Source organism: Blastococcus sp. SYSU DS0617, assembly GCF_054051075.1.
The window spans coordinates 397,202-453,152 of record NZ_JBJHAO010000001.1 but is presented as its reverse complement, the minus strand read 5'-3'; the positions used below and the strand labels follow the sequence as shown (position 1 = coordinate 453,152).

Annotated in this window: 59 protein-coding genes, 1 tRNA gene and 1 riboswitch (1 of these 61 only partly in view); of the genes, 30 read left to right on the top strand and 30 right to left on the bottom strand. The window is 74.3% G+C overall.

Annotation, left to right across the window (positions count from 1 at the left end):
- The 3 genes in view from ACI793_RS02220 to ACI793_RS02210 are tightly spaced (at most 37 nt apart) and all read left to right on the top strand, a layout consistent with a single transcriptional unit that may run on beyond the window.
- Window positions 1–185 carry the 3' end of an ABC transporter ATP-binding protein gene (locus tag ACI793_RS02220; RefSeq protein ID WP_456604721.1) on the top strand. It extends 1,597 nt beyond the left edge of the window, so the window shows 185 of its 1,782 coding nt (coding positions 1,598–1,782); its start codon lies off the left edge, out of view; the stop codon is at window positions 183–185.
- Window positions 182–2,086: an ABC transporter ATP-binding protein gene (locus ACI793_RS02215; protein ID WP_456604720.1), complete on the top strand. Its 1,905-nt coding sequence runs from the start codon at window positions 182–184 to the stop codon at window positions 2,084–2,086. The genes ACI793_RS02220 and ACI793_RS02215 overlap by 4 nt, the downstream gene beginning before the upstream one ends.
- Before the next feature lie 37 nt (window positions 2,087–2,123).
- Window positions 2,124–2,597, top strand: coding sequence for a general stress protein (locus tag ACI793_RS02210; RefSeq protein WP_456604719.1), 474 nt, complete (start codon window positions 2,124–2,126; stop codon window positions 2,595–2,597).
- A 62-nt stretch (window positions 2,598–2,659) separates the two neighbouring features.
- Here ACI793_RS02210 and ACI793_RS02205 read toward each other — a convergent pair whose 3' ends face one another.
- The gene (locus tag ACI793_RS02205) at window positions 2,660–3,466 is read right to left on the bottom strand and encodes a TrmH family RNA methyltransferase (protein WP_456604718.1); all 807 of its coding nucleotides are present in this window, start codon (window positions 3,464–3,466) and stop codon (window positions 2,660–2,662) included.
- Window positions 3,467–3,483: 17 nt separating this feature from the next.
- Between ACI793_RS02205 and ACI793_RS02200 the strand changes: the two genes are divergently transcribed.
- The 4 genes from ACI793_RS02200 (at window position 3,484) to ACI793_RS02185 (ending at window position 6,783) form a co-directional block, all read left to right on the top strand.
- Complete coding sequence (locus tag ACI793_RS02200; protein ID WP_456604717.1) at window positions 3,484–4,641, top strand: diguanylate cyclase domain-containing protein; 1,158 nt, start codon at window positions 3,484–3,486, stop codon at window positions 4,639–4,641.
- Between the two features lie 59 nt (window positions 4,642–4,700).
- Window positions 4,701–5,420 (top strand): ABC transporter ATP-binding protein, encoded by a 720-nt coding sequence (locus ACI793_RS02195; protein WP_456604716.1) that lies wholly within the window; start codon window positions 4,701–4,703, stop codon window positions 5,418–5,420.
- A complete protein-coding gene (locus tag ACI793_RS02190) occupies window positions 5,417–6,160 on the top strand; it encodes an ABC transporter permease (protein WP_456604715.1) in 744 nt (247 codons plus the stop codon). The genes ACI793_RS02195 and ACI793_RS02190 overlap by 4 nt, the downstream gene beginning before the upstream one ends.
- 71 nt (window positions 6,161–6,231) lie before the next feature.
- Entirely contained in the window at window positions 6,232–6,783 is a 552-nt protein-coding gene (locus ACI793_RS02185) for a TetR/AcrR family transcriptional regulator (RefSeq protein ID WP_456604714.1), read from the top strand.
- A 7-nt stretch (window positions 6,784–6,790) separates the two neighbouring features.
- On the opposite strand, the gene ACI793_RS02180 is transcribed toward ACI793_RS02185, so the two are convergent.
- On the bottom strand, window positions 6,791–7,627 hold the full coding sequence (locus ACI793_RS02180) for a thioesterase family protein (RefSeq protein WP_456604713.1): 837 nt from the start codon (window positions 7,625–7,627) through the stop codon (window positions 6,791–6,793).
- A gap of 27 nt (window positions 7,628–7,654) precedes the next feature.
- On the opposite strand from ACI793_RS02180, the gene ACI793_RS02175 reads away from it, so the two are divergent.
- A complete protein-coding gene (locus tag ACI793_RS02175; protein ID WP_456604793.1) occupies window positions 7,655–8,623 on the top strand; it encodes an aldo/keto reductase in 969 nt (322 codons plus the stop codon).
- On the opposite strand, the gene thpR is transcribed toward ACI793_RS02175, so the two are convergent.
- The 5 genes from thpR to ACI793_RS02150 form a co-directional block, all read right to left on the bottom strand.
- The gene (gene thpR / locus ACI793_RS02170) at window positions 8,590–9,165 is read right to left on the bottom strand and encodes an RNA 2',3'-cyclic phosphodiesterase (RefSeq protein ID WP_456604792.1); all 576 of its coding nucleotides are present in this window, start codon (window positions 9,163–9,165) and stop codon (window positions 8,590–8,592) included. The genes ACI793_RS02175 and thpR overlap by 34 nt on opposite strands.
- Entirely contained in the window at window positions 9,162–9,548 is a 387-nt protein-coding gene (locus ACI793_RS02165; protein WP_456604795.1) for a hypothetical protein, read from the bottom strand. Before ACI793_RS02165 ends, thpR begins: the two co-directional genes overlap by 4 nt.
- Before the next feature lie 68 nt (window positions 9,549–9,616).
- On the bottom strand, window positions 9,617–11,011 hold the full coding sequence (locus ACI793_RS02160) for an MFS transporter (protein ID WP_456604712.1): 1,395 nt from the start codon (window positions 11,009–11,011) through the stop codon (window positions 9,617–9,619).
- On the bottom strand, window positions 11,008–11,442 hold the full coding sequence (locus ACI793_RS02155) for a MarR family winged helix-turn-helix transcriptional regulator (RefSeq protein ID WP_456604711.1): 435 nt from the start codon (window positions 11,440–11,442) through the stop codon (window positions 11,008–11,010). The genes ACI793_RS02160 and ACI793_RS02155 overlap by 4 nt, the downstream gene beginning before the upstream one ends.
- Window positions 11,443–11,467: 25 nt before the next feature.
- The gene (locus ACI793_RS02150) at window positions 11,468–13,027 is read right to left on the bottom strand and encodes an NCS2 family permease (RefSeq protein WP_456604710.1); all 1,560 of its coding nucleotides are present in this window, start codon (window positions 13,025–13,027) and stop codon (window positions 11,468–11,470) included.
- 121 nt (window positions 13,028–13,148) lie between these two features.
- Here ACI793_RS02150 and ACI793_RS02145 point away from each other — a divergent pair, with 121 nt between their 5' ends.
- Window positions 13,149–13,370 (top strand): DUF2530 domain-containing protein, encoded by a 222-nt coding sequence (locus ACI793_RS02145; protein WP_456604709.1) that lies wholly within the window; start codon window positions 13,149–13,151, stop codon window positions 13,368–13,370.
- 145 nt (window positions 13,371–13,515) lie between these two features.
- Here the strand turns inward: ACI793_RS02145 and ACI793_RS02140 are convergent, their stop codons facing one another.
- Entirely contained in the window at window positions 13,516–14,346 is an 831-nt protein-coding gene (locus tag ACI793_RS02140; protein ID WP_456604708.1) for a DUF3027 domain-containing protein, read from the bottom strand.
- A gap of 282 nt (window positions 14,347–14,628) precedes the next feature.
- Between ACI793_RS02140 and ACI793_RS02135 the strand changes: the two genes are divergently transcribed.
- Together ACI793_RS02135 and ACI793_RS02130 are read left to right on the top strand one after the other, a co-directional pair.
- A complete protein-coding gene (locus tag ACI793_RS02135; protein ID WP_456604707.1) occupies window positions 14,629–15,951 on the top strand; it encodes an MFS transporter in 1,323 nt (440 codons plus the stop codon).
- 14 nt (window positions 15,952–15,965) lie between these two features.
- Window positions 15,966–16,439, top strand: coding sequence for a DUF2771 family protein (locus tag ACI793_RS02130; RefSeq protein WP_456604706.1), 474 nt, complete (start codon window positions 15,966–15,968; stop codon window positions 16,437–16,439).
- On the opposite strand, the gene ACI793_RS02125 is transcribed toward ACI793_RS02130, so the two are convergent.
- Together ACI793_RS02125 and ACI793_RS02120 are read right to left on the bottom strand one after the other, a co-directional pair.
- Entirely contained in the window at window positions 16,436–16,831 is a 396-nt protein-coding gene (locus ACI793_RS02125; protein ID WP_456604705.1) for a cold-shock protein, read from the bottom strand. The genes ACI793_RS02130 and ACI793_RS02125 overlap by 4 nt on opposite strands.
- A 40-nt stretch (window positions 16,832–16,871) precedes the next feature.
- The gene (locus tag ACI793_RS02120; protein ID WP_456604704.1) at window positions 16,872–17,456 is read right to left on the bottom strand and encodes a hypothetical protein; all 585 of its coding nucleotides are present in this window, start codon (window positions 17,454–17,456) and stop codon (window positions 16,872–16,874) included.
- Window positions 17,457–17,527: 71 nt separating this feature from the next.
- On the opposite strand from ACI793_RS02120, the gene ACI793_RS02115 reads away from it, so the two are divergent.
- On the top strand, window positions 17,528–18,295 hold the full coding sequence (locus tag ACI793_RS02115; protein ID WP_456604703.1) for an endonuclease/exonuclease/phosphatase family protein: 768 nt from the start codon (window positions 17,528–17,530) through the stop codon (window positions 18,293–18,295).
- A gap of 83 nt (window positions 18,296–18,378) precedes the next feature.
- A complete protein-coding gene (locus ACI793_RS02110; RefSeq protein WP_456604702.1) occupies window positions 18,379–18,699 on the top strand; it encodes a hypothetical protein in 321 nt (106 codons plus the stop codon).
- Window positions 18,700–18,717: 18 nt separating this feature from the next.
- Here ACI793_RS02110 and ACI793_RS02105 read toward each other — a convergent pair whose 3' ends face one another.
- Window positions 18,718–18,939, bottom strand: a complete 222-nt coding sequence (locus ACI793_RS02105; protein ID WP_311344623.1) for a hypothetical protein — start codon at window positions 18,937–18,939, stop codon at window positions 18,718–18,720.
- A 73-nt stretch (window positions 18,940–19,012) separates the two neighbouring features.
- Here ACI793_RS02105 and ACI793_RS02100 point away from each other — a divergent pair, with 73 nt between their 5' ends.
- From ACI793_RS02100 to ACI793_RS02090, 3 genes are all read left to right on the top strand, one after another.
- Window positions 19,013–21,274 (top strand): helicase-associated domain-containing protein, encoded by a 2,262-nt coding sequence (locus tag ACI793_RS02100; protein ID WP_456604701.1) that lies wholly within the window; start codon window positions 19,013–19,015, stop codon window positions 21,272–21,274.
- A 14-nt stretch (window positions 21,275–21,288) separates the two neighbouring features.
- Window positions 21,289–21,747 carry a PaaI family thioesterase gene (locus tag ACI793_RS02095; protein ID WP_456604700.1) on the top strand — a complete coding sequence of 153 codons (459 nt, stop codon included), beginning with the start codon at window positions 21,289–21,291 and terminating at the stop codon, window positions 21,745–21,747.
- Window positions 21,748–21,835: 88 nt separating this feature from the next.
- On the top strand, window positions 21,836–23,521 hold the full coding sequence (locus tag ACI793_RS02090) for a DNA repair helicase XPB (protein WP_456604699.1): 1,686 nt from the start codon (window positions 21,836–21,838) through the stop codon (window positions 23,519–23,521).
- 9 nt (window positions 23,522–23,530) lie between these two features.
- Here ACI793_RS02090 and ACI793_RS02085 read toward each other — a convergent pair whose 3' ends face one another.
- Complete coding sequence (locus tag ACI793_RS02085; protein ID WP_456604698.1) at window positions 23,531–23,935, bottom strand: hypothetical protein; 405 nt, start codon at window positions 23,933–23,935, stop codon at window positions 23,531–23,533.
- 115 nt (window positions 23,936–24,050) lie between these two features.
- Between ACI793_RS02085 and ACI793_RS02080 the strand changes: the two genes are divergently transcribed.
- Window positions 24,051–24,449, top strand: a complete 399-nt coding sequence (locus tag ACI793_RS02080) for a nuclear transport factor 2 family protein (protein ID WP_456604697.1) — start codon at window positions 24,051–24,053, stop codon at window positions 24,447–24,449.
- A 38-nt stretch (window positions 24,450–24,487) separates the two neighbouring features.
- Here the strand turns inward: ACI793_RS02080 and ACI793_RS02075 are convergent, their stop codons facing one another.
- The gene (locus ACI793_RS02075) at window positions 24,488–25,048 is read right to left on the bottom strand and encodes a GNAT family N-acetyltransferase (protein ID WP_456604696.1); all 561 of its coding nucleotides are present in this window, start codon (window positions 25,046–25,048) and stop codon (window positions 24,488–24,490) included.
- A gap of 228 nt (window positions 25,049–25,276) precedes the next feature.
- Here ACI793_RS02075 and ACI793_RS02070 point away from each other — a divergent pair, with 228 nt between their 5' ends.
- Complete coding sequence (locus tag ACI793_RS02070; RefSeq protein ID WP_456604695.1) at window positions 25,277–27,064, top strand: DEAD/DEAH box helicase; 1,788 nt, start codon at window positions 25,277–25,279, stop codon at window positions 27,062–27,064.
- Window positions 27,065–27,179: 115 nt separating this feature from the next.
- On the opposite strand, the gene ACI793_RS02065 is transcribed toward ACI793_RS02070, so the two are convergent.
- Window positions 27,180–30,167, bottom strand: a complete 2,988-nt coding sequence (locus tag ACI793_RS02065; protein WP_456604694.1) for a helix-turn-helix transcriptional regulator — start codon at window positions 30,165–30,167, stop codon at window positions 27,180–27,182.
- Window positions 30,168–30,800: 633 nt separating this feature from the next.
- The gene (locus ACI793_RS02060) at window positions 30,801–31,538 is read right to left on the bottom strand and encodes a phospholipid scramblase-related protein (protein ID WP_456604693.1); all 738 of its coding nucleotides are present in this window, start codon (window positions 31,536–31,538) and stop codon (window positions 30,801–30,803) included.
- A 60-nt stretch (window positions 31,539–31,598) separates the two neighbouring features.
- Between ACI793_RS02060 and ACI793_RS02055 the strand changes: the two genes are divergently transcribed.
- On the top strand, window positions 31,599–32,276 hold the full coding sequence (locus tag ACI793_RS02055) for an HD domain-containing protein (protein WP_456604692.1): 678 nt from the start codon (window positions 31,599–31,601) through the stop codon (window positions 32,274–32,276).
- Here the strand turns inward: ACI793_RS02055 and ACI793_RS02050 are convergent.
- Window positions 32,200–32,493, bottom strand: a complete 294-nt coding sequence (locus tag ACI793_RS02050; protein WP_456604691.1) for a DUF4031 domain-containing protein — start codon at window positions 32,491–32,493, stop codon at window positions 32,200–32,202. The two genes, ACI793_RS02055 and ACI793_RS02050, sit on opposite strands and share 77 nt — an antisense overlap.
- 89 nt (window positions 32,494–32,582) lie before the next feature.
- Here ACI793_RS02050 and ACI793_RS02045 point away from each other — a divergent pair, with 89 nt between their 5' ends.
- Together ACI793_RS02045 and ACI793_RS02040 are read left to right on the top strand one after the other, a co-directional pair.
- Window positions 32,583–33,578 (top strand): Gfo/Idh/MocA family protein, encoded by a 996-nt coding sequence (locus tag ACI793_RS02045; protein WP_456604690.1) that lies wholly within the window; start codon window positions 32,583–32,585, stop codon window positions 33,576–33,578.
- Window positions 33,579–33,678: 100 nt separating this feature from the next.
- Window positions 33,679–34,392 (top strand): hypothetical protein, encoded by a 714-nt coding sequence (locus ACI793_RS02040; RefSeq protein WP_456604689.1) that lies wholly within the window; start codon window positions 33,679–33,681, stop codon window positions 34,390–34,392.
- Window positions 34,393–34,431: 39 nt separating this feature from the next.
- On the opposite strand, the gene ACI793_RS02035 is transcribed toward ACI793_RS02040, so the two are convergent.
- The gene (locus tag ACI793_RS02035) at window positions 34,432–35,217 is read right to left on the bottom strand and encodes a DUF72 domain-containing protein (protein ID WP_456604688.1); all 786 of its coding nucleotides are present in this window, start codon (window positions 35,215–35,217) and stop codon (window positions 34,432–34,434) included.
- 55 nt (window positions 35,218–35,272) lie between these two features.
- On the opposite strand from ACI793_RS02035, the gene ACI793_RS02030 reads away from it, so the two are divergent.
- Window positions 35,273–35,656, top strand: a complete 384-nt coding sequence (locus ACI793_RS02030) for a VOC family protein (protein WP_311344641.1) — start codon at window positions 35,273–35,275, stop codon at window positions 35,654–35,656.
- Window positions 35,657–35,938: 282 nt separating this feature from the next.
- Here ACI793_RS02030 and groL read toward each other — a convergent pair whose 3' ends face one another.
- The 3 genes from groL to thrC all read right to left on the bottom strand — a co-directional run bounded on the left by groL (window position 35,939) and on the right by thrC (window position 39,528).
- On the bottom strand, window positions 35,939–37,570 hold the full coding sequence (gene groL, locus ACI793_RS02025; protein WP_456604687.1) for a chaperonin GroEL: 1,632 nt from the start codon (window positions 37,568–37,570) through the stop codon (window positions 35,939–35,941).
- Window positions 37,571–37,841: 271 nt separating this feature from the next.
- Window positions 37,842–38,042 carry a cold-shock protein gene (locus tag ACI793_RS02020; RefSeq protein ID WP_040337424.1) on the bottom strand — a complete coding sequence of 67 codons (201 nt, stop codon included), beginning with the start codon at window positions 38,040–38,042 and terminating at the stop codon, window positions 37,842–37,844.
- A 184-nt stretch (window positions 38,043–38,226) separates the two neighbouring features.
- Window positions 38,227–39,528 (bottom strand): threonine synthase, encoded by a 1,302-nt coding sequence (thrC, locus tag ACI793_RS02015; RefSeq protein ID WP_456604686.1) that lies wholly within the window; start codon window positions 39,526–39,528, stop codon window positions 38,227–38,229.
- A 12-nt stretch (window positions 39,529–39,540) separates the two neighbouring features.
- A riboswitch (SAM riboswitch) is annotated at window positions 39,541–39,690 on the bottom strand.
- Window positions 39,691–39,748: 58 nt separating this feature from the next.
- Here thrC and ACI793_RS02010 point away from each other — a divergent pair.
- Window positions 39,749–40,576, top strand: coding sequence for an HAD family hydrolase (locus ACI793_RS02010; RefSeq protein ID WP_456604685.1), 828 nt, complete (start codon window positions 39,749–39,751; stop codon window positions 40,574–40,576).
- Here the strand turns inward: ACI793_RS02010 and ACI793_RS02005 are convergent.
- From ACI793_RS02005 to rarD, 5 genes are all read right to left on the bottom strand, one after another.
- On the bottom strand, window positions 40,566–41,429 hold the full coding sequence (locus ACI793_RS02005; RefSeq protein WP_456604684.1) for an ABC transporter permease: 864 nt from the start codon (window positions 41,427–41,429) through the stop codon (window positions 40,566–40,568). The two genes, ACI793_RS02010 and ACI793_RS02005, sit on opposite strands and share 11 nt — an antisense overlap.
- Window positions 41,426–44,305 (bottom strand): alpha/beta fold hydrolase, encoded by a 2,880-nt coding sequence (locus ACI793_RS02000; protein WP_456604683.1) that lies wholly within the window; start codon window positions 44,303–44,305, stop codon window positions 41,426–41,428. Before ACI793_RS02000 ends, ACI793_RS02005 begins: the two co-directional genes overlap by 4 nt.
- Before the next feature lie 61 nt (window positions 44,306–44,366).
- On the bottom strand, window positions 44,367–45,401 hold the full coding sequence (locus tag ACI793_RS01995) for a LytR C-terminal domain-containing protein (RefSeq protein ID WP_456604682.1): 1,035 nt from the start codon (window positions 45,399–45,401) through the stop codon (window positions 44,367–44,369).
- A 279-nt stretch (window positions 45,402–45,680) separates the two neighbouring features.
- A complete protein-coding gene (locus ACI793_RS01990) occupies window positions 45,681–46,016 on the bottom strand; it encodes a DUF3263 domain-containing protein (RefSeq protein WP_456604681.1) in 336 nt (111 codons plus the stop codon).
- A gap of 124 nt (window positions 46,017–46,140) precedes the next feature.
- Window positions 46,141–47,058: an EamA family transporter RarD gene (gene rarD / locus ACI793_RS01985; protein ID WP_456604680.1), complete on the bottom strand. Its 918-nt coding sequence runs from the start codon at window positions 47,056–47,058 to the stop codon at window positions 46,141–46,143.
- Between the two features lie 42 nt (window positions 47,059–47,100).
- On the opposite strand from rarD, the gene ACI793_RS01980 reads away from it, so the two are divergent.
- The 3 genes from ACI793_RS01980 to ACI793_RS01970 are packed head-to-tail and all read left to right on the top strand — an operon-like array spanning window position 47,101 to window position 48,822.
- Window positions 47,101–47,496 carry a DUF5313 family protein gene (locus ACI793_RS01980; RefSeq protein WP_456604679.1) on the top strand — a complete coding sequence of 132 codons (396 nt, stop codon included), beginning with the start codon at window positions 47,101–47,103 and terminating at the stop codon, window positions 47,494–47,496.
- Window positions 47,497–47,548: 52 nt separating this feature from the next.
- Complete coding sequence (locus ACI793_RS01975) at window positions 47,549–48,115, top strand: RNA polymerase sigma factor (protein ID WP_456604678.1); 567 nt, start codon at window positions 47,549–47,551, stop codon at window positions 48,113–48,115.
- Window positions 48,112–48,822: a hypothetical protein gene (locus tag ACI793_RS01970; RefSeq protein ID WP_456604677.1), complete on the top strand. Its 711-nt coding sequence runs from the start codon at window positions 48,112–48,114 to the stop codon at window positions 48,820–48,822. Before ACI793_RS01975 ends, ACI793_RS01970 begins: the two co-directional genes overlap by 4 nt.
- Before the next feature lie 35 nt (window positions 48,823–48,857).
- On the opposite strand, the gene ACI793_RS01965 is transcribed toward ACI793_RS01970, so the two are convergent.
- Together ACI793_RS01965 and ACI793_RS01960 are read right to left on the bottom strand one after the other, a co-directional pair.
- Window positions 48,858–48,930: transfer RNA gene (locus ACI793_RS01965), tRNA-Thr, on the bottom strand.
- A 35-nt stretch (window positions 48,931–48,965) separates the two neighbouring features.
- The gene (locus ACI793_RS01960; RefSeq protein ID WP_456604676.1) at window positions 48,966–49,847 is read right to left on the bottom strand and encodes a LysR family transcriptional regulator ArgP; all 882 of its coding nucleotides are present in this window, start codon (window positions 49,845–49,847) and stop codon (window positions 48,966–48,968) included.
- A 70-nt stretch (window positions 49,848–49,917) separates the two neighbouring features.
- Between ACI793_RS01960 and ACI793_RS01955 the strand changes: the two genes are divergently transcribed.
- Window positions 49,918–50,550: a LysE/ArgO family amino acid transporter gene (locus ACI793_RS01955; RefSeq protein ID WP_456604675.1), complete on the top strand. Its 633-nt coding sequence runs from the start codon at window positions 49,918–49,920 to the stop codon at window positions 50,548–50,550.
- Between the two features lie 3 nt (window positions 50,551–50,553).
- Here ACI793_RS01955 and ACI793_RS01950 read toward each other — a convergent pair whose 3' ends face one another.
- A complete protein-coding gene (locus ACI793_RS01950; protein WP_456604674.1) occupies window positions 50,554–51,006 on the bottom strand; it encodes an N-acetyltransferase family protein in 453 nt (150 codons plus the stop codon).
- Between the two features lie 58 nt (window positions 51,007–51,064).
- Window positions 51,065–51,769 carry a hypothetical protein gene (locus ACI793_RS01945; protein WP_456604673.1) on the bottom strand — a complete coding sequence of 235 codons (705 nt, stop codon included), beginning with the start codon at window positions 51,767–51,769 and terminating at the stop codon, window positions 51,065–51,067.
- A 77-nt stretch (window positions 51,770–51,846) separates the two neighbouring features.
- Here ACI793_RS01945 and ACI793_RS01940 point away from each other — a divergent pair, with 77 nt between their 5' ends.
- The 3 genes from ACI793_RS01940 (at window position 51,847) to ACI793_RS01930 (ending at window position 55,500) form a co-directional block, all read left to right on the top strand.
- Window positions 51,847–52,623, top strand: coding sequence for an ABC transporter permease (locus ACI793_RS01940; protein WP_456604672.1), 777 nt, complete (start codon window positions 51,847–51,849; stop codon window positions 52,621–52,623).
- Window positions 52,624–52,729: 106 nt separating this feature from the next.
- Window positions 52,730–54,178 carry a S1C family serine protease gene (locus tag ACI793_RS01935; RefSeq protein ID WP_456604671.1) on the top strand — a complete coding sequence of 483 codons (1,449 nt, stop codon included), beginning with the start codon at window positions 52,730–52,732 and terminating at the stop codon, window positions 54,176–54,178.
- Between the two features lie 41 nt (window positions 54,179–54,219).
- Window positions 54,220–55,500 carry a DUF445 domain-containing protein gene (locus ACI793_RS01930; protein ID WP_456604670.1) on the top strand — a complete coding sequence of 427 codons (1,281 nt, stop codon included), beginning with the start codon at window positions 54,220–54,222 and terminating at the stop codon, window positions 55,498–55,500.
- A 10-nt stretch (window positions 55,501–55,510) separates the two neighbouring features.
- Here ACI793_RS01930 and ACI793_RS01925 read toward each other — a convergent pair whose 3' ends face one another.
- Window positions 55,511–55,942 carry a CBS domain-containing protein gene (locus tag ACI793_RS01925; protein WP_456604669.1) on the bottom strand — a complete coding sequence of 144 codons (432 nt, stop codon included), beginning with the start codon at window positions 55,940–55,942 and terminating at the stop codon, window positions 55,511–55,513.
- Window positions 55,943–55,951 lie beyond the last annotated feature (9 nt).

Below are 55,951 nucleotides of genomic sequence, written 5' to 3'. Positions count from 1 at the left end.
TGGTCGGCACGACCGCGCTGGTCGTCGCGCACCGCCCCTCCACCGTGCTGCTGGCCGACCGGGTGGCGCTGCTGGCCGGGGGCCGGATCGCCGCCGTCGGCACGCACTCGGAGCTGCTGGCCTCCGAGCCGACCTACCGCGACCTGCTGGCGCAGGAGAGCGACCTGCTGGAGTCCCTGCCGTGACCGCCGACCAGGCCGCCCCCGACCACGCCGCCCCCGACCAGGCCGCCCCCGACCAGGCCGCCCCCGACCAGGCCGTCCCCGGCCGGCCTGTCCCCGACCAGGCATGGCGGGGGGTCGCCACCGAGGAGTCCGACGAGCTCTCCACGGGCGCCGGGCTGTTCCTGCGCGCCCGCTCCCGGCGGCTGCTGGGCGAGCTGCTGCGGCCGCACCGGCGGTCGCTGTGGTGGCTGCTCGCGACGATCGTCGGGCAGAACGCCGCCTGGCTCGCCGGGCCCCTGCTCGTCGGTCTGGGCATCGACGTCGCCGTCCCGGCGCTGATCGACGGCGACGCGGAGCCGCTGGTCTGGATCACCGTGGCGATGGTCGTCGCGGCCGCGGTCGACACCGGCCTGCGGTTCGTCTTCCTCACCCGCTCCGGGCGGGTCGGCCAGGAGATGCTGCTGACCCTGCGCCGGCGGGTGTTCACCCACGTGCAGGTGCTGCCGCTGTCCTTCCACGAGCGGTACACCTCCGGCAAGACGATCAGCCGGCTGACCAGCGACGTCGAGGCGCTGGCCGAACTGCTGGACGAGGGCCTGAACGGGCTGCTCACCGCGCTGTTCAGCGTGCTGTCCATCGGGATCGTGCTGGTGGTCCTCGACGTGCCGCTGGGCCTCACCGCGCTGCTCGGGTTCCCTGCGCTGTTCTGGGTGGCCCGCTGGTTCCAGCGCAACTCCACCGCGGCCTACCGGCGCACCCGCGAGACGATCGCCGCGCTGATCGTCCAGTTCACCGAGACCTTCGGTGGGATCCGCGCGGTGCAGGCCTTCCGCCGCGAGCCGCGCAACGACGAGCTGTACGCCGCACTCAACGACGACAATCGGCAGGCGCACCACCGGGCCTTCTGGCTGATCGCCGTCTTCGTGCCGGCGGTGACCCTGATCGGCAACCTGGTCACCGCCGCCGTCCTGGGCTACGGAGCGCTGCGCGTGATGGACGGCGCGCTGGCGGTCGGGACGCTGGTGTCCTTCCTGCTCTACCTGCGGCGGTTCTTCGACCCGCTGCAGGACATCGCGATGTTCTACAACAGCTACCAGTCGGCCACCGCCGCGCTCGAGAAGCTCTCGGGCGTGCTCGAGGAGCGTCCCAGCGTGCCCGAGCCGACCGATCCCCTGCCGCTGCCGGCCGCCGCGGGCGGACTGACCTTCGACGCCGTCCGGTTCGGCTACGGCGACACCACCGTGCTGCCCGGGCTCGACCTCGCGCTGCCGCCCGGCCAGACCGTCGCGCTGGTCGGCACCACCGGCGCGGGCAAGTCCACCCTCGCCCGCCTGGCGGCCCGCTTCTACGACCCGGACGACGGCGAGGTCCGGCTGGACGGCGTACCGCTGCACCGGCTCAGCGACGCGGACCTGCGGCGGGCCGTCGTGATGGTGACGCAGGAGAGCTTCCTGTTCTCCGGCAGCATCGCCGACAACATCGCCTTCGGCCGGCCGGGTGCCGACCGCACGGCGATCGAGGCCGCCGCCCGGGCGATCGGGGCGCATCCGTTCATCGCCGCTCTGCCCGAGGGCTACGACACCGAGGTCAACAAGCGCGGGGGCCGGCTGTCGGCCGGGCAGCGGCAGCTGGTCAGCTTCGCCAGAGCCTTCCTGGCCGACCCCGCCGTGCTGATCCTCGACGAGGCGACCAGCTCGCTGGACGTCCCCAGCGAACGGCTGGTGCAGCACGCCCTGCGCACCCTGCTCGCCGACCGGACCGCGTTGATCATCGCCCACCGGCTCTCCACCGTGGAGATCGCCGACCGGGTGCTGGTCATGGAGGGCGGGCGGATCGTCGAGGACGGGACCCCCGCCGAGCTCGTCAGCGGCACCGGCCGCTTCGCCGCGCTGCACCAGGCCTGGGCCGACAGCCTGGTCTGAGGGGAACAGCGTGGTCCGGCAGGCCGTTGAACCGCGTATGAGCGCTTCTGTGTCGATGCCGCTGGGCGGCGTCCAGGTGGGTTCCTACGACTCCTACGAGCGGGCCCAGGCGGCCGTGGACCATCTCTCCGACGAGAAGTTCCCCGTCGAGAACGTGACGATCATCGGGTCGGACCTGCGGCAGGTCGAGAAGGTGCTCGGGCGGATGACGACCGGCCGGGCTATCGCCGCCGGAGCGGCCGGTGGCGCTTGGTGGGGTCTGTTCGTCGGGCTGCTGCTCGGCATCTTCGCCGTCGACGGCGCCGGCTGGATCGGGTCGGTCCTCACCGGCCTGCTGGTGGGTCTGGCGTTCGGTGCCCTCTTCGGCTGGATCGGCTATGCGGCCACCCAGGGCAAGCGTGACTTCACCAGCACCAGCCAGATCGTGGCCGGGCGCTACGACGTGATGTGCCAGCCCGCCCACGCCGAGCAGGCCCGCGAGATCCTCGCCAGGTTCGCCCTCCGCTTCTGACGAAGGACACCCCCTCGCCCCCCACCGCTCGCCGGCTCGCGGCGGGGCCCTGCGAGGGGCCGTCAGCGAAGGCTGGCGAAGGCGACCGCCGCGGCGGCGGCCACGCCGAGGGAGTCGACGCCGGACCGCATCGGGATGCGGGCGCGCACCCGGGCGGCCCGCTGCGCCTCCGGGGTGAGCCCGGGGCCCTCCGCGCCGAGCAGCACGGCCGTGCGGAGGTGCGCGCGCGGATCCACGTCGGTCAGCTCCACCGCGTCGTCGGCCGGGGTCAGGGCCACGGTGAGGTACCCCGCCTCGTGCAGCCGGTCCAGCGCCGCGGGCCAGTCGGGCAGCACGGCGAACGGCAGCGTCAGCACGTGCCCCATGGAGACCCGAACCGACCGCCGGTACAGCGGATCGGCGCAGCGGGGGTCCAGCAGCAGCCCATCGATGCCCAGCGCCACGGCCGACCGGGCGATCGAGCCCAGGTTCTCGTGGTCGTTCAGCCCCTCGAGCACCGCCAGCCGGCGCGGAGCCGCCGGGTCGGGGCCGGCGAGCAGTTGCCCCAGGTCCGCCGGCGGCAGGCGGTCGGCCGACGCCAGCGCCCCCCGGGTCAGCCGGAAGCCGATGACCTCCGAGAGCACCCACTTGTCAGCCACGTAGACCGCGACGTCGTCGGGCACGCCCAGCGCCTCGACCCGCCCCGGCACCCCGAAGACCGCACGCACCCGGTAGGGCGAGACCAGCAGCCGCTCGATCGCCGCCGTCCCCTCGACGATCACCGGCGCGGTGCCGCGCGGGGCCCCGGCCGGGCGGTCACCGGCCTTGAGGTCGCGGAAGTCGGCCACCCGGGGGTCGTCGGGATCGGTGATGACGACGGGTCCGGGCACGGCGCGATTGTGCCCGGGTGCCCTGCCCCCCGTGCGGGGGAGGCCGCCGTCCAGCAACCGGGAGCGCGTCGGGCATCGCCCTGGGCGCGGCGAACTGGCTGCTCACCCGGCACGTGATCGGACGGCGGCTCCAGCTGCTCGCGACCCGGCTGACCGACGTCGCCGACGCCGTGGGCACGACCGGCCCGACCGACGCGGACCTGACGCTGCCCCCGGGAGCTCCGGACGACCTCGGCCGCACGGCCGCCGCGTTCAACGCCATGCTCGCCGCCCTCGACCGGGAGCGGCGCTTCCGGTCGGTCGTGCACGGGACGAGCGACACCATCTTCCTGATCGACGCCGGCGGCCGGCTGTCCTTCGTCTCGGACTCGGTCGAGGGCCTGCTCGGCCGGCCTCCGGCAGAGCTCCTGGGCGACGGAGCGCGGCGACTCGCCCACCCCGACGACATCGCCCGCATCGCGCCCGGCCCGGCCGGCCCGGACCGGAAGATCGCCGGCGTCTTCGTCGTCCGCGTGCGGCACGGCGACGGCAGCTGGCGGCACCTGGAGATGACCACCTCCGACCGGCGCAGCGACCCGGTGATCGGTGGCCTGCTGCTGACCGCCCGCGACGTCACCGACCGGATCGAGCTCCAGGAGCGCCTGGCCCACCAGGCCACGCACGACGAGCTGACCGCGCTCCCCAACCGGGCCGCGGTCCTGGCCCGTGGAGCCGAGCTGCTCGCCGGCCGTCGCGGGGAGCAGGTCGCCGCGCTCCTGCTCGACCTCGACGGCTTCAAGGAGGTCAACGACACGCTGGGACACGCCTTCGGCGATCGACTGCTCGCCGAGGTCGGTCCCCGACTGCTGCCCCAGGTGCGCGACGTGGACGTCGTCGCCCGCCTGGGCGGGGACGAGTTCCTCCTCCTGCTCCCGGACGTGACCGCCGAGGGCGCCCGCGCTGCGGCGGAGCGGGTCCGCGCGGCCGTGCGCGAACCGTTCCTCGTCGACGGGCTGACCCTCACCGTGGACGGCAGCATCGGGGTCGCGATCTCCGGGACGGGCCCGGCCGACGTCGACTCGCTGCTGCGGCAGGCCGACGTCGCCATGTACGCCGCCAAGGGCCGGCGGAGCGGGGTCGAGCTCTACGACGCGGACGCCGATGCCTGGGAGAACCGGATCCCGGCGCCCCGTTGACGACGGCGATCGAACTCATCTAGCGTTGAGTTCATCAGCCGTTGAATTGAGGAGCCGACATGGACGCCGTCGTCGTCCGGGATCTGGTGGTCGACCGCGGCCGCCGCCGCGTGCTGCACGGGCTGGGGTTCAGCGTTCCGCCGGGCCAGGTGACCGGCCTGCTCGGACCGAGCGGGAGCGGCAAGAGCACGCTTCTGCGGGCACTGGTCGGGGTGCAGCGCGTCCGCGCCGGCGAGGTGACCGTGCTCGGGGAGCCGGCCGGCTCGCCGGGGCTGCGCACCCGCGTCGGCTACGTCACGCAGGCGCCCAGCGTCTACGCCGACCTGACCGTGCGGGAGAACGCCCGGTACTTCGCCGCGCTGTACGGCCGCGGTTCCCGGGCCGCCGACGCCGCGGTGGCCGACGTGGGGCTCGCCGACGCGGCGCACCAGCTGGTCACCGACCTGTCCGGCGGCCAGCGCGGCCGGGCCTCGCTGGCGTGCGCGCTGGTCGGCGAGCCGGAACTGCTGGTGCTCGACGAGCCGACCGTCGGGCTCGACCCGGTGCTCCGCGTGGAGCTGTGGGAGCGGTTCGCCGCACTAGCCTCCGGCGGCACCACCCTGGCGGTCTCCAGCCACGTCATGGACGAGGCCGCCCGCTGCGACCGCCTGCTCCTGCTCCGCGACGGCGACCTGCTCGCCGACACCACGCCGGCCCGGCTGCGCACCGACGGCCGCTCCGACGACCTGGAACAGGCCTTCCTGAACCTGGTCCGCGCCTCGGAAGGAGTACGGGCATGACCTCCGCGACGGCGATCCGGGTGCTGCGCCAGCTGCGCCACGACCCGCGCACGATCGCGATGCTCCTGGTCGTGCCGAGCCTGCTGCTCGGCCTGCTGCACCTGCTGTGGCGGGACCTGCCCACGCCACCCGGTCAGGTGAGCACGTTCGAGCGGGTGGGCCTGACGATGCTCGGCATCTTCCCGTTCGTCGTCATGTTCCTGGTGACCAGCATCGCCATGCTGCGGGAGCGCACCTCGGGCACGCTGGAACGGCTGCTGACCACTCCCCTGACCCGGTCGGCCCTGCTCGCCGGGTACGGCTGCGCCTTCGGCCTGGCCGCCGCCGTCCAGGCCCTCGTCACCGTCGGGGTGGCGACGACGGTCTACGGCCTGGAGGTCGCGGGGTCGCTCGCCCTCGTCGTGCTCATCGCGGTGGTCGCCGCCGTCCTGGGGGTGGCCCTCGGACTGCTGGCCAGTGCCTTCGCCCGCAGCGAGTTCCAGGCGGTGCAGTTCATGCCGGTGATCGTGCTGCCCCAGTTCTTCCTCTGCGGCCTGCTCGTGCCCCGCGAGCAGATGGCCGGGTGGCTGCAGGCGGTCAGCGACGCCCTCCCGCTGACCTACGCGGTGGACGCGCTGCAGGAGGTGGGACGCTCGACGGAGCCGACCGGCACCATGTGGGTCGACGTCGCCGTCGTGGCGGGAGCGGCCGTGCTGGCGCTCGCGCTGGCGGCCGGCACCCTGCGGAGGAGGACCAGCTGAGCAGCGCGCCCGGCACTGGCGGTACCCGGCGGTCCGGACGGCGCCCCGGCAACCCCGCCACCCGCGACGCGGTGCTCGCCGCGGCGCGGTCGGCGTTCGCGGAGCGGGGGTTCGACGGCGCCACGATCCGCGGCATCGCCGGCGAGGCGGGCGTGGACCCGGCGCTGGTGCACCACTACTTCGGCAGCAAGGACCAGCTCTTCCTCGCCGCCATCGATGCGCCGGCCGACCCGGCCGATCTGCTGCCCCAGCTGCTGGCCGGAGGCAGGGACCAGCTCGGCGAGGGCGTGGTCCGCCTGCTGCTGTCCGTGTGGGACGGGCCGATGCAGCCCGCCGGGCTGGCCCTGGTCCGCTCGGCGGTCGGGAACGAGTGGGGGGCGAAGCTGCTGCGCGAGTTCCTGGTCACCCAGGTGCTGCGCCGCGTCGTCGGCACGCTGGACCTGCCGCCGCGCGAGGCGGAGGTGCGCGGAGCGCTCGTCGCCTCGCAGCTCATCGGTCTGGTGATGGGCCGCTACGTGCTCCAGGTCGAGCCGCTGGCCACCAGCGACCCCGAGGCCCTGGTGGCGGCCCTCGGCCCGACCGTGCAGCGCTACCTCACCGGAGAGGTGGTGCTGCCCGCGTGACCGCCGGTCAGCGACCGCGGGAGAGCCGGGCGATCTGGCGGGCCTGGACGACCAGCCGGCCCTCGGAGTCCCAGATGGTGCAGTCCTCGTCGATCCAGCCGCCGGCGATCTGGCTGGCCCGCGCCTCCGCGAGGCACCAGCCCGGCGCCGGCATCGCGCGGACGAGCACCTGCAGCTGCACCGTCGGGGCCCAGCCGCGCTGACCGATCGCGAACCCCAGCGGCGGCAGCACGTCGGCGAAGGTGAGCAGGCCGAGCGGGTCGGCGGGCCGGCCGTCGACGAACCGGATCCAGGCGCGCAGCACGGGCTCGTCCGAGGGCTCGCCGACCGTCCACCCGGCGGTGGCCGGGTCCAGCCGGCTGTCGACGTGCCGGCTCAGGCCCGGCCGCTTGCCCGGGTCGGGGTTCAGGCGGGCGGACAGGTCCACGCACTCGTCCGGCGGCGGGATGACCGGCATCGGCGCGTCCACGTACTCCGGGGCCTCGTCCCCGAGGGTGGCCGTGGTGGCCTGGACGACGATCGAGGGACCGGCGCCGGAACTGGCCAGCGTCACGACGGAGTGCGCGAGGGTGCGGCCGGCCGCCCCGGGGGTCACCTCGAGGGTGGCGGTGCCCGCCGGGGTGGGCCGCACGTAGCTGGCCGCCACCGCCACCGGGTGCGGGTGCGGGCTCTCGGACACCGCTGCCCGGGCGGCCACCGACAGCAGGTAGCCGCCGTTCAGGATGCCTCCGCCGACCTGCCAGGTCTGGTCGAGATCGGCGAGCAGCGCACCCCCCTCGCCCCGGCGCACCGCGGTCGCGGTGTCGAAGTCGTAGGTCGGCTGGGCGTCGTCAGTCTGCGGCACGCATCACAGAGTGCCAGGGTGGCCGACATGGACTACAAGCACCTCGGCCGCAGCGGCCTCACGGTCTCCCGCCTGTGCCTCGGCACCATGAACTTCGGCTCGCGGACCGAGGAATCCGCCTCGCACGAGATCATGGACCGCGCGCTGGCCGAAGGCGTCAACTTCTTCGACACCGCCAACGTGTACGGCGGCGAGGCCGGCAAGGGCCGCACGGAGGAGGTCGTGGGCAGCTGGTTCGCCCGGGGCGAGCAGCGGCGCGAGAAGACCGTCCTGGCCACCAAGGTCTACGGGAACATGACCGACTGGCCCAACGACACCTTCCTCTCGGCCCGCAACATCGTGCGCGCGTGCGACGCCTCGCTGCGCCGGCTGCAGACCGACTGGATCGACCTCTACCAGTTCCACCACGTCGACCTGCGTTCCCCGTGGGACGAGATCTGGCAGGCCTGCGAGACGCTCGTGGCCCAGGGCAAGGTCCTCTACGTCGGCTCGTCCAACCACGCCGCGTGGCAGATCGCCGCGGCAAACGAGGCCGCGTCCCGGCGGCACTTCCAGGGTCTGGTCAGCGAGCAGTCGCACTACAACCTGCTCACCCGGCACGTGGAGCTCGAGGTGCTCCCGGCGGCGAAGCACTACGGCGTCGGCATCATCCCCTGGAGCCCGCTGGCCGGCGGCCTGCTCGCCGGCGTCCTGGAGAAGACCGAGGGCGGACGCCGCAACGACGAGCGCACCCAGAAGCGGGTCGAGAAGCTGCGCCCCCAGCTGGAGGAGTACGAGGCGTTCTGCCGCGAGATCGGCGCCGCCCCGGCCGACGTCGGGGTCGCCTGGCTGCTGCACCAGAAGGGGGTCACCGCGCCGATCATCGGGCCGCGGACGATGGAGCAGTTGGAGGGCGCCCTGGCGGCCCTGCAGCTGAAGCTGACCGACGACCAGCTGGGCCGGCTCGACGAGATCTTCCCCGGCTACCGTGCCGCGCCGATGGAGTACGCCTGGTGAGGCACGTGGGCGGGCTCGGCGCCCAGCCGGCTCTCCAGCAGTAGCACCTCGCCGACCGGCCAGGCCGGCCCGCGGTAGTCCGCTAGCCGGTCGGTCAGGGTGCCGTCGGCCGGCTGCCCGGGGCGCCACCGGCCCAGCGTGAGGTGCGGCCGGAACGGCCGGTCCTCCACCGGCAGCTCCAGCGCGCGGGCGACCTCGCCCAGCCGGGAAGCCAGCTCGGTCAGCGGGGCGACGTCGCCGTCCAGCCCGGCCCAGGCGACGGACGGGCGGCGCAGCGAGCCGAAGCGGCCCGCACCCGCCAGCCGCAGCCGCATCGGTGGCGCCGCGGCGACCGCGGGCGCCGCAGCCACGGCCAGGTCGGGCAGCACGTCGCGCGGCACGGCCCCGAGGAAGAGCAGGGTGAGGTGCCAGCGCGCCGGATCGGTCCAGCGCGGCGCACCGGGCAGGGCGCGCAGGGGTGCCAGCGCAGCCCGCAGGTGCCTGCGCGCCGCCGCCGGCGGATCGACGGCGAAGAAGAGCCGGGCCGGGCGGTCGGGGTTCAGCCGCCCACCGCCAGGCCGGCCGCCTCCAGCGCGGCGAGCAAGCGGAGCCGCTCGGCGTCCCGCGCCCGTCCCGGCGGCTCGGCCGGCAGCGTGTGCGGCACGCCGAGCATCGTCGCCGCCTCCATCAGCACGTCGTCGCAGGCCGCCTGCAGGCCCCGCCGCCGCGCCATCGGCGCACCGGCCGGGACGAGCGCGAGCTGACGGCGCAACCGGCGGACGTCGGCGGCCACCGCCTGGAGCGGACGCCGGTCGAGGGGCGCTCCGCCGCGCGCCCGGCGGCGGGCGGCGCGCTCGGCCAGCCAGCGCTCGGTCGGCCCGAACCCGACCACGACGGCGCACAGCGCGACGAAAGGGATCCCGAGCAGAAGGAGCGAGCCGGTCATGGCATCTCCGGGCCGTGTCGGACGGACGCCTCCGACGGTACCCCGGCGTCGCCCTGGGGGGCGGCCGATCAGCCGGCCGGTGGCCGGACCTGCACGCCGGGAACCTCAGCCGCGGTCGCCTCCCGCGCGGCACGCGCGTCCGGCGGCAGGACGCCCCGCTCGCCGACCCGCAGGCGGACCCACGGCCGTTCCCGCCGGCGCTCCAGCCGCACCGTCCGGCCGCGGGCGAGGGCGGCACCGGCCAGGGCCGCGGCCAGCACCACGACACCGCCGCCGAGGAGCAGCCCCCAGCGCGGGCCCAGGTGCTCGGCGATGACACCGATCAGCGGAGCCCCGATCGGCGTCCCGCCCATGAAGCACATGAAGTACAGCGCCATGACCCGGCCGCGCATCTGCGGGTCCACGCCGAGCTGGACGAAGCTGTTGTTGGCCACGCTGAACACCAGCGCCGCGGCACCCGTGGGCACCAGGAGCACGCCGAACCAGACGTACCCCGGCATCAGGCCGGTGATCACGGTCAGCACGCCGAAGACCATCGCGGACGCGATCAGGAAGCGCTGCCTCGGCCGGCGGCTGCGCCGGGTGGAGAGCAGGGCTCCGCTGAGCGAGCCGACGGCGAACACCGTGGCGAGCAGGCCGAAGGCCTCGGCGCCCAGGCCGAACTCGGCACGGGCCATCAGCGCGATGGTGATCTGGTAGTTGAAGCCGAAGGTGCCGACGACGAACGCCAGCCCCATGGCCAGCACCAGGTCGCGGTGCGCCCAGGCGTAGGCCGCCCCGGCGCGCAGCTGGCCCTTGCCCCGCGCCACCCGGGCACTGGGGTGCAGCTCGTCGGCCCGCATGGAGCCCAGCGCCAGGATGGTGAAGGCGAAGCTGGCCGCGTTGACGAAGAAGGCGGGCGCGGTGTTGCCCGACGACAGACCGATCAGCAGCCCCGCCACCGACGGGCCGACGAGCCGCGCGCCGTTGAAGATCGTGGAGTTGAGGCTCACCGCGTTGGTGAGCAGCTCCGGCCCGACCATCTCCGAGACGAACGACTGCCGGACGGGGGCGTCGATCGCCGCGGCCGCACCGAGCCCGCTCGCCAGCACGAAGACGTGCCACAGCGCGACCGCGTCGGTGACCACGAGCAGCGCGAGCACCAGCGCGAGCATGCCCATGCAGGCCTGCGAGATCTGGAGCAGCCGGCGCTTGGGGTAGCGGTCGGCGAGCAGCCCGCCGTAGGGGCTCAGCAGGACCGTGGGGGCGAACTGCAGGGCGGTGATGAGCCCGAGGGCCACACCGCTGTCGTCGGTGAGCTGCAGCACCAGCCAGTCCTGGCCGATCCGCTGCATCCACGTCCCGGTCTGGCTGACCAGGTTGGCCGAGGCGTAGCGCCGGTAGTTGGGCACCCGCAGTGCGCGGAACATGCCTGCGCCGCCCCCGGCGTCGCCGGTGCTCCGTTCCGTGCTCGTGGCGGTCACCCGCCGGCCAGCTTGTCGATGATCACGGCCGCCTCGCGGAGCACGGCCCGCTCCTCGGGGTCGAGCTGCTGGAGCTGCCCGGCCAGCCACGCCTCCCGGGCACGTGCCTCGGTCGCGAGCATGTCCTCGGCCGAGCGGGTGAGCCCGATGACGACCTGCCGACCGTCGGTGGGGTGCGGGGTGCGGGTGACCAGCCCCTTGCCCTCCAGCGCGACGACGACCTTGGTCATCGACGGCGGCTGCACCCGCTCGTGGGCGGCCAGCTCCCCCGGGCTCATCGGCCCGTGCCGCTTGAGCGTGGACAGCGCCGAGACCTGGGTGAGCGTCACCGACGTGTCCAGCCGCTGGGACCGCAGCCGGCGCGAGAACCGCATGACCGCGAGCCGGAGGTCGTGCGCCAGCGCAGCGGTGTCCAGCGTCGTCCGACTCACATAGTTAGCTTAGCTCACTAACGGCTCACACGATCTGCTGCAGCGGCTCCAGCGCGAAGTAGACGAGGAACATGGCCGCGATGATCCACATCAGCGGGTGGATGTCCTTGCGCCGCCCGATGACCAGGCGCAGCAGCACGAAGCTGATGACGCCGGCGCCGATGCCGTTGGTGATCGAGTACGTGAACGGCATCAGCGCGATGGTGAGGAAGGCCGGGATGACCAGCGACATGTCGTCCCAGGTCAGGTACCGGATCTGGGTGACCATCAGCGCGCCGACGATGACCAGGGCGGGGGCCGCGGCCTCCGCGGGGACGACCGCCACCAGCGGGGTGAAGAACACCGCCACCAGGAAGAGCAGACCGGTGACGACGCTGGCCAGGCCGGTCCGTGCGCCGTCGGCCACGCCGGCGGTGCTCTCGATGTAGGTCGTGTTGGACGAGACGCTGCCCGCGCCACCGGCGGCGGCGGCGAGGGAGTCGACGAGCAGGACCGGCTGCGACTTCGGCAGGTTCCGCTTCTCGTCCAGCAGGTCGCCCTCGGCGCCGACGGCGGTGACGGTGCCGACGGTGTCGAAGAAGTCGGCGATCATGATCGAGAAGACGATGAGCAGGGCGGCGAGGATGCCGATGCGCTCGAACCCCCCGAACAGCGAGAAGTTCCCGAGCAGCGAGAGGTCCGGGCTGCTGACGACGTCGTCGGGCAGCTCGGGCACCTGGAGCCACCAGCCGCGCTCGTTCTCACCGGCGTCCCCGAAGCGCGGGCCGATGTCCGCGATCGCCTCCACGACGATCGCCAGCACGGTGGTCGCGACGATGCCGATCAGCAGCGCGCCCTTGACCTTGCGGACGACGAGCACGGCCATGAGCAGCAGACCGACGACGAACACCAGCGTCGGCCAGCCGGCCAGCTGTCCACCGACGCCGAAGCTGATGAGGGGGTTGCCCGGGCGGATGATGCCGGCGTCGGCCAGCCCGATGATGGTGAGGAAGAAGCCGATGCCCACCGCGATCGCGGTCTTCAACTGCGGCGGGATGGCCTCGAACACCGCGCGCCGGAAGCCGGTGAGCACCAGCACCGTGATGAGCAGGCCCTCGAGCACGACCAGGCCCATGATCTCGGGCCAGGACAGCTGGGTGGCCGCGAAGACCGCGACGATCGCGTTGATGCCCAGCCCGGTGGCCAGCGCGAACGGGTAGCGGCCGACGACGCCCATGAGGATCGTCAGCGCACCGGCCAGCAGGGCGGTGACCGCGGCGATGGAGCCGAACGGGAGCACCGTGCCGTCGACGTCGGCGCCCGGGACGTCGCCGGGGCCCGCGATGCTGGTCAGGATGATCGGGTTGAGCACCACGATGTAGGCCATCGTGAAGAACGTGGTGAGCCCGCCGCGGACCTCGCGGGTGACCGTCGAGCGCCGGGCGCTGATCTCGAAGTAACGGTCCAGACCGTTCTTCGGCTTGATGCGCGGACCCTCGCTGCGGCGCGGCGTGGTCGGCGGGGTGCCCGCGGACACGTCGGCCGGCGTGTCCCCTGTGGTGGCGGCGGCCCGGGCGCCGGAGGCGGGGTGGGACGTGTCGGACAAGGCGTTCTCCCGGGACGTGGTGGGCATCGAGCGGCGACAGAGTGCCACAGCCCGCGCCGATCGAGCCGACTCCGTGACCGACCCGACACCTCCCCGGCCCCGCGTGCCCTAGGGTCTTCCCGTGCCGAGCCCGACCAAGCAGGCCCCTCCCCCGCTGCAGGTGGACACCGCGCGGGTGGTCCTCGTCGGCATCGGGCTCTGGGCGGTGGCCCTCGTCGTCGTCCTGCTGCTGGGCGACCGGGTCGACCGCATGTGGACCTGGACCTGCCTGGCCGCGATCGGCCTCGCCGTCCTGGGCCTGGCGATCATGCGCTGGCAGGGACAGCTCGGCCGCAAGGACTGAGGCCGGAAGGGTCGAGACTGGACGGATCGACCCGACCACCGGTGCGCGGCGAGTGGGCCCGGAGGGTCCGGGCAGCCGTGACGGGCGCGCTCAGCGCCAGTGGGGGACGGCACGTGGCCGCGGTGTCATCCGGAGGATGACGGTGTCACAGCACGTCGTAGGTGCCGGTGTCGTAGCGGGCGGTGTGGACGACCTCGGTGTCGTCGGCCGGCACGAGCGTCGCCTGGCTGTGCGCGCCGCAGCCGTAGTCGGCGGTGACGACCCGCCCGTCCGCGGGGGCGTAGGCGTTGCCGCAGGCGCCCACCCGCTGCCGGAGCGATCCGGCCAGCGGCAGGTAGAACCCGCACGTGGCGCACGGGCCGGGAGCCGAGCGCGCCATCGCGGAGCCCGGGCCGAAGTCGCCGTCGCCCCAGCGGGTGACCGCCTCGGCCCGGCCCTCGGCGGACATCACGCGCTCCCGCCCCAGGCCCAGCTCGGCTGCGACGACCCGGCCCTCGGGGTCGTCGGCGGAGTCGTCGTCGGCGGTGTATGCCGGCACCAGCCGGTGGTCGTCCTCCGTCGAGGGCAGCACGTCGCCCACGGAGAGGTCGCCGGGACGCAGCCGCTCGTGCCACGGCACCCACGCGGGCGCCAGCAGCGCCGACTCGCCGGGCAGCAGCACGACCTCGTCGACGGTGACCGTGTCGTCGCCGGGCACGGTCGCGAGCGTCACGGCCCAGTGCCAGCCGACGTAGCCCGGCTGCCGGCTGGCGAAGGTGTGGGTCGCGGTCGCGCCGAGCGCCTCGGCCGGCACCTGCCCGGTGACCGGGAGGTCGACCTCGGGCTCGACCCCGAGGTGCTCGCCCACCAGTCCGGGGTCACCGGCCGTCTCCTCCGCCGCCGCGCGGGCCTGCTCGACCGCGGCCACCTCCGTGAGGGAGCCGGGGAGGGTCGTTCCGGGCCGGGGGGAGGAGAAGGGATCGGACACGACCGCCATCGTCCCAGAGGACGCCGCCGGGTGGGAGCCGGACCCTCCGCGAGGCAGCGGACCGCCGCGACCGCCGGGTGCGGCACCATGGGGAGCGTGTCCGCCTCCCGCCGTCCGCCCGGTGTGCGTCGGCGGACAGCGCTGACCCGCCGGACGGGCCCTCCCCCACCGGACCGGGCCGACACCACCCCCCTGCACCGGCCGCCGACGACGCCGATGCCCGCCGCCGTGCCGCCGCCCGGGGGCGCGCCGCCGCCCGGGGGCGCGCCGCCGCGCGTCACCGTGACCCGGGTGGCGATCTCCCGCAGCCGCGAGCTCTCGCGCGCGGCCGCCCGCCGGGTCCAGGCCGCCAGCCGGGCCGACGGCGCCGAGGCCAGCGGGCTCAGCCGGCTGCTCTGGGTGAACGCCCTGCACATGGCCGGGGACGCGCTGATCGCCGTCTCGCTGGCCGGCACGCTGTTCTTCGCAGCCACGACCGACGCCCAGCGCGGCAACGTGGCGCTGTACCTGCTGGTCACCATGGCGCCGTTCGCGGTACTCGCGCCGGTCATCGGGCCGCTGCTGGACAGGCTGCAGCGCGGCCGGCGGTGGGCGCTGGCCGCCAGCTCGCTCGGCCGGGGGGTGCTGGCCCTGTTCATGGCGGCGCACTACGACGACCTGCTGCTGTACCCGGCGGCACTAGGCATCCTGGTCCTGTCGAAGGCGCACAACGTGCTGCGCGCCGCCGTCGTCCCCCGCGTCCTGCCGCCGGCGCTGTCGCTGACCTCGGCCAATGCACGGTTGTCGGTGTTCGGCCTGGCCACCTCGGGGGTGGCCGGCGCGTTCGGCGCCGGGGTGGCGTGGGCCTTCGGGTTCCCCCCGGAGCTGTGGGTGACCGCCGCGGTCTTCGCCGTCGCCGGGGTGCTGGCCGCACGGTTGCCCCGGCACGTCGACGTCCCGGCCGGCGAGCTGCCGGCGGACGTCCTGAGCACGGCGGAGATCCCGGTGCCCGGGCGCCGGCGCCGCCGGGTGAGCCCGCACGTCGTCATGGCCCTGCGCGCCACGGCGGCCCTGCGCGGACTCACCGGCTTCCTGACGATCTTCCTGGCGTTCCTCGTCCAGGCCGAGTTCGCCGACGGGTGGACCGCGACGCTGGCGCTCGGCGGCGTGGCCGTCGCCGCGGGCGCCGGCAGCTTCCTCGGCACGGCCGCCGGGTCCCGGCTGGGCACCGCCGCACCCGACCGGGTGGTGCTGGTCGCGGCGGGCACGGCGGCGGCCGTCACCGTGCTGGCGGCGATCTTCTACGGCTTCGGGATGGCGGTGCTCGTCGCGGGCGTCGCCGCCGTCACCAACGCCCTGGGCAAGGTGTCCCTGGACGCCATCATCCAGCGGGAGGTGCCCGAGAACCTGCGTGCCTCGGCGTTCGCCCGCTCCGAGACGTTCCTCCAGCTGGCGTGGGTGGCCGGCGGGGCGCTGGCGATCGCCCTCCCGACGACCGGCTGGATCGGCTTCACCGTCGCCGCGGCGCTGCTGGTGCTCGCCGTGGGCCTGGTGCTCTGGAGCCTCGCCGGTGGCCGCCGCTCCCCCGCGCCCGCGGACGCCCCGACGACCCCGGTGGGGCCGCAGTGGACCTGAGACGGACGACGGCGGTGGGCGTGCTCCCCGCCCTGGTGCTGCTGCTCGCCGGCTGCGCTTCCGCCGACGAGGGTCCGGGGCAGGTGCGGGTGCAGGCCGGGGCCCAGGACGTCACCGCCCAGGCGGTCCAGGGCTGCGAGGACGGCGAGGAGGTCCGCTACGACACGACCCCGCCGATCGTCGAGGTGTCCCCCGACGCCGACATCACCCTCACCGTGCCGGAGTCGGTCGCCGAGCGCGGCTGGGGCGTGCAGGTCTTCGACGAGCGGCTCGAGGAGCGCCTGGGCACCGTCGACGTGCCCGCGGGCGAGGACCGGTTCGCCGGCATCAACAGCTCCGACGTCGTCCCACCGGCGTTCTACCTGCTCGTCGTGGAGGACAAGGGCGGCGACTGCGGGGTGTGGTCGCGCGCGTGGCCGGTCGGGTTCATCCGGGCCGGCGGCGACCTGGGTGGCGCCCCGTCGTCCGAGGCGCCACCGGCGGGTTAGGCCTCCAGGTCCGCGGCGACGGCGCGCAGCACGGAGCCGATCTTGCGGGACTCCGCGCGGTCGGGGTGCCGGCCGTGGCGCAGCCCCTCGCCGACGTCGTCGAGCAGCTTGATCAGGTCCTCGATGATCGGGATCAGCTCGTCGGGCTTCTTCCGGCTCTTCGCGGCGACGGTGGCGGCCACCGACGGCAGCGGGTCCAGGACGCGCACCTGCAGGGCCTGGTCGCCCCGCTTGCCCGCGACGATGCCGAACTCCACGCGCTGACCGGGCTTGAGCTCCTCGGTGCCGGCCGGGAGGGCGTCCTTGTGCACGAAGACGTCAGGGCCGTCCTCGCGCGCGAGGAAGCCGAAACCCTTCTCAGGGTTGAACCACTTCACTTTCCCGGTGGGCACGTCAGATCCTCAGTTCCTCGCTGGCGGGACTTGCTCCGCCTCAGGTTAGTGCCGTGGCGTCGTCGGGGACGACGCCCAGGCGGCCGAGCAGCTGCAGGAACACCACCGCGAAGTCGTTGCCGGCGACCTGCCGTGCCACGAGCGGCCAGTCGACCTGCTCGCGGAGGGCCCGGGCGACGGGCAGCATGCGGGCGAAGTCGCAGTAGTGCTCGTCGAGGGTCATCAGCTTGGTGATCACGATGTCGGTGGCGGCCAGCACCGGCATCTGCACCGACAGGACGGGCAGGACGTCGGCGCGGTCGATCAGGGCGGTCTCGACGGGCTCCCCGCAGGTGCGCCACAGCACGTCGACGAACACGTCGTCGCGCACCACCTTCAGCAGCCAGTCCTCGGCCGGGTCGACCACCTGGAGGCCCGCGTCCGCCAGCACCTTGGCCGTGCGCTCGGCCTCCGCCGCGGGGACGAGGAAGTCGGCATCGTGGTCGGGCTCGGGAGCTCCGCGCACCCAGGCGGCGTAGCCGCCGCAGAGGGCGAAGGGGACGCCGCCCTCCTTGAGCGCGACCGCCGTGCGCTTGAGGAGGTCACGGACGTTCTCGCGGAGGTCGTCGACGGCGGGGCTCGGCACGGGGTGCCTGCTACCCGCTCGCGGCGGGATACGCACGGTAGATCCGCGGTGGCCGGGGCACTGCACTCCTCGTGCGCATCGCCAGCTTCAACATCCTGCACGGCCGCTCCCTCGACGACGGACGGGTCGACGTCGACCGGCTGGCCTCGGCGGTGAAGACCCTGGACGCCGACGTGCTCGGCCTGCAGGAGGTCGACCGCGACCAGCCCCGCTCGCTGGGTGCCGACCTCACCGCCGTCGCCGCCGAGGCGATGGGTGCCGTCGACTCCCGGTTCGTCGCCGCCCTGTCGGGCACGCCGGGCGGCACCTGGATGGCCGCGACGAGCGAGGACCAGCCGGGGTCGGCCAGCTACGGGATCGCGCTGCTGTCGCGCTACCCGGTCCTCTCGTGGCGGGTGGTCCGGTTGCCACCGCTGCGGGCGAGCGTGCCGCTGTGGTCGCCGCAGACCAACCGGCCGTTCCTCGCCCGCGACGAGCCCCGGGTGGCGGTGGCCGCCGTGCTGGACGGGCCGTCGGGGCAGTTCACCGTCTGCAACACGCACCTGTCGTTCATCCCGGGGTGGAACGGCGCGCAGCTGCGCCGGCTGGTGCGCTCGCTGGAGGGCGCCCAGGAGCCGCTGGTGCTGATGGGCGACCTGAACATGCAGCGCCGGAAGGCGGCACGCTCCAGCGGCCTGGTCCCCATCGCGGAGGTGCCGACCTTCCCGGCGGGACGGCCGGTGCGGCAGCTCGACCACGTCCTGGTGCGCGGCCCGCTGCACGCCACCGGGCCGGCGGAGGCAGTGGCGCTGCCGCTGTCGGACCACCGCGCGCTGGTGGTCCCCTGCGCGATGGGCTGACCTGCGGACACCGGTCCCCCGCGCGAGGGGCTGACCTGCGGACGCGGGTCGCGCAGCGGTGCGACCCGGTAGATCATGTCGCCATGGCACGCACCGACACGACGCGCATCTTCACCCTGCTCGCGACCGTGGTCCGCGTCGTCGCGTCGGTGATCGGTGCGCTGATCGTCGCCCACGCGGTGTTCGTGTTCTTCGAGGCGAACCCGACGAACCCGCTGGTCGAGTTCACCGCCGGGATCCGCGACAGCTTCGGCTGGTTCACCAAGGACCTGTTCCAGCCGTCGGACCCGAAGATCGGCGAGACGATCAACGACGCGCTGGCCGCCCTGATCTGGGTGGTCGCCGGCAACCTGATCTCGAAGCTGATCGTCCGGATGGCGCCCACCTCGAGCGCGAAGGCCTGAGGCGGGCGCCGGACCGGCTCAGCGGTTCTCGGGCAGCTGCACGCCGGCGCGGTTGGGCTTGTCCGTCGGGTGGGCGTAGCGCACGTGCTCCACCGGCATCGGGAAGCCGTGGTCCTGACCGAACGGCGAGAGCCCCCCGGCCACGGACGCCGAGAGCTCGGTGAGCGGCGGGCCGCCGTCCTCCGACTCGCCCCAGGTGGGCTCGACCAGGTGGGCGTTCTTCGCGTTGCGCTTGGACATGCGGCCCATCTTCCCCGATGGCGGGTCCGCACCGCACGGCGCCGGTCCGGGGGCGCGTCGTAACGTGGACCGGATGGCCACCGCCCCTCCGCCGACGCTCGCCGCCTGGCTGCGCACGCGCGACGACGCCCAGCTGGGTGCCCTGCTGGCCGCCCGGCCCGACGTCGCCCGCCCCGCGCCCACGGACGTCGTCGCCCTCGCCGGCCGGCTGGCCGTGCCCGTGTCGGTGGACCGCGCGCTGGACGAGCTCGACGCCGGGACGCTCCAGGTGCTCGACGTGGTGCTGCTCGCACCCACCGACGGCCTGGCGCCCGACGAGCTGGTGGCCGCCCTGCCCGAGGTGCCCGGCGACGTGCTCGACGCGGCGCTCACCGCGCTGACCGACCGCGCGCTGCTGTGGGGCGACGAGGTCCTCCGCGCCTCCGATCCGGTGCGCCGCGCGGTGCGGCACCCGGCCGGCCTGGGCCGCCGGGCCGTCGACCTGCGGGTGCAGCTGCCGGCCGACCTGCCCTCGACGCTGGCCGCGCTGTCCGACGAGGAGCGCTCGGTGCTGGAGCGGCTCGCCGGGGAGCGCCCGGTGGGTCACCTGCCGGAGGGCGCAGGTGGAGCGGACTCCCCGGCCCGCCGGCTGCTGCAGCGCGGCCTGCTGGCGCGCATCGACGCGCTGAACGTGGAACTGCCCCGGGAGATCGGGCTGCACCTGCGGGGCGACCGGCCCTACGGTCCCCCGCGCCTGCGCCCGGAGCCGGAACTCCTCGCCGCCGATCCGACGGCCGTGGACCGCCGGGCCGCCGGTGCGGCGCTGGAGTCGGTGGGCCGGGTCGGCGAGCTGCTGGCCCTGCTGGAGGACGAGCCGGCCGGGCTGCTGCGCAGCGGCGGGGTCGCCGTCCGCGACCAGAAGCGCCTGGCCCGCGAGCTGCACGTCACCGAGCCCGAGGCGGCCTGGCTGCTGGAGCTGGCGTTCGCCGCCGGACTGCTGGACGTGGGCGGACCGCACCGCGACGAGTGGCTGCCCACCCGCGGCTACGACGTCTGGCGGGAGCAGGACCTCGCCGACCGCTGGGCAGTGCTGGCCGCGGGCTGGCTCGCCGGCATCCGGCTGCCGGCGCTGGTCGGTCAGCGGGACGTGGCGGGCAAGTCGGCCAACGCGCTGTCCCCCGACCTGGTGCGGCACACCGCACCGGCGATCCGCCGCTCGGCGCTGACGGCGCTCGCCGCGTACCCCGCCGGCTCGGGCCTGGCCGCCGACGACCTGGTGGCGCTGCTGCGCTGGCGCACCCCGCGCCGAGCCGACCGGCTGGCACCGGTGCCCGGCATGCTGGCCGAGGCCGCGCGGCTGGGCGTCCTGGTGCAGGGCGTCCTCTCCTCCGGCGGGCGCGGGCTGCTCACCGCCGGCGAGGACGGCGCGGCCGTCGGCATGCGCGGCCTGCTCCCCGAGCCGGTCGACCACGTGCTCGCCCAGCCCGACCTCTCGCTGATCGCGCCCGGCCCCCTGGTGGCCGAGCTCGCCGACACCCTCGCGGTCGTGGCCGACGTCGAGTCCTCCGGTGGCGCCACGGTCTTCCGCGTCTCCGAGGCCAGCGTCCGCCGGGCACTGGACGCCGGCTGGTCGGCATCGGACCTGCACGACTTCTTCACCCGCGCCTCGCGCACCCCGGTCCCCCAGGCGCTGGACTACCTGGTCGACGACGTCGCGCGCCAGCACGGCCGGCTGCGGGTCGGCGCCATCGAGAGCTACGTGCGCTCCGACGACCACGGCCTGCTCGCCCAGGTGCTCGGCGACCGGCGGACCGCGCCGGCCGAGCTGCGCCGGCTGGCACCCGGCGTGCTGGTGAGCGGGCTGGCCGCCGACGAGGTGCTCACGGTGCTCCGCGAGGCCGGGTACGCGCCCGCCGGCGAGAACCCGGGCGGCGCCGTACTCACCCGCCCACCTGGCCGGCCCCGCGCCGCCGGCCGCCGGACGGGCGGGACCGAGGCCCCGTCGGCTCCGCGTCCGCTGACCGCCGAGGAGGTGGCCGCCACCGTGCGGGAGATCCGCGCCGGGGACGCCGCGGTCGCCGCCCGCCGCGGCGAGGCGGTGCGGCAGGTGCCCGGTGTGACGACGGCGTCGACGCTGGAGCTGCTCTCGCGGGCCGTGCGCGAGGGGACGCCGGTGTGGCTGGGCTACGTCGACGCGCAGGGCAGCGGCAGCCAGCGGGTGGTCCAGCCGGTGTCGCTGGTCGGCGGCTTCCTGCAGGGGTTCGACGAGCGGCGGGGCGAGAGCCGGACCTTCGCCGTCCACCGCATCACCTCGGTGGCGCTGGTCGAGCAGGACGACGCCCCCGTCCCGGGCTGAGGCATGCTGCCGGGATGGTTGATCCCGTGAGCATCCAGGAACGCCTGGTCCCGCAGCTGACGTGCTTCGGCTGCGGGCCGGCCAACGACCGCGGGCTCCGGCTGCGCAGCCACCCCCGCCCCGACGGCGTCGTCGCGACCTTCGTGCCGTGGCCGGAGCACGACAACGGGCTGGGGTACCTCAACGGCGGGATCATCTCCACGCTGCTGGACTGCCACAGCGCGGCGGCGGTGCTGCACGAGGCCGACCTCCGCGGCTTCGAGCCCCTGGCCGGTGCCGCGCTGCCGTACGTGACCGCCGGGCTGGACGTGCGGTACCTGCGGCCTGCCCCGCTGACCGAGCCGGTGTCGCTCCTGGCGGTGGTCACCGACGGCGACGACGCGCAGATGACGGTGGAGGTGCAGCTGCACTGGGACGGCAGGCCCCGGGCCACGGCGGTCGCCTCCTGGAAGCGCTGGCGCCCGCGGACCTGAGGGGAAGGGGCTGTCGTCCTGCGGCGTTACCGTGGTCAGTCCGGCGCGCAGGTCCGCGCCGAAGCCCCCGAACGAAGGACGCTGACGCGTGTCTGACGGCCCCCTGATCGTCCAGTCCGACAAGACGCTGCTGCTCGAGGTCGACCACCCGCTGGCCAAGGAGTGCCGGGCGGCCATCGCCCCGTTCGCCGAGCTGGAGCGCTCGCCCGAGCACGTGCACACCTACCGGGTCACCCCGCTGGCGCTGTGGAACGCGCGCGCCGCCGGGCACGACGCCGAGCAGGTCGTCGACGCGCTCGTCCGCTACTCGCGCTACCCCGTGCCGCACGCGCTGCTGGTCGACGTCGCCGACACCATGGACCGCTTCGGCAGGCTCACCCTGGCCAACAACCCGGTGCACGGCCTGGTGCTCACCTCCTCGGACCGCGCGGTGCTCGAGGAGGTCGTCCGCTCGAAGAAGGTCGCCCCCATGCTGGGCGCCCGCATCGACTCCGACAGCGTGATCGTGCACGCCGCGGAGCGCGGCCGGCTCAAGCAGGCGCTGCTGAAGATCGGCTGGCCGGCGGAGGACCTCGCCGGCTACGTCGACGGCACCGCCCACCCGATCCACCTCGACCAGGCCGACTGGCACCTGCGGGACTACCAGCAGGAGGCCGTCGACGGGTTCTGGGCCGGCGGCTCGGGTGTCGTCGTCCTCCCCTGTGGTGCGGGCAAGACCCTGGTCGGCGCGGCGGCGATGGCCGAGGCGAAGGCGACCACGCTCATCCTGGTGACCAACACCGTCGCCGGCCGGCAGTGGAAGCGGGAACTCATCGCGCGCACCACGCTGACCGAGGAGGAGATCGGCGAGTACTCGGGCGAGCGCAAGGAGATCCGCCCGGTCACCATCGCGACCTACCAGGTGATCACCACCCGCCGGAAGGGCGAGTACATCCACCTGGATCTCTTCGACGCCCAGGACTGGGGACTGATCGTCTACGACGAGGTGCACCTGCTGCCCGCGCCGATCTTCCGGCTCACCGCCGACCTGCAGTCCCGCCGCCGGCTGGGCCTCACCGCCACGCTGGTGCGCGAGGACGGCCGGGAGGACGACGTCTTCTCCCTCATCGGGCCGAAGCGGTACGACGCCCCGTGGCGGGACATCGAGGCGCAGGGCTACATCGCGCCGGCCGAGTGCATCGAGGTGCGGGTCTCGCTCGACGACGAGGAGCGGATGACCTACGCCGTCGCCGAGCCCGAGGAGCGGTACCGCATCGCGGCCACCGCGCAGTCGAAGCTGCCGGTGATCCGCCGGGTCCTGGAGCGGCACCCCGACGAGCCGTCGCTGGTGATCGGCGCCTACCTCGACCAGCTCGAGGAGCTCGGCGCCGCGCTGGACGCCCCGGTCATCCAGGGGTCGACGACGAACAAGGAGCGGGAGCGGCTGTTCCAGGCGTTCCGCACCGGCGAGATCCGCACGCTCGTGGTGTCCAAGGTCGCGAACTTCTCCATCGACCTGCCCGAGGCCGCGGTCGCGGTGCAGGTGTCGGGCACGTTCGGGTCGCGGCAGGAGGAGGCGCAGCGGCTCGGGCGGCTGCTGCGACCGAAGGCCGACGGGCGCCAGGCGCACTTCTACAGCGTCGTCAGCCGGGACACCCTCGACAGCGAGTACGCCGCGCACCGGCAGCGCTTCCTCGCCGAGCAGGGCTACGCGTACACGATCGTCGACGCCGCCGACCTGGCCGGCCCGGGCGAGGTCAACGGGCCCGACTGGGTGGACGAGTCCGCCGACTGACCGGTCGCCTCACCCGGGCCCGGCCAGCCGGTCGACGTCACCCACCGGGACGACGCCCTCGGCGCGGGTCCGGGCGACGGGATCGACGCTGACGAGGACGTCGGCCTGCAGGCGGGTGAGGGCCAGGTACTCGGCGTCGGTCGTGGAGTCCAGGCCGTGCTCGCGGGCGATCGCCCACGCGACCTGCCGGGAGACGCGATCGCCGAGCAGCCGGATCTTCACCGCCGTCGTCGCGGCGTGCCGCGCCAGGGCCTCCTTCTCGGTGAGCTCGCCCCGGCGGACGGCCGCGAACAGCAGCTCGAGCGCCTGCGAGCGGAGGACCTGTGGCGCGACCAGATGGTGACCGGACGCCACCGGGACCTCCTCGGCGACGAGGTGCAGCAGCGTGGGCGCGTCGATCACGAATCGCGTCATGCGGCCGCACCGTAGCGGCGTCGCGCCGCCCGGCCGAGACCCGCGTCACTCCCGGGTGGTCGTCGAGCCGTAGGTTCCGGGCCGACCGGTCCGATCGCACCCGAGAGGCACACCCGTGGACGAGATCCAGCAGCTGCTCGCCGAGAACGAGATCCGCACCCTGGTCGCGCGGTACGCGCAGTACACCGACGACGCCCGGATCCAGGAGTGGACCGAGCTCTTCGTCGAGGATGCCCGCATGGAGGCCGGTGGGCAGCCGATGGAGGGGCGGCCGGGGCTGACCGAGTGGATCACCGCCGTGACGTCGAGCATGAAGCTGCGGCACATGATGGCCGGGGTGACCGTCACCGTCGACTCGGCGACCGAGGCACACGGTGTGGCGGACATGATCCTGCTCGCGGCGGTCGAGGGCTCCTGGATCATCGCCGGCGCCCCGCGCTACGTGGACCGCTACGTGAAGACCGACGACGGCTGGCGCTTCGCCGAGCGGATCCTCGAGGACCGGAAGGCCTGACCCGGGCGCAGACGTCCGTGCGCCTGCCGCGGACGAGGTCAGGGTCCGGGCGCGGTCAGCTCCAGGCCCATGAGCACCTCGTCGCGGCGGCCGTGCGCCGTGAACTGCAGCGCGCCCGGCCACCGCCCGGCCACGGTCCAGCCGAACCGGCCGTAGAAGTCCTCGAGCCCCATCCCACCCCGCACCTCCAGCCGGAGCGAGTCCAGGCCGAGGTCGTCCCGGGCCGACCTCGCCAGCTCGACCAGCAGCGCCCGGCCCACGCCGGTCCCGCGGGCCGGGACGGCCGTCTGCACGTGCGTGACGCGCGCCCAGTGCGCCGTCACGGGATCCGCGTTGCCGGTCAGCAGCAGCCATCCGGCCAACTCGTCGCGGCGGGTGGCCGTCAGCAGGCGGCACAACCGCGGATCGAGTGCGTCCAGCAGCCGGTCGACAGCGGGGGCGATGTCGTCGTCGGAGACCGGGACCTGTTCGGCGAAACCGACCGCCCCACCGTCGTTCACCACGTCGCGCCAGCAGCCGATCAGGTCCGCGCGCAACCCCCCGGGTAGCTCGTCCGCCGAAGTGAACCAGCGGAGGTCGAGGTCGGCGCGCCCATCCACCGGGACAGGGTCGCAGCACACCCTCGGGGCGGCTGGGAACGTCGTGACCGGCGGGGCGTGACGTATCCGTCCCTCACAGGATGGCCAGGACCACAGGACTCGCCGTCGCGGTTGTATCCGCGCAGGTCAGCGGCTTGCCCGCGACCCCTATACGTCGCTGGGGACGAGGCGCGCGGCAGGACCCGGGTTGGGCGTGTTGCTCCTCCGGCAGCCAAGATGGACCCCGACATGGGGAGTGCAGCACGCGCGGAGACGTTGAGCCCGCAGACGACCAGCCGGCCGCTCCGAGCGTGGCAGCAGGCTGCGCTCAGCCAGTACGAGGAGCAGTCCCCCAAGGACTTCCTGGTCACCGCGACGCCCGGCGCCGGCAAGACCACGTTCGCGCTCACCCTGGCCTCGCGGCTGCTCGCCCGGCGCGAGGTGGCGCGGGTCGTCGTCGTCTGCCCGACCGACCACCTGCGCATGCAGTGGGCCGACGCCGCCGACGCGATGGGCATCGTGCTGGATCCCGGCCTGACCAACGCCGTCGGCCCGGTCCGCGCCGGCACGCAGGGCTACGTCACCACCTACGCGCAGGTCGCGGGCAAGCCGATGCTGCACGCCGCGCGGTCCACCTCGGTCAAGACGCTGGTGATCCTGGACGAGGTGCACCACGCCGGCGACGGCCTCTCCTGGGGCGAGGCGGCCGAGGAGGCGTTCGGCATGTCCGCTCGCCGGCTCTGCCTGACCGGGACGCCCTTCCGCACCAAGCCCGACGAGCGCATCCCCTTCGTCCGGTACGAGGAGGACAGCTTCGAAGGGGACGACGGCGAGGGTGGGATCGGGCTGGTCAGCCGGGCCGACTACACCTACGGCTACAAGGAGGCGCTGGCCGACAACGTCGTCCGCCCCGTCGTCTTCGCCGCCTACACCGGCACCTCCCGCTGGCGGAACTCCGCCGGTGAGGTCGTCGCCGCCTCGCTCTCGGAGGCCGGCACACGGTCGGTGGAGATGCAGGCCTGGCGCACCGCGCTGGACCCCAAGGGCCAGTGGGTGCCGCACGTGATCGCGGCGATGGACGACCGGATCACCCACCTGCGCGAGACCGGCATGCCCGACGCCGCCGGGCTGATCCTCGCCAGCGACCAGGACGACGCCCGCGCCTACGCCAAGATCGTCCGCCGGGTCACCGGCAAGGCCGCCGAGCTGATCCTCTCCGACGACCCGAAGGCGTCGAAGAAGATCGAGCGCTTCGCCACCGGGTCCGCGCGGATCGCCGTCTGCGTGCGGATGATCTCCGAGGGCGTCGACGTCCCGCGTGCCGCCGTCCTGGCGTGGATGACCTCGTACCGGACGCCGCTGTTCTTCGCCCAGGCCGTGGGCCGCGTGGTCCGCTCGCGGTCGCCGCACGAGTCGGCGACGGTCTTCCTCCCCGCGGTGCGCCCGCTGCTGTCGCTGGCCGCCGCCATGGAGGAGCAGCGCAACCACGTCATGCCGCCACCCCGCAGCCAGCCCGACGAGGAGCTCGAGGCGCTCGACCTGCCGCCGCGGGAGCCGAAGGAGGGCGAGATGAAGCAGTGGGAGGCCCTGGAGGCCGACGCCCGCTTCGCCCACGTGCTGCACAGCGGGACGGCGCACACCGGCGCTGGTTCCGCCCCCACGGTCGTCGTCGGCGAGGAGGACGAGGAGTTCCTCGGCATCCCCGGGCTGCTCACCCCGGCGCAGACCGCGGAGTTGCTGTCCAAGCGGGACGACGAGCTGCGGCTGCGCATCGCGCAGAGCCACCGGGACCACGCCGAGGACTTCATGGTCGTCGAGGACCACCCCGACGAGGACGACGCCGGCCGCTCCTGGCGCGACGCCGCCGAGCTGCGCCGGGAGATCAACAAGCTGGTGAACCGCGTGGCGGCGCGCACCGCGCAGCCGCAGGCCGTGGTGCACACCCAGCTGCGCCAGTCGGTGCCCGGCCCCCCGTCGGCGTCGGCGTCGGTGGACGTGCTGCGCGCCCGCCGGGAGCGCCTCCGCACGATGCTGTGACATCGCGGCCCTCCGGACCGCACCGCGGCCACGAGCCGTTCCCGACCGTCGACGAGCGCTGCCATCGCGCCTGCGCGGAGCCCTCCGGGCCCCACTCGGCACGATCCGGCCCTGGCTAGGCGAGCAGTCCCCGGGACGCAGCGATGGCGACGGCCTCGGTGCGTCCGCTCGCGCCGAGCTTGGCCAGGATGTTGCTGACGTGCACGCTCGCGGTCTTCTCGCTGATGAACAGCTCGGAGCCGATCTGCCGGTTGGTACGCCCGGCCGCGAGGAGCCGCAGCACCTCGGTCTCCCGCGGGGTCAGGACGGAGCCGACCTCGACCGCCCGCAGCCCGGCGACGTCGAGCCGGCCGCGGCGGGCCAGCGCCTCCACCGCCCTGCGCAGCGGTACCGCGCCCAGCCGGACGGCGACCTCGTGGGCCTGCGCCCCCTGCTCCGCGGCCCCGGCGCGGTCACCGGCTGCCAGTAGCGCCTCGGCGAACCGCCACCGCGAGCGGGCCTCCTCGTAGACGTGCCCGAACCCGAAGGCGTCGACCGCCGCCCGCCACAGCTCGGGCGCGACCTCCCCCCGGACGCGGGCGGCCTCCGCGGCGATGCGGGCCAGCCAGGCGTGCGCCTCGACACCCAGCGTGTCGCCGTAGGTCTCCCGGTACGTCTCGACCGATGCGCGCGCGGCCGCGGTCAGGTCGTCCCCCGTCCGCAGCCAGTGGTCGGTCCCCGCGACGTCGGCGGCCCGGCGGGCGACCGCGGCGGCGTCGGCGACGGCACTCAGGGCGCTGCCGGCCAGCCGGAGCATGCCGATGTGGTCGTCGTCCCACTCCCGCTGCAGCCGCCGGTAGGTCGTCAGCGCCACGTCCACCGCCTGCTGCGGCCTGCCCTCCCAGGTGGCCAGGTCGATCTCCGAGGCGGCCGTCACGAAGTCGAGCAGGACGTGCGCTCCCAGCCGGGGCACCAGGCTCCGCGCCCAGTCGATGCGGGCCCGCGCGCCCGGGTCACCCCGGCCGACCAGCACGAGCAGCGCGTCGGCGCGCACGTGCGCGGCCATGTCCGGCACCCGGGCCAGCACGTCGGCCTCGGCCAGGCTCTCGTCCCAGCCGCCGGCCATGTACAGCGCCGTGACGTGCAGGTGACGCAGCTCGGCCGCGTAGTGCGACCACTCGGCGCCGAGGTCCCGGGCCCGCCGGGTGCCCCGCCGCGTCCACTCCAGCGCCTCGCTGATCCGGCCCGCCTCGAACATGACGGTCGCGACGTTGAACAGCACCCGCATCTCGACCTCGACGTTGCCGGACCGCCGGGCGCGGACCAGCGCCTCGTCCAGCCGGGCGCGCATCTCGGCCAGGTCCGTCCCGGGGCGGGCCCGCAGCTGGGTGACCGCGATGTCCGCCCAGGCACCGTCGAACCCGAGCGCGTCCGCGGCCGCGAGCGCCTCGTCGACCGCCGCGTCCGCCTCGTCGAAGCGGCCCACCGAGTAGCTCATCCGGGCGTGTGTCGCTGCGGCCCACGTGCGCGCCTTCGACGGCGGCTGCGCCGGCACCAGCGCCATCGCCGCCCCGCTCTCCCGGTAGGCCCCGGCGTCGTCCTCGACCCGGACCATCGCCTGCGCGAGCGTGTAGTGGATGCGCGCGCGGATCTCGGGGGCCGCGTCGGCCGGGAGCACCTCCAGCGCCGAGCGCAGCAGGGCGATCGCCCGGGCCGGCTCCCCCACCGTGCGCGCCGCAGCCGCGGTCTCCACCAGCAGCGCCGCCTGGTCGCGGCCGGCCCGTTCCGGCGCATCGGGCACCGCCGACCACAGCGCGAGCGCCGTCTCGAGGTGCTGCAGCTGTTCCGCGGGCGCGCCGACCCCTCCCGCCGCGGCCGCCGCGGCCAGCGAGGCGCTGAAGGCGCCGGGCAGGTCGTTGCTCCCGCGGGCGTGGTGCGCCTGCTCCGCGGCCGTTCCCGCACCCGGCTCGCGCGCCAGGTAGTCCGCGATCGCGGCGTGCAGCCGCACCCGCTCCCCCGGCAGCAGATCGGCGAGCACCGCCTCGCGCAGCAGCGCGTGCCGGAAGCGGTACCGGCCCTCGTCGGAGACCACCAGCAGGTAGTGGTGCACCGCCTCGGCCAGCGCCGCGTCCAGGTCGCCGTCGCCGAGCCCGCTCACCGCGGCCACGAGCTCGTGGCGCACCCGGCGGCCGGCCACGGCGGCGACGCGGAGCACCTGCTGGGCCTCCGGCGAGCGCTGCTCGACGCGGGCCAGGAGGACGTCGGTGAGGGCCAGGGGCAGCGCCTCGCCGTGCCGCCCGGCCGCGAGCAGCTCCTCGGCATAGAAGGCGTTGCCCTCGGCTCGGGTGACGACGTCCTCCACCACGGAGTCCGGCAGGGGCCCGGCATCGGCCGCCAGGCGACGCACCAGCGCGCCGACCTCGGCGTCCGGGAGCGGGTCGAGCTCGAGCCTCTCCACGCCGGGCAGGCGTACCAACTCGGCGAGCAGGGGGCGGAGCGGGTGGCGCCGGTGCAGGTCGTCGGCGCGGTAGGAGGCGACCACCGCGACGGGCTCGTCGGCGAGCCGGGCCAGCAGGTAGCGCAGCAGGTCGCGGCTGGACCGGTCGGCCCAGTGCACGTCCTCCAGCACGAGGAGGAGCGGCCCCGCGCCGGCCAGCTCGCAGACCAGGGCCGCCACCGCCTCGAAGAGCTGCAGCCGCCCGTCGTCGACCGGCGGCGGCGCCGCCCGGTGCGGTAGCGGGCGGCCGAGGTCGCGCCCCTCGGGCACCGGCTGCACCGGCGACGCCGTGGCCGGACGCCCGGCGAACAGCGGGGCCAGGACGGGGTTGGCGGCCGACTCGGGCGCCATGCCCGGCTCCGCCGCGACCGGTCGGAGCAGGTCGACGAAGGGCAGGTACGGCAGGCCCACGTCGCCGAGGTCGACGCAGTGCCCGGTGAGCACCCGGACCCCGCGCGCGGCCGCCCGCGCGGTCAGCTCGTCGAGCAGCCGGGTCTTGCCCACCCCCGCGTCACCGGACAGCAGCACGGTGCTCGCCCGGCCCGCTGCGGCGCGGTCGACGCACGCCAGCAGGGTGGCGAGCTCGGCGGCCCGTCCCACCATCGGCGCGTCGTCCCAGCGTGGCACGGCGCCGATCGTGACACGGGCCTCCGACAGAGCCCGAACCCTTTCGCTACGGGCCGAGCCGGTCAGCGCCGACGCCTGCGGCCGCGGAACCAGGGGGTATGCCGGGTCCGGGTGCCGCGGCCGGAGGCCAGCAGCATCTCTCGCCGGTAGGCGAGCTCGGAATCCAGGGCCGGGCTGCTGTAGTGGAGCGTCATCGTCGTGCCTCTCGTCGTCCTTGTGCGGATGACGACGACGTTCGTCCTGAGGCCGAGACCCAGGCATCGGCAGGTCACGCGGTTCTCGCGGCCCCGAGCCGTCTGAGGTGCCGCCGGACACGGCTGAGGGCCCTCATCCCGCGTGGGGTGAGGGCCCTCAGGGCGACGAGGTCCGGACCGGGTGACGGCCGCCTCGCGGCGAAAAGCACAACACGGCTCCAGGCCCCCGACCGAGGCCGGGGCGGTAGTCCGTGAAGGCGTAACCAAATGGCACCCGGGGGCACGTGGCACCCGGTCCGGACATCTCCGAGGCTACCCGCCGGAACCGAGATCATGTCGGGTCGAGCGATGCCGGGTGGGGTCCGCGCAGGCGCGACGGCGGAGCTCCACGCCAGCCGGGACGGCACCTGGTCGCGGTGTCGCCCGGAGGGCGACGAAATCAATTGAAGCCGCGGTCGTCCTGCTTGAGCGCGGTGTCGACGGTGAGGGCGGAGGCGATCACCAGGCTGGCCAGCGGTTCGGGGAGCCGGACGTGCACGAGGACGACGTAGCGGTCCGCCGTGGTGAACATCGTCCGGGCGAGGCCCTCCCACTTCTTCGTGATCCGGGCCACCTCCGTGCCGGCCGCGTCGGTGATCGCGAAGTCCCAGGCCCGCCAGTTCTCGGCCTGGATCGCGCCGACCACCTGACCGCCGGCCACCAGGTCGAAGCGGATCCGCCCGAACACGTTCGCCTGGACGATCTCGCCGATCGGCGCGCCGTCCGGGCGCTGCACCAGCACCCGGGACCTCATCAGCTTCGCTGGCCGGGTGAGCACCAGCACCGGCCCGCGGGCGTCGCGCACCTCGAGCCGGTGGGTGAGGAACTGGTCGAGCTGGCTGAACAGCCGGACCGCCTTCTTCACGGCGCTCTGCCCGACCTGGACGACGGCGCCGATCTGCCGGCCCTCGCCGTCGAGCACCGCGTACTCGTTGGTCAGCTCGATCAGCTTCGTCTTCTGGTTGACCAGCAGGACGGACTGGTCGTACAGCGAGGGGCCGGCGCCCTGCGGCGCGGGTGGCACGGGAGCGGCCGGGTGCTGGACGTGCTCGGTCCAGCCCTGGCCGTCCCACCACCGGGTGCCGGGAGTGCCGGCGGGGTCGGGGTACCAGCCCGGAGGGGGCGGCGGCTGAGTCACGGCGGTCACGGTAGTGCTGGCCCGGCGCAGCCCGGGTGCCTCCCGTGCCAGACTCTCCGGGTGGGTGACCTGGTGGGGTTCGAGGCGTGGGCGGCCCTGGCCGGCGACTCCCCCACCTCCCGCACCGAGTGGGCCGCCGTCGTCCGCGCGTGGGGTGAGCCGCACCGCCGGTACCACGACCTCGCGCACCTGGCGGCCGTGCTGGGCATCGTCGACCGGCTGGCCGCCGACGCCGCCGACCCGGACGCGGTGCGGCTGGCGGCCTGGTACCACGACGTCGTCTACGACCCGCAGCGCAACGACAACGAGGCGGTCAGCGCCGGGCGGGCCCGCGCCGGCCTGCGCGGGCTGGCCCCCGACGAGCGGATCGCCGAGGTCGAGCGGCTGGTGCTGCTGACCGCCGGGCACGACGTCGAGCCCGGCGATGCCAACGGCGCGGTGCTCTGCGACGCCGACCTCGCCGTCCTCGCCTCCCCGCCCGAGGCGTACGCCGCCTACGCCTCGGCCGTGCGCGAGGAGTACGGCCACGTCCCCGACGAGGCGTTCACCGCCGGGCGGATCGCCGTCCTGGAGCAGCTGCTGGCGCTGCCCCGGCTCTACCGGCTGCCCACCGTGGCCGGCACCTGGGAGCCACGGGCGCGGGCGAACATGGCCGCCGAGCTCAGCCTGCTGCGCCGCCGTGCGGCCCCGGGGAACGGGGCTTCCGGACCCGCAGCCCCGCCGCCAGGAGGCGAGTGAGCAGCTCCCGGCACTCCACCGGCTGCGCTCCGGCGGCGACCGCGACGTCGTAGAGGTCCTCGGGGACGTCGTAGTGGTCCCCCTGGAACGCCCGGCGCGGGATGCCGAGCTCCGCGGCGACGAACGCGTGCAGCTCGTCGTAGGAGACGTCGCTGACCAGGTGCGACCACAACCGCCCCCGCCAGGGCCACACGGGGGTGTCGATGAGCACCGTCACGGTGGCAGTGTGCCCGCCATGGCCCAGGAGCACCCGCAGGTCCGCGACGGCAACCTCCTGCGCTTCGGCTCCCCACTACCGTCCGAGGGGTGAGCGCAGAGATCCGCTGGGGCGTCGTGGGACCGGGTCGCATCGCGGAGAGCGTGCTGCCCGACTTCGCCCACGTCCCGCACGCCCGCGTCGTCGCCGTCGCCTCGCGGTCGCCGGAGAGGGCCGACGCGTTCGCCACCCGGCACGGGCTGGACCGCGCCCACGGCTCCTACGCCGGGATCCTGGCCGATCCGGACGTCGACGTCCTCTACGTCGCCACCCCGCACGCCCAGCACTCCGCCTTCGCCCTGGCTGCCCTGCGCGCCGGCAAGGCACTGCTGGTGGAGAAGGCGTTCACCGCCACGACTCCCGGAGCCGCGGCGGTCGTCGCGGCCGCCCGGGAGACCGGCGTCTTCACCATGGAGGCGATGTGGACCCGCTTCCAGCCTGCGGTGGTTGCGCTCCGCGAGCTGGTCGCCGACGGCGCGATCGGTGAGGTGCGGTCGGTGCAGGCCGATCTGGGCGTCTCCCGCGTGTACGACCCGGTGGACCGGCTGTTCGCCCTCGCACTCGGCGGCGGCGCGTTGCTCGACCTCGGTGTCTACGTCGTCTCGTTCGCCCAGATGCTGCTCGGGACACCGCAGCGCGTCGTCGCCTCCGGATCGCTGTTCCCCACCGGCGTCGACGCCGAGGCGGCGCTCCTGCTGGGGTACGACGACGGCCGGGCCGCCACGCTGCTCGCGTCGCTGCGCCAGGCGCTGCCCGGCCAGGCCCGCGTGTTCGGCACGACCGGCTGGATCGACGTCCTCCCCCGGTTCCACCACCCGGACACGATCGTGCTGCACCGGGCCGGCGCCGAGCCCGAGACGATCCGGCGGCCGCAGCTCGGCGTCGGCTACGCGCACGAGCTGATCGAGGTCACCGAGTGCCTGCGCGCCGGGCGCCCCGAGAGCGCGGTCATGCCGCTCGCGGACACCCTCGCCGTCCAGGACGTGCTGGGACAGGCGGCCGAGCAGCTCGGGGTGCGGCACGCGGAGGCGGTCGACGTCCTCTGACGGGTGATTCCTGACCGACCGGCTGCAGACGGCGTCCGGCGGTGCCGATGGCCTGTGGACGGGCCGCGCCGGCGGCCCATGTCCGGAGGGAACCGCATTCATGGCGCTGCTCGAAGTCCTGGCCGCTGTCGTCGCGAAGGTCGCCGGTGCGGGCACCGCCGCACAGGTCGCGGCCGGACTGGGCATCGCGACCGCCGGCGTCACCGGCGCCGGTGCCGCCGGCGCCCTGCCAGAGCCGGTCCAGGAGGTCGTCGCGAGCACCGTGGAGACGGTGTCCCCGTTCGACCTGCCCGACTCCGGCAACTCCTCCTCCGACGACACGTCCACCGAGGACGAGACGGAGGTCGACGGCCCGGCCCCGGACGGATCCGGTGACGACGCCGCGGACTCCACCGAGGAGCCCACCGAGGACCCGCTCGACGACGACTCCGACGACTCTGACGGCCACGGCTTGGACAACGCCCGCGAGCACGCGGACGAGCACGCCCAGGAGTCGCTGCTGAAGGCGCAGGAGCGCCAGGCCGCGCACGACGCGGAGAAGGCAGCCCGCGACGCCGGGAGGGAGGCCGAGAAGGCCGCCCGCGAGACCGCACGGGAAGCCGAGAAGGCCGCCCGCGAGACCGCACGGGAAGCCGAGAAGGCCGCCCGCGAGACCGCACGGGAAGCCGAGAAGGCCGCCCGCGAGACCGCACGGGAAGCCGAGAAGGCCGCCCGCGAGACCGCGAGAGAGGCCGAGAAGGCCGCTCGCGACGCCGGGAAGGCTGCTCGGCAGGCGGCTGGGAAGGCGGCCGAGCGGGGCGGCGAGGACGACTGACCCTCCGGCGACGGGGGCCGGTCGCCGACCCGCCGCCGGTCAGGTCACGGCGGGCCAGGCCAGGCCGGTCGCCTGGTCGGCGGTGGGCACGCGGGTCGGCGTCCCTCCGGCGCGGCGGACGGCGTCGGCGAAGCGGACCGCATCGATGACCGCGTTGCAGCCCGGGTCGTTGTTGAAGTAGACGAGGACGTCGGCATCGCCGTAGGTGGCCACGATCCGGTCGGCCCACAGCTGCAGGGTCTCGGCGCGGTAGCCCCACCCCTCGAAGCCGTGGTGGAAGCGCAGATAGCCCCACTCGGCGGTGCGCCAGAGCGGCGCGATCGGCTGCTCGTCCCGGTCGGCCCAGCACAGCGCAGCCCCGTAGCGCTCGAGCAGCGCGCGGATCTCGTCGGTCCACCACGACTCGTGCCGCGGCTCGACCGCCACGCGTGTGCCCACGGGGAACTGGGCCAGGCACTCGCGGAGCAGGTCGGGATCGGCCTTCAGCGTCGGCGGTAGCTGCAGCAGGATCGTGTCGAGCTTCGGGCCCAGCCCGGCGGCACGGTCCATCAGGCGGGCGACCGGCTCCTCGGGTTCGCGCAGCCGCTTGATGTGGGTGAGGAACCGGCTCGCCTTGACCGCCCAGCGGAAGTCCGGGGGGGTCCGGTCCCGCCACTTCTCGAACGTCTCCCGCTCGGGCAGCCGGTAGAAGGCGTTGTTGCTCTCGACGGTGGCGAAGTGCTCCCGGTAGTGCTCCAGCCACAGCCGCTGGGCGAGCTTGGGCGGGTAGAAGGCGCCGCGCCAGTCGCGGTACTGCCAGCCCGACGTCCCGATGATCACGGCCACGCCCATGATCGTCACCCGGATGCGCGGGGTCTGCCTGTCGTGCTGAGCTGATCGGGTGACCGCACCCGCACGCTTCAAGGACCTCTGCCTGGACGCCAACGACCACCACGCGCTGGCCGACTGGTGGTGCGCCGCCATCGGCTACGTCCGGCGCGACACCCTCGAGGACGCCGCGACGCCCGAGGAGGACGAGCCGCGCCCGCACGACTGGCCGATCCCGATCGTCGACCCGGCCGGCGAGGGTCCGCTGATGTGGATCGTCCCGGTGCCCGAGCGGAAGACGATCAAGAACCGCATGCATTTCGACGTCGTCGGCGAGACCTGGCCGCTGATCGCGGCCGGCGCCCGCATGGTGCGGGAGCAGGACGACGAGATCGACTGGAGCATCCTGGCCGACCCCGAGGGCAACGAGTTCTGCGTCTTCGCTCCGGAGGACTGACCGCGTGCGCGACCGGGCGGCGACCCGGCGGGCGTCGCTGTGCCCCAACCGCCGCCGGCTCGCCTACGACGACCACCTCGTCCACGGGGGCGCCCCGACGCCGGCCGCCGTCGCAACTGCGGGGAAAAAGGCCCTCGGACCGCCGCCGGGGAGCGCAAGTTCCCCGCAGTTGGCGTCCGGCCCCGCCCCGACGCCCGACGTCCCAGGAACGCCGACAGGGGCGGCCCGCTCGGAAGCGGACCGCCCCTGCCGGGCAGTGCTGGTGTTACGAGGGGGCTGGACTCAGAAGTCCATGCCGCCCATGCCACCCATGTCGCCACCGCCGGCGGCCGGAGCGTTCTTCTCCGGCTTGTCGGCGATCACGGCCTCGGTGGTGAGGAAGAGCGCCGCGATGGAGGCGGCGTTCTGCAGCGCGGAGCGGGTGACCTTGGCCGGGTCGATGATGCCGGCCTTGATCAGGTCCACGTACTCGCCGGTGGCGGCGTTGAGGCCGTGGCCGGTCTCCGAGTTGCGGACCTTCTCCGCGACGACGCCACCCTCGAGGCCGGCGTTGATCGCGATCTGCTTCAGCGGCGCCTCGAGCGCGACGCGCACGATGTTGGCACCGGTCGCCTCGTCACCCTCGAGCTCGAGCTTGTCGAACGCGACGGCCGTGGCCTGCGCCAGGGCGACGCCACCACCGGCGACGATGCCCTCCTCGACGGCGGCCTTGGCGTTGCGCACCGCGTCCTCGATGCGGTGCTTGCGCTCCTTGAGCTCGACCTCGGTCGCGGCACCGGCCTTGATGACCGCAACACCGCCGGCCAGCTTGGCCAGGCGCTCCTGCAGCTTCTCGCGGTCGTAGTCGCTGTCCGACTTGTCGATCTCGGCGCGGATCTGGTTGACCCGGCCCTGGATCTGGTCGGTGTCGCCCGAGCCCTCGACGATCGTCGTCTCGTCCTTGGTGACGACGACCTTGCGGGCGCGGCCGAGCAGCTCGAGGTCGGCGTTGTCGAGCTTGAGGCCGACCTCCTCGCTGATGACCTGGCCACCGGTGAGGATGGCGATGTCGGTCAGCATGGCCTTGCGGCGGTCACCGAAGCCCGGCGCCTTGACGGCGACGGACTTGAAGGTGCCGCGGATCTTGTTGACCACCAGGGTCGCGAGGGCCTCGCCCTCGACGTCCTCGGAGATGATCGCCAGCGGCTTGCCCGACTGCATGACCTTCTCCAGCAGCGGGAGCAGGTCCTTGACGGTGCTGATCTTCGAGTTGACGACGAGCACGTACGGGTCGTCGAGGACGGCCTCCATGCGCTCGGTGTCGGTGACGAAGTAGGGCGAGATGTAGCCCTTGTCGAAGCGCATGCCCTCGGTGAGCTCGAGCTCGAGGCCGAAGGTGTTGCTCTCCTCGACGGTGATGACGCCTTCCTTGCCGACCTTGTCCATCGCCTCGGCGATGAGCTCGCCGATGGCGGGGTCAGCGGCGGAGATCGACGCGGTGGCGGCGATCTGCTCCTTGGTCTCGACGTCCTTGGCCGTCGAGAGGAGGTAGTCGCTGACCGACGCGACGGCGGCCTCGATGCCCTTCTTCAGGGCCATCGGGTTGGCGCCGGCGGCGACGTTGCGCAGACCCTCGCGCACGAGCGCCTGGGCCAGCACGGTGGCGGTGGTGGTGCCGTCACCCGCGACGTCGTCGGTCTTCTTGGCGACCTCCTTGACGAGCTCGGCCCCGATCTTCTCCCACGGGTCCTCGAGCTCGATCTCCTTGGCGATGCTCACACCATCGTTGGTGATGGTGGGCGCGCCCCACTTCTTCTCAAGAACGACGTTCCGGCCACGGGGGCCGAGGGTCACCTTGACGGCGTCGGCGAGGGTGTTCATCCCTCGCTCGAGGCCGCGGCGCGCCTCTTCGTTGAACGCGATCATCTTGGCCATGTGGTGATGTCCTCCGAGCATGGATCGCTGCACGGCCGGGTGGGTGCCCGCGACGGACGACACCGATGACATGGGCGCTCCGTCGGCCCACCATCCGGTGCCTCACCGTTCCGACCTGATTGGCACTCGGGAGCCCCGAGTGCCAGAAACGAGTTTGGCACTCGACCCCTGCGAGTGCAAGAACGGGGGTCCCTGAGGGCGTTCGAGGCTGTCCCGGAACGACGGAGGCCCGGCCCCCTCGCGGGGAACCGGGCCTCGGTCGGACGTCCCGTCAGGCGCTGCGCACCGCGTCGGCCTGGGGGCCCTTGGCGCCCTGGACGACCTCGAACTCGACGCGCTGGCCCTCGTCGAGGGACTTGTACCCGTCCATCTGGATGGCCGAGTAGTGGACGAAGACGTCCTGGCCGCCGTCCACGGCGATGAAGCCGAAGCCCTTCTCGGCGTTGAACCACTTCACGGTGCCCTGTGCCACGTGTGCTCCCACGTTCTGCGTGCGGTCGCCCCACCGCGGGTGGTGGGGCGAGGTCTCGCTCTTCCGCCCGCGATCACGAACAAGGAGGAGAGAACCGCGCGAGAACCTACAACAGAGTGACGTGGGTTACACAGACATCAGCCACGGCGCGTTGCCGGATCCCCCGATCCGGTGACGCGGCCGGTCAGCCGATGAGGCCCGCGGACCGGGCGGACTTCAGGGACGGCTCGACGTGGTGCGTCGGGCCCACGACCGGCACCAGCGGGTCGAGGGTCTTCAGGCCCTCCCCGGTGTTGAGGACGACGGTCTCCTTGGCCGGGTCCAGCCGCCCGTTCCCCACGAGCTGGCGGAGGACGGCGACGGTCACGCCGCCCGCGGTCTCGGCGAACACGCCGGTGGTGCGGGCGAGGTCGCGGATGCCCTGCACGATCTCGTCGTCCCCGACCCGGCCGACCGCGCCACCGGTGCGGCGGATCGCGTCGAGCGCGTACGGGCCGTCGGCGGGATTGCCGATGTTCAGCGACTTCGCGATGCCGGTGGGCTTCACCGGCTTGACGACGTCCCAGCCGTTGTCGAAGGCCGTCGCGATCGGGTCGCAGCCGGCCGACTGCGCCCCGAAGATCGTCCACTCGGTGGCCTCGACGATGCCCGCGGCGGTGAGCTCGCGGAACGCCTTGTCCACCTTCGTCAGCAGCGAGCCCGAGGCCATGGGGATGACGACCTGGGCCGGGATGCGCCAGCCGAGCTGCTCGGCGAGCTCGTAGCCCATCGTCTTGGAGCCCTCGGCGTAGTAGGGCCGCACGTTCTGGTTGACGAAGGCGGTGTCCTCGAACTCGTCGGTCTCGGCGAGCTCGCTGGTCAGCCGGTTGACGTCGTCGTAGGAGCCGTCGACGGCGACCAGCGTCTGCCCGTAGACCGCCGACTGGACGATCTTCCCGGGCTCCAGGTCGGAGGGGACGAACACGAACGACGGCAGCCCCATGCGGGCGGCGTGTGCGGCCACGGAGTTGGCCAGGTTGCCCGTCGAGGCCGCCGCGATCTTCGTGTAGCCGAGGCCCTTGGCCGCCGTGGCGGCGAGGCTGACCACGCGGTCCTTGAACGAGTGGGTCGGGTTGGCGGAGTCGTCCTTGACCCACAGGCCACCGGTCATGCCCAGTTCCTCGGCGAGGCGGTCGGCGCGCACCAGCGGCGTCATGCCGGGGTCGAGCGAGACGCGGGAGGCCGGGTCCTGGCCCACCGGCAGCAGGGCGACGTAGCGCCAGATGTTCTGCGGGCCGGCCTCGATCTGCTCGCGGGTGACCGCGCGCATGAGCTCGGGGTCGTAGTCGACCTCGAGCGGGCCGAAGCACTCGGCGCACGCGTGCTCGGCGACGAGACCGAAGGTGGCGCCGCAGTTGCGGCAGATGAGCCCGCGGGCGGGACACGGCGGCACGGGGCCGCCGGCGCTGGAGTCTGCCTGGGCCGAACCGGGAGCGGTCAGAGTCATGCGACGACTACCTCCTCATCTTCCCCGCGTCGGGCCGTCGAGCCGCGCGGGACGGAATTGGCACCTCCCCGCAGACGCTGGCCGCACCGGGGTGCGGGGTCGCATGAGCGGCGGTTGCCGGGGCTTCATCGGGCCGTGTCCCTCTGCCCCTCTGGATGAGTGAACGCCGGCAACTCTACCCACCGCGTGCGGCGGCCGGAGCAGCGGTGAGGATGTGCGCGTGGCAGCGCGGATCGTCTACACCGACCTCGACGGCACGATGGTGGGACCACGCGGGTCCTTCTGGCACACCTCCGCACGCGATCTGACGGCCGACCCGGCGACGGCGTTGCTGGAGCTGCACCGCGCCGGGGTGCCCTTGGTGCTGGTCAGCGGCCGCACGTTCGAGCAGGTCGTGGAGGCCGCGCGGATCTTCGCCGCCGACGGCGCGATCGCCGAGCTGGGCGCCACCATCAGCTGGGGCGGCGGCCGGGGCACGCACCGGCTCACCGGCGAGCTGCCCGCCGAGCACGCCGACCGGACCCCGATGGAGGTCATGGCCTCGCTCGGCGTCGTCGAGCAGCTCGTCGCCGCCCATCCGGGCCGGCTGGAGTGGCACGCACCCTGGCACAGCACGCACGAGACCGACGCTTTGCTGCGCGGCCGGGTGGACCCCGTCGCCGTCGACTCGTGGCTGGCCGAGCAGGGGGTGGGCTGGCTGACGCTCAAGGACAACGGCGCCATCCCGGCGTCGTCCCGTTTCGGTCTCGACGACGACCCGCTGCCGCCGCGGGTCTACCACCTCATGCCGCGCGGGATCTCCAAGGGAGCAGCGATCGCCTGGGATCTGGAGCGCCGCGGGATCGACCCCGCCGATGCGGTGGCGATCGGCGACAGCGTGAGCGACCTGGACATGGCCCCCGCGGTCGGCCGGTTGTGGATCACCGCGAACGGGGCCGGCGTCGACGGGATGGCCGACCGGATCGCCGCCGTCCCCAACGCGACCGTCACGGATGCCGCAATGGGCGAGGGCTGGGCACAGGCGGTCCGCGCGGCGCTCAGCTCGTGATGTCGCGGCGGGCGAAGTGCCGGAAGCCCAGCGCGGTGAAGACGGCGGCGTAGACCAGCGACTGGATGACGCCGCGGAACAGGTCGCCGTCCTGCACCGGCGTTTGCAGCAGATCGGTCCAGGCGAACTCCCCCGCGGTCGGGAACCAGTCACGCAGCGACCCGAGCTGCTCCACCTGGTCGAGGATCGCGAAGACGAACATGGTGAACACCGCGCCGCCGACGGCGGCCAGCGGCGCATCGGTCGCCGTCGAGAACCAGAAGGCCAGCGTGCCCACGACCAGCAGGTGGACGGCGAGGTAGCCGAGCATCCCGGCCAGCCGCAGGAAGCCCTCCCCCTGGGACAGCGTCACGCCCACCGGGGTCTCGATGGGCCCGAACCCGAACGCGATCGAGCCGGCCAGCACCGAGACGGCGGTCAGCGTCAGCAGCGCGCCCACCGAGAGCACGAGCGCGGCCAGCCACTTCTGCCGGAGCAGCCGCATGCGCGGCACCGGGGTGGCGAGGGTGTACCTCAGGGCGCCCCACTGGGCCTCGCTGGCCACGGTGTCACCGAAGAACAGCGCGTACACGACCACCAGGAAGAAGCCCGTCGTGGCGAAGAGCACGAACAGGGTGAAGTTCAGGCCGCTGGCGGTGGCGACGTCGACCAGGTTGATCCGGTTGTTCTCGCCGGCGTCCTCGCTCGCGCCCAGCTGCAGCGCGGCGATGAGCAGCAGCGGGAGCGCCACCATCAGCGCGAGCACCCCCAGGGTGCGGCGGCGGGCGAACTGCCGCCGCAGCTCCACGGCCAGCCGCAGCGTGCGCGACGGCCGGTAGCCGGCGGCCGCGCCGGTGGTCCGGATACCGGTCATGACTCCCCCACCAGCGCCAGGAAGGCGTCCTCGAGCCGACGGCGCGGCGTGAACTGGTCCACGTCGATGCCCGCCTCCACCAGCGCGCGCAGCGCCACGTCGCGGGGCACGCCGCCGAGCTCGGCGACCAGACCGTCGTCGGTGCGCCCGGCGGTCACGCCCGGCAGTTCCTCCAGGACCGCGATGGCCCGGTCGGTGTCGGCCTCCGCCACCCCGACGAGCACCGCACCCCCCGCTCCGACGATCTCCTCGACCGTGCCCTGCGCGATCTTCTGCCCCTTGGCCATGACGACGACGTGGCTGCAGGTCTGCTCGATCTCGCTGAGCAGGTGGCTGGACACGATCACCGTGCGGCCGGTCGCGGCGTAGGACCGCAGCACCTCGCGCATGGCGTGGATCTGCGGCGGGTCCAGCCCGTTGGTCGGCTCGTCGAGCACCAGGAGATCGGGCAGTCCGAGCATCGCCTGGGCGATCGCGACCCGCTGCCGCATGCCCTGGCTGTAGCGCCGGACCGGCCGGTCCAGCGCCGCACCGAGGCCGGCGACCTCGATCGCCTCCTCCAGGTGCGCGTCCTCCGCCGGGCGGCCGGTCGCCGCCCAGTACAGCCGCAGGTTCTGCCGGCCGGACAGGTGCGGCAGCAGTCCGGTCCCCTCGACGAACGACCCCAGGCGGGACAGCACGGGCGCACCCGGGCGGGCGGCGTGCCCGAAGACGCTGATCCGCCCTTCGGTGGGCCGGATCAGGCCCATGAGCATGCGCAGCGACGTCGTCTTGCCGGCCCCGTTGGGCCCCAGCAGGCCGAGCACCTGCCCGCGGCGGACCTCGAACGACAGGTCGCGGACGGCGACGAAGCCGTCCTTGTAGGCCTTGGTCACGCCCTCGAAGCGCAGCGGCACGTCCTCGCCGTCGGGCTCGACGACGCCGACCTGCCGGCGGCGGCGGGCCCACCAGAGGGAGGCCAGCCAGCCGAGCAGGCCCAGGGCCACGACCCCGGCGAGCAGCAGCCACCAGCGCGAGGAACCTGCTGCGGCCTCGCTCCGGCCGTCGACCACGGGCGCCATGAGCTGCGTGGGCCCGGCGGCTGCACCGTCGGTCGCCTCCGCCGCGGCGAGACCGACCGAGTAGACGGCCGCCTCGGCGGGGAGCGCGTACGCCTGGTCGGTGGAGGAGACCACCAGGCGCATGGTGTGACCGGTCTCGAACCGGTGCACGACCGCCGGGAGCGTGAGGCCCACCCGGGTCGGGTCGGTCGGGTCGGTGGAGAGGCCGGTGACCTCCAGCGGCGCCACGAGCCCCCCGGGCAGCGTCATCGTCCCGTCGGCTGCGACGTCGTAGAGCTTGGCGAACAGCGTCGCCGAGCCGCTGGCCGAGGACAGCGCGAGATCCACCGTGCTGGCACCGACGACCTCCACCGGCGCGTCCAGGGGCTCGCTGTCGAAGGCGGCGAACTGGCCGGGGATCTCCACGGCCGCACCACCGAGCGCAACCGCGAGCGAGCCCAGCCCGGGAACGGTGGTGAGCGCGGCGGGCGTGCCCCCGGCCGGGGTGACCACCGGCTGCACGGGGCCCTCTACCGGCACCGCGCGGCGGTCGGCCGGCTCGGCTCCGTCGAGGCCGGGGTAGACCGGCGCCACGACCGTCCGGCCGCCGCCCTGGACACGGCCCAGCGTCGCACCCAGGCCGGTGGGAGCCGGGAACTCGAAGCCGGTGCCCGGTTCCTCACCCTCCCCGCGGAGGTACCAGTCGAACCAGCCGGCGACCTCCTCCCGCAGCTCGTCCACCTGCCGGCCGGACGCGGGGGCGTCGTGCCCGCCAGCGTACCAGACCACCTTCACCGGCGTCCCGTCGGCGGCGATGCCCCGGGCATTGGCGTCGGCCTGGCCGAGACCGAACAGCGAGTCCTGGGTGCCCTGGACCAGCAGGGTCGGCGCGTCGATGCGGTCCAGGACGGCCGCGGGGCTGCTGCGATCGAGGATCGCCGCCACCTCGGGCGTCAGCTCGCCCGTCGACGCCGCCGTCTGGTACGCGGCGCACACGTCGGCCGTGAACCGCCCGCAGGTCAGCAGTCGCTCGGCGGCCTCCGGGTTCTCGGCCGCCTGTGCGAGCAGCTCGTCGGGCAGCGCCACGGGCACGCCGCCGTCCGGAGCCCCGTCGTCGCCGAAGGCGGCGAGCAGATCGGCCGGAGCGGAGCCGATCCCGAAGAAGAGCCCCGCCCACAGGGACTTGAAGACGCCGCCGTCCGAGGTCGGTGGAACCGCCGCGGGGGTGCCCGTCTCCAGGTCGCCGGTGTGGTCCGGGAAGAACGCACTGGTCAGCGAGTGCCAGGTGATCTGCGGGGCGATGGCGTCGATGCGCTCGTCGTAGGCCGCACCGAGCAGGGCCAGCGCACCGCCGTAGGAGGCCCCGGCGACGCCGACGCGCGGATCGCCGTCGGCGTCCTGGACGACGTCGTCGCGCTCGGCCAGGACGTCGATCAGCGCGGAGAGGTCGGCGACCTCGTACCGCGGGTCGTTGAGCCCGATCTGGCCGGTGCTGCCGCCGAACCCGCGGGCCGAGAAGGTGAGGACGACGTAGCCGCGCTCGGCGAGTACACGGGCGTCGTCCGCCACCGACTCCTTGCTGCCACCGAAGCCGTGCGCCAGGACCACGGCGGGCGCCGGCCGCTCCTCGGCGGCCGGCAGGTACAGCGTCGAGTCGAGCTCCACGGCGTCGGCACCGGAGCCGGCGGAGATGCGCACGTCCTCGGTGCCGACGTCGTCGGCGGCCGCGGCCGGAGCCGCACCGGAGAGCACGCCGGCGACGAGCAGGGGCAGGAGGACGGCGAGCGCACGCCAGGCGCCGGAGCGCGGACGTACGAGCCCGCGGGAGCGACGCACGAATCGGCCAACGGACGGCGAACGGCGGGTGTTCCGCGCGCCGTCCGTCAGCGGCGGTGGATCAGGGCTGCCAGTCGCCGGCTGCGACGATGACCAGGCTCGGGGCGGTGATCTCGGCCGGCAGCTCGAAGAAGCGCGGCGCGGGGCCCTGCAGCTCGGGGAACTGGTCCACCAGCTGGACGGCCGCCTGGCGCTGGGTCTCGTCGCCCTCGGTGTAGAAGACGGTCGTGGCGGGCACGTCGTCGCCCTCGTAGGCGCCGACCCCCGGCGACTCCCAGCCGCCGCTGGTCACGGTTCCCGCGATCCTCGCGGCGAGACCGGTGACGTTGGTGGCGTTGAGCACGACGACGGGCGCCCGGACCGGGGTGCTCGCCACCGGCTCGACCGGCTCGGTCTCGGTCTTCAGCTCCGGGAGCGGCGGGGGGACGAACGGGGCGGTCGCCGGGGCCGTCGCCGGGGCGTTCCGCGTGGTGGCCGCGGCCTCGTCGGTCTTCGGGGAGGTCACCTGGTAGACGCCCAGCACGCCGAGGGCGACGACCCCCATGGCGACCAGGCCCTTGGCCACGCGACGCGGGGCCCGGCGGGGCTCCTCGTCGAGGAGGTCGATGCCACTGTCCTTCGCGGCCTTCCGGCGGGCCGCCTCCGCGGCCGTCCGCTCGGCGCGCAGGGCGGCGCGGCCGCCGACGGGGGGCCGGGAGGACGCGCGGTCGGCACGCGGCGCCGGGACCTCGTCGACCAGGTCCTCGATGTCCGGCAGGTCCTCCTCGCGGCGGGGCACCGAGCGCTCGGGGATCGCGGTGGTGGAGGGGGCCAGGGCCGCGCGCATCTCCTCCTCCGACGGCAGGTCGGGGTTGCGCGAGGGCTTGGTCCAGTCGCCGTAGCGGGAGTCGGAGGCGCCGGCGGCCTGGCGCGGCACGCGGGGCGCGGGGGCGTCGGTGCGGATGCCGGTCGGCCCGGTGCCCAGCAGCTCGGCGCCGTCGTCGGCCCAGATGCGCTTACGACGGGCGGCGGCGGCCTCGGCGGCGCGGAGGCTCTCGGCGAGCGCGCCGCCGCGCTCCGGGCGGACGGCGGACGCAGGGCGACCGGAGGCAGGCACGGGCGGCAGCGGCAGGCGTGAGCGGGACGGCGGCGTCGAGTCGGCCGGCCGGTTCGCCACGGCAGCGGCGGTCGGGCGGCGCGACGGCGCGGCCTCGATCCGGGCGCGGTCCCGGCCCGGCGCGGTCGGGTGGTCGCTCAGCCCGGCGTCGGGGACTCCGCGCCACAGCGCATCCGGAGCGTCCGTCCGACGGCGGCCACCGACCACGGGAGAACTCGTTCCGTCACTGCCTGATCCCGCGTGCCTGCCCACGGTCACGAAATCTAATGCTTGTAACTCTCATTGCCCAGGACCTCGGGACGGACGCGTCCGTTGCCGCGCCGCGCGGACCCGTCGCAGCCGCCGGACGAGCAGCGGATCGGCCGCCAGCGCCTCCGGTCGGTCGACCAGGGCGTTGAGCACCTGGTAGTAGCGGGTCGGGCTGAGCTCGAAACGGTTCCGGATGGCGGTCTCCTTGGCGCCCGCCGCCCGCCACCACTGCCGCTCGAAGGCGAGCATCGCCCGCTCCCGCGGAGCGAGCCCGGGCGCTGCGACCTGCGCGGATGCCGCCGCGATCGCTTCCGCGGAGGCGTCGCTGCCGGACGCCTCGACCGCCGGGACGAGGTCGGTGCTCATGCTCGCTCCATCTCCTGCCGAGCCGTGGTGGGGCCGACTCGGGAGGAACCGTAGACGGGGTCTCCGACAGTTCCGGGCGACATGACGAGGCGACCCGCAGGACCGCTCCGGACGGCGGCGCACGTCACAGGCCGGCCGGCAGGACCTCCGGAATCGACCGGCGTGTCCCGGCACGGGCGTGTCGCAGGGTGTCCGCCGTGAAGACGGCGAGCGCGACCCAGACGATGGCGAAGCCGGCCAGCCGGGCAGGGGGCATCGGCTCCCCGTAGACGAAGACGCCGACGGAGAGCTGCATGAGCGGGGTGAGGTACTGCAGCAGCCCGACGGTCGACAGCGGGATCCGCCGGGCGGCCGCGGCGAACAGCAGCAACGGGACGGCGGTGGCGATCCCCGAACTCACCAGCAGCAGCGCATGTCCGGCCCCGGCGTTGCCGAACGTCCCCGCGCCGTCCGCGTGCAGGACGGTCAGGAGCGCGATCGCCGGCACCGTCACCAGCGCCGTCTCGACGAGCAGGCCCGGGGCGGCCTCCACCCGCACCAGCTTCTTCATCAGCCCGTAGAGCCCGAAGCTGGCCGCCAGTCCGAGCGCGATCCACGGCGGCCGGCCGTAGTCCACGGTGAGGACGGCGACCGCGACGGCGGCGATGGCCACCGCCGCCCACTGCAGCCGGCGCAGCCGCTCGCCGAAGACGACCACCCCGAGCAGGACGCTGACCAGCGGGTTGATGAAGTAGCCGAGCGAGGTCTCGACGACGTGCCCCGAGTTCACGCCGTAGACGAAGATCAGCCAGTTGGCGGCGATGAGCAGCGCCGCGCCCGCGAGCACCAGCACGGTGCGCCGGTCGGCCACGGCAGCGCGGACGTGACCCCAGCGGCGGACCGCGGTCAGGAGCAGGGCGACGAAGAGCAGCGACCAGATCACCCGGTGGGCGACGATCTCCACGCCGCCGGCCGGCTCCAGGAGCGGGAAGTACAGGGGGAAGAGGCCCCACATGGAGTAGGCGGCCAGCCCGCAGACGACCCCCAGGCGACGCTCGTCCACGGGGCGTCACCGTACGCCCGGAGTCGGCCTACCTTCGGAGGCGTGCGTGAGCGGCCCAACCCGGTGCAGTGGCTCTGGTACGCCCTCGGCGGCGGACTCCCCCGGCGGCTGTCCCCGTGGGTGCTGGCCGACACGACCGGGCCCGCGTGGGTGGCCCGCCACCTGGCACGTGCGGTGGTGCAGGTGTCCCCCGTCGTGGTGCTCTGCCTGGTGGTCCCGCCGGTGCCCCTGGCCTACCGGGTGTCCGCGGCCGTCGGCGGACTCGTACTGGGGCTGCTGATCTCGATGGCCTACATGACCGAGACGATCGAGCACCGGGTGGTCAAGGCCGGCTTCCCCCCAGGGACCGCCGCCCGGCTGCGCGCCGAACGCGCCGAGCGGCGGCGGGTGGAGCGCCGCTCGCGCTACCGCCGGGACGGCGCGGGCAGCTTCGACTGAGCCGATGTGCCCGGTCACGTAAGAAGAGGCGGGGTGCCGGACATTACGAGGCGTGAGAGCGACGCGTGGCGTTCCGGCGCCGGAGCCCGAGACCGCCCGGTTCACGGCGCTCTGGACGGAGCACGCCCCTCGCGTGCTGGCCTACGCGCTGCGGCACACCGACCCGGACACCGCGCACGAGGTCGTGTCGGAGACCTTCCTCGTGGCCTGGCGACGACTGGCCGACGTCCCGGGCCAGCCACTGCCCTGGCTGCTCGTCGTCGCCCGCAACACGCTCGCCAACCACCGCCGCTCCGGGTACCGGCAGGCCCTGCTCCACGGTGAGTTGCAACGGCTGACCGAACTGACCGAGCACGGGCCGGCAGCGGAGATCCCCGCCGTCGAGCGCCAGGCGATGCTGGCCGCACTGGCCACGCTCACCGCCACCGAGCGGGAAGCGCTGCTGCTGGTCGCGTGGGACGGGTTGAGCACCACGCACGCCGCGCGGGTGGCCGGCTGCTCGGCCCCGACCTTCGCCGTCCGGCTGCACCGCGCCCGACGTCGACTGCGTGAAGCCACCGCCGACCCCGAGCCGGCATCCGTCCACATCCGGACTGCGTCTCCGAGGAGTGCGTCGTGAACGAGAAGACCGACCCGCTCGCCCGACTCACGGGGCTCCGGCCCACTCCTGCGCTGGACGAGGACTGGTCGGCGGCACAACTCAACCGCATCACCGCCTCGGCCTCCGCCTCAGCGCGGACACCCGGGCGCCACCGCCGCAAGATCGTGTCCGGGGTCCTGGCCGGAGCACTGCTCGCCGGTGGCATCGGCACCGCAGCCGCGAACGATCTCCTGCCCGACCGGCTCCTCGACCTGCTCAGTATGTCCACCCGGCCGGACATCGCGGCTCACACGGTCGAGCGCGCCGGGACCGCTCCCGGACCCGACGGACGGGTCTTCACGGTGGTGACCTGGGACGAGGATCCCGCCAGCGGCTACACCTGGTGCACCGCACCGGTGTTCGAGACGGCGGAGAGCGCTGCTGGACCCACGCCGGCCGATTTCGACGAGAACGGCGGCGTGTGCGGTCCGGGTGGCTTCCCGAGCGATTTCGGGACGGAGTCGGGCATCACCGGAGACGACCCGTACGTCGTCTACGTCGTCACTGCCGGTGCCGCCGTGCGTGGCGAACTACGCCTGGCCGACGGGTCCATCCATCCGACCGTGCTCGCCCGCGGATGGCTGCACGGGTGGTTCCCGGCCGACTCCGGCGGCGTGCTGACCGGATACGCCGCCGACGGATCCGTCGTAGGCACCCTGGACCTCTCGGGACGAGTGCCGCGATGAGCCGCAGCGGCGTCCTCCTGAACGGGCCTCTCCAGAGCCGACGAGGGGACTTGAACCCCTAACCGCCCGATTACAAGTCGGGTGCGCTACCAATTGCGCCACGTCGGCGGACACCAGAACCAGGTGCGGGCCCAGGATAGGGACTACCCGGCCCGGCGCAGTTCCCGGTGGGCGGCCGCCAGCACGGCGTCGCGCACCCGGTCCAGGGTGGTCGAGCGCAGCCGCCACTGCTGCCAGTGCAGGGCGACGTCCACGGCGGCCGACGGATCGAACGCCACGAGATCCACGCCGGCATCCCGCTGCTGGAGATCCGGGACCATGCCCCAGCCGAAGCCGAGTGCGACGGCGCCGACGAAGTCCGCCGAGGCGGGGACGTAGTGCGCCGGAGGGGCGGCGCCCCCCGCCTGCGCCTGCAGGTAGCGGTGCTGGAGGTCGTCCCTGCGGTCGAACACCACCAGCGGGGCCCGGGCGAGCGCCTCGGCGGTCGGTCCGTCGGGGAACCAGCGCCGCACGAAGCCGGGGGACGCCATGGGCCGGTAGCGCATGACCCCCAGCGGAGTGGAGGTGCAGCCCGGCACGGGATCGGCCTCGGCGGTGACCGCCGCCATGACCGTGCCGGCGCGCAGCAGGGTGCTCGTGTGCTCCTGGTCCTCGCGGTGCAGGTCCACGCACACCTCGCCGGCCAGCGGGGCCAGGGCGGGCAGCACCCAGGTGGCCATGGAATCGGCGTTCACCGCGATCGGCAGGGTCGGCATCCGCTCGGCCTCGTCGCCGCCCAGCTCCCGGGCGACGTCGGCGGTCAGCAGGTCGATCTGCCGGGCCAGGCGCAGCACCGCCCGGCCGGACTCCGTCACCTGCACCGGCTTGCTCCGGACCAGCAGGATGCGCCCGGTCGCCACCTCCAGCGCTCGCAACCGCTGACTGACCGCGGACGGGGTGACGTGCAGCGTCCGGGCGGCGGCCTCCAGCGTGCCTCCGCGCACGGTCGCGTCCAGCGCCCGCAGCTGTGCCAGATCCAGGTCCATGAAGCGACGCTAATGCCTCGACAGAATCTTGAGCTGGACCGGACGTCGACCGCTTCCTACCGTCGGCCCCGTGTCCACGACCCCGGCCCTCGTCGCCCTCGCGTCGGGCTTCGCGCTGGGCCTCGGCCTGATCGTGGCCATCGGCGCACAGAACGCCTTCGTGCTCCGGCAGGGTCTGCGCCTCGAGCACGTGGCCGCGGTGGTCGCGGTGTGCGCACTGTCCGACGTGGCCCTGATCGGCGCGGGCGTCCTCGGCGCCGGCGCCGTCGTCTCGCGACTGCCGCTGCTGATCCCGGTGGTGTGCTTCGCCGGCGCGGCCTTCCTCCTCGGCTACGGGCTCCTGGCCGCCCGGCGCGCCCTGCGGCCCGGGGTGCTGGTCACCGAGGCCGGCGGCGGAGCCGCCGGCCTCGCGACCGCGGTAACCACGTGTCTCGCGCTGACCTGGCTCAACCCGCACGTCTACCTGGACACGGTCGTCCTGCTGGGCTCCATGGCCGCCGCGTACGGCGAGCACCGGTGGCAGTTCGCCGCCGGCGCGGCCCTCGGCAGCGTGGGCTGGTTCACCGCCCTGGGCTACGGGGCCCGCCTGCTGCGGCCGGTCTTCGCCCGGCCCGCCGCCTGGCGGGTCCTCGACGGCGCCATCGCCGTCGTCATGTCCGCGCTCGCCCTCTCTCTCGTGGTGCGCGGCGTGCGCGGGCTCTGACCGTCACGGCCACCGGTAGCGGACGTCGGGCTCGCGCTCCTGGTTGCCGGAACCGTCGGTGCGCTCGACGGCGGTGAACGCGTGCCGCTCGTAGAAGCGCTGCGCCGGACCGTTCACCTGGAACGTCCACAGCTGCAAGCCGGACGGAGACCGCCGCTGCGCCAGTGCGACGAACCGGTCGCCGATCCCCCGCCCGCGGGCGTCCGGATCGAGGTAGAGCTGGTCGATCCACCCGGCGGACAGCGCCAGGACCCCGACCACCGCGCCCCCGGCCTCGGCCACCCAGGTGTCCTCCCGGAGGACGAGCTCCTCCCGCACCCACCGGCGCACCTCGTCGTCCCGGTGCGCGCGGCGCACGGTCGGCAGCGCCGCGTCGAAGGAGCGCAACCACACCTCGGCGACCGCCGCGCCGTCGGCGGGCCGGGCGGGCCGGAGGACCACGGGCTCGGGCGTCACGCCGGTCAGGCTGCCAGCCCGGGGCGAGCCGCTCGACCCGTTTCCCGTGCGGCAGTCCTCAGCCGACGCCGTCGCCGGCCCGGGGCTCCTCGCGCACGAAGTCCGCCGGGTTGCTGCTGCCATCCGTGCCGTGTGCCAGCCAGCGCGCGAACCCCGCCGGATCGCGCCGCTCCAGCTCGTCGAGCACCGACTGCCTGCGGGCTGCGACCGCTTCACGGGTGCTCGGCTCCGGCGAGGCGTCCAGCACTGCCGTCGTGCGCAGCCACTCCTCCCCCAGCGACCGGGTGCTGAGGCTGCGGACCGACGGGAGGACCGCCCGCGCGCTGCCGACCGAACCGATGCGGAACGTCGGAGCCGCGGGGTGCAGCGGGGAGAGGACGACCGGGCTCTCCGGCTCGTCCGGGAGCAGCGCTCCGGCCGGTGCGGCGCGGGCCGGGTCGGGCCGGCGGAGCAGCAGCGCGGCTCCGGTCAGCAACGCACCGATGAGCAGGGTCACCGCGGTCCCGACGAGCACCGCGGCACCGCAGACGACGAGCAGGCCGCCGGCGGTCCGTGCCGCCGCCAGCGCCCCGGCGACCAGGGCCACCTCGCGGTCCCGTGACCCCTCCCACACCGCCCCTGCCCAGGCGGCACCCACCAGGCCGGTGAGGACCCCCAGGCCGAAGACCGCCGAGCCGTCCAGGGCGAGCCCGCCGGCGACGGCCAGCACGACCGCGAACGGTGCAGCGAGAACCAGTGCGGGCCGTCCGGAGAGACCGGGCACGGGCGTCCTCCTGCTGGTTGCGCGACGTCGACGGGCGGCCGTCTGGCCGCCCGCGGTACCCGGCAGTATCCACGTCCGTGGGCTCCTCCGTCGTCGACCCGGATCTCCGGCTGGGCATCGTCCTGCTCGTCCTCACCGCGCTCGCGGCGACGGCCGGCCGGCTCTCCGGCCTGGGCGAGCACCGGCCGATCCTCGTCGCCGCCGCCCGCGCGACGGTCCAGCTGGCCGCGGTCTCCGCCGTGCTGCTCGCGGTGGTCGAGTCGCTGCCGCTGTCCGCGGCGTTCGTCGTCCTCATGACCGGGATCGCGTCGGTCACCGCCGCCGGGCGGGTGACCGGCCGGCCACTGCGCTCCCCGGGCGCACGGGACCGGCTGCTGTCCACCGCCCTGCCCATCGCGGGCGGCGCCGTTCCCGTCGTCCTGCTCGTGCTGGCCAGCGGGACGGTCCCCTTCCGGGGCGAGTCGGTGATCCCGATCGCCGGCATCCTCATCGGCGGCGCCATGACGGCTACCTCGCTGGCCGGGCGCCGGCTCCGCGAGGAACTGGACCAGCGACGGGGCGAGGTCGAGGCGGCGCTCGCGATCGGGTTCCTGCCCCGCGACGCCGTCCTGTTCGTGGTCCGGCCCGCGGCGGCCTCGGCCCTGATCCCGCCGCTGGACCAGACCCGCACCGTCGGCCTGGTGACACTTCCGGGCGCCTTCGTCGGCGTGCTGCTCGGCGGCGGGACCCCGCTCGAGGCCGGTGCCGCGCAACTGCTGGTGCTCATCGGACTGCTCGCCGCCGAGATGCTGGCCGTCTGGATCGTCACTGAACTCGTCGGCCGTGGGGCATTGCTGGACGACATCCCGCGTTGATCCGTTCAGGCATCTCACAGGGAGCCTCCAGCCACGCCCCAGTGCGCGGCAGGACAGTGGGACCGTCGCGCCGGCCGGATGGCCGCGCGAAGGGAGGAGACGACCAGTGAGCGAACACGGATCGTCGGGTCACACCGGCCCGGCCGACCCCGCGCAGGAGTCCGGCGTGCAGCCGGGGGGGCCGGACCGCGCGCCGACCGCTCCCCAGCCGTCCTACGGGCAGGCCGGCTCGAACCAGCAGCCCTACGGGACGCAGTCCCCGTTCGGTCGCCCGTACGGGCAGCCCTACGGGCAGCCGGCCTACGCGCCGCCGCCCCCTCCCGGGCAGCCCGCAGCGGGGCAGCCGTACTGGGGACCACCGCGCATGCCGACCACCCCGTCGCCTGCCGCCGGCTACGGCGGCCTGCCGCCGATCTCCGGACCGGCCGAGCACGGCACGCCCGCCGGGCAGGTTCCTCCCGCCCGCCGGAGCGGCCGGATGAGGATGGGCCTGGCCGGGCTGGTCGCGGGGGCGCTCATCGGTGGCGCCGCCGGCGCCGGGGTCGCCACGCTCGACGACGACGGCAGCCGGTCGGCCGCCTCCCCCGTCGCAGCGCAGAACGTCGTCATCGAGAACCCCGAGTCCGCCACGACCGCCACCGCGGCCGCCGCCAAGGCCGCACCCAGCGTGGTCACCGTGTACGTGACCGGCCGGCAGGGTGGCGGCAGCGGGTCGGGCGTGATCCTGACCGAGGACGGCTTCGTCCTCACGAACAACCACGTCGTCGCGGGCGAGGGGAACGCCGTGCAGGTACGCACCGCCGACGGCACCCTCTACGACGCCGAGGTGGTGGGCACCGACCCGTCCGCCGACCTCGCCGTGGTCCGGCTCGCGGATGCCGCCGACCTGACCCCGGCCACCTTCGCCGACTCCGACGACGTCCAGGTGGGCGACGTCGCGGTCGCCATCGGTGCCCCGCTGGGCCTGTCCAACACCGTCACCGACGGCATCATCAGCGCCACCGGGCGCGCGGTGCAGACCGGCTCCTCGCAGGACGAGGCGACCGTCATCGACGCCATCCAGACCGACGCGGCCATCAACCCGGGCAACTCCGGCGGCGCGCTGGTCAACGGCGCCGGCGAGGTCATCGGCATCAACACCGCGATCGCGACGGTCGCCTCCAGCGGCTTCGGCGGCGAGGCGCAGAGCGGCAACATCGGCGTCGGCTTCGCCATCCCGAGCAACACGGCCAAGCGGATCGGCGACGAGATCCGCGAGACCGGCAAGGCGACCCGGGCGTTCCTCGGCGTCAGCACCCGGACCGCGGCCGCGGGCCCGAACGCCGAGATCGGCACGGGCGCAGAGGTCGTCTCCGTCGAGCCGGACAGCGCCGCCTCGGACGCCGGCATCGCCGTGGGCGACGTCGTCACCGCGGTGGGCGACCGCCCGATCACGTCCTCCACGGAGCTGACGGCCGCGGTGCGCAGCGAGGCCCCGGGCGCGACGGTGGAGCTCACCGTCCGCCGCGGGAGCGGCCAGCGGACGATCGAGGTCACCCTGGGTTCGACCGGCTGAGCCCCGAGCGGCGAGGCGGTCGGGGTCCCTAGGCTCGGCACGTGCCGGAATCCCGACCGCCCCTCCCGCTCACCGGCTCCCTCGACGACCCCGAGCGGGCCCGCGACCTGGCCCGGATGAAGCGGTTCGCTACCGGCCTGTTCCTGCTCGCCGCCGCCGTCTTCCTCGTCTGCGTGCTCCTCGGGGAGGAGCAGGGCGCCTGGGTGGGGTACGTCCGCGCCACAGCGGAGGCCTCCATGGTGGGCGCCCTGGCCGACTGGTTCGCCGTCACCGCGCTGTTCCGGCACCCCCTGCGGCTGCCGATCCCGCACACCGCGATCATCCCCCGCAAGAAGGACCAGATCGGCGAGAGCCTGGGCACCTTCGTCCAGGAGAACTTCCTGACCCGCCCGATCATCGAGGAGAAGCTCGGCACCATCGACGTGCCCGGCCGGCTCGGCGCCTTCCTGGCCTCCCCCGGCCGCGCCGAGCGCCTCTCCGGGGACGCGGCCGCAGCGCTCAGCGCGCTGACCGAACTACTCCGCGACGAGGACCTCGAGCCCGCCGTCGCCGCGCTGGTGCAGCGCAAGCTGCACGAGACGCCCGCCGCTCCGGCGCTGGCCCGGGTGCTGGAGCTGGTCGTCGACGGCGACCGGCACCAGGAGGTGCTCTCGGCGGCCATGCGGCTGCTCTCCCGCTTCCTCGAGGAGAACCGGCTGGTCTTCCGCGCCCAGCTCGGCGACGCCTCCCCCGCCTGGGTCCCCGACTGGGTGGACGACCGGGTGTTCGACCGCGCCTTCGCCGGCATCCAGCGCTTCTTCGACGAGGTGGGCTCCGATCCCCGCCACGAGCTGCGCAGGTCCTACGACGCCCGGCTGCGGGTCTACGTGGAGTCGCTGCGCACCGACCCGGACGCGGCGGCGCGCATCGAGGCGCTGAAGAAGGAAGTGCTCGAGCACCCGGCCGTGCGCACCTGGTCCGGGTCGCTGTGGTCGAACGCCAAGACCGCCGTCCTCGCCGCGGCCGCCGACCCCGACTCCGAGCTGCGCGCCCGCATGACCGCCCTGATCCTCCAGGGTGCGCGCCTGCTCGAGTCCGACCCCACCGTGCGCGAGCTGGTGCAACGTCACTCGGGCACCGTCGCCGGGTACCTGGCCGAGCGGTTCTCCGGGGACGTCGCCGACCTGGTGAGCAGCACCGTCGCGCGGTGGGACACCGACGAGACCAGCCGGCGGATCGAGCTGCAGGTGGGCCGCGACCTGCAGTGGATCCGGGTCAACGGCACCGTCGTCGGCGGCCTGGCCGGGCTGGTCATCTACACCGTGGCCCAACTGATCGGCTGAGCCGCGCCCCTCAGGGCGTCTGGATGTAGTCGACGAGCTGCCGGCGCTCCTCCTCCAGCTCGTCCAGCCGCGCCTTGACGACGTCGCCGATGGACACGATGCCGACCAGCGCGCCGTCCACGACGACGGGGACGTGCCGCACCCGGAGGTCGGTCATCGTCCGCGCGAGGCCCTCCACGCTGGCGTCGGGCGGGCACACGTGCACCTGGGCCGTCATCAGGCTCGACACCGGGTCGGCGAGGAGCTCGGCGCCGCGTTCGTGCAGCCCGCGCGCCACGTCCCGCTCGGAGACGATGCCCTCGACGCGGCTGCCGTCGGAGGACACCACCAGCGCGCCGATGCCCTTCTCCGCCAGCAGCGCAAGCGCGGACCGCACGCTCACGGCCCCGTCGACGGTGGCGACCTCACGACCCTTGTGGCGGAGCAGTTGGCTGATCTGCACGGGTGCCTC

Excerpts from the sequence above, each read along its gene's own strand:
- ACI793_RS02095 (WP_456604700.1), top strand. The coding sequence starts at position 21,289 with ATGGTTGATCCCGTGAGCATCCAGGAACGCCTGGTCCCGCAGCTGACG.
- ACI793_RS02070 (WP_456604695.1), top strand. The coding sequence starts at position 25,277 with ATGGGGAGTGCAGCACGCGCGGAGACGTTGAGCCCGCAGACGACCAGC.
- ACI793_RS01960 (WP_456604676.1), bottom strand. The coding sequence starts at position 49,847 with ATGGACCTGGATCTGGCACAGCTGCGGGCGCTGGACGCGACCGTGCGC.
- ACI793_RS02175 (WP_456604793.1), top strand. The coding sequence starts at position 7,655 with ATGGACTACAAGCACCTCGGCCGCAGCGGCCTCACGGTCTCCCGCCTG.
- ACI793_RS02110 (WP_456604702.1), top strand. The coding sequence starts at position 18,379 with ATGGCACGCACCGACACGACGCGCATCTTCACCCTGCTCGCGACCGTG.
- ACI793_RS02210 (WP_456604719.1), top strand. The coding sequence starts at position 2,124 with ATGAGCGCTTCTGTGTCGATGCCGCTGGGCGGCGTCCAGGTGGGTTCC.
- ACI793_RS02190 (WP_456604715.1), top strand. The coding sequence starts at position 5,417 with ATGACCTCCGCGACGGCGATCCGGGTGCTGCGCCAGCTGCGCCACGAC.
- ACI793_RS02085 (WP_456604698.1), bottom strand. The coding sequence starts at position 23,935 with ATGACGCGATTCGTGATCGACGCGCCCACGCTGCTGCACCTCGTCGCC.
- ACI793_RS02100 (WP_456604701.1), top strand. The coding sequence starts at position 19,013 with ATGGCCACCGCCCCTCCGCCGACGCTCGCCGCCTGGCTGCGCACGCGC.
- ACI793_RS02040 (WP_456604689.1), top strand. The coding sequence starts at position 33,679 with ATGGCGCTGCTCGAAGTCCTGGCCGCTGTCGTCGCGAAGGTCGCCGGT.
- groL (WP_456604687.1), bottom strand. The coding sequence starts at position 37,570 with ATGGCCAAGATGATCGCGTTCAACGAAGAGGCGCGCCGCGGCCTCGAG.
- ACI793_RS02105 (WP_311344623.1), bottom strand. The coding sequence starts at position 18,939 with ATGTCCAAGCGCAACGCGAAGAACGCCCACCTGGTCGAGCCCACCTGG.
- ACI793_RS02005 (WP_456604684.1), bottom strand. The coding sequence starts at position 41,429 with ATGACCGGTATCCGGACCACCGGCGCGGCCGCCGGCTACCGGCCGTCG.
- thrC (WP_456604686.1), bottom strand. The coding sequence starts at position 39,528 with ATGACTCTGACCGCTCCCGGTTCGGCCCAGGCAGACTCCAGCGCCGGC.
- ACI793_RS02165 (WP_456604795.1), bottom strand. The coding sequence starts at position 9,548 with ATGACCGGCTCGCTCCTTCTGCTCGGGATCCCTTTCGTCGCGCTGTGC.
- ACI793_RS02195 (WP_456604716.1), top strand. The coding sequence starts at position 4,701 with ATGGACGCCGTCGTCGTCCGGGATCTGGTGGTCGACCGCGGCCGCCGC.
- ACI793_RS02140 (WP_456604708.1), bottom strand. The coding sequence starts at position 14,346 with ATGGCGGTCGTGTCCGATCCCTTCTCCTCCCCCCGGCCCGGAACGACC.
- ACI793_RS01990 (WP_456604681.1), bottom strand. The coding sequence starts at position 46,016 with ATGAGCACCGACCTCGTCCCGGCGGTCGAGGCGTCCGGCAGCGACGCC.